Source organism: Kitasatospora sp. NPDC023118 (assembly GCF_055560875.1).
In genome coordinates, this window is the sequence record NZ_JBVHHW010000003.1 from 249,307 (window position 1) to 306,977 (window position 57,671).

At 71.5% G+C, this 57,671-nt stretch carries 48 protein-coding genes and 1 tRNA gene (1 of these 49 running past the window's edge); 21 read left to right on the forward strand and 28 right to left on the reverse strand.

Annotation, left to right across the window (positions count from 1 at the left end; all coding sequences use genetic code 11):
• Window positions 1-3: 3 nt before the first annotated feature.
• The 10 genes from ACZ3UD_RS05635 to dnaA all read right to left on the reverse strand — a co-directional run bounded on the left by ACZ3UD_RS05635 (window position 4) and on the right by dnaA (window position 14,452).
• Window positions 4-77 (reverse strand) — tRNA-Ile (locus ACZ3UD_RS05635).
• Window positions 78-132: 55 nt separating this feature from the next.
• Window positions 133-1,467, reverse strand: a complete 1,335-nt coding sequence (locus tag ACZ3UD_RS05640; RefSeq protein WP_465582596.1) for a class I SAM-dependent methyltransferase — start codon at window positions 1,465-1,467, stop codon at window positions 133-135.
• Between the two features lie 259 nt (window positions 1,468-1,726).
• Complete coding sequence (locus ACZ3UD_RS05645) at window positions 1,727-2,470, reverse strand: DUF3566 domain-containing protein (protein ID WP_465582598.1); 744 nt, start codon at window positions 2,468-2,470, stop codon at window positions 1,727-1,729.
• Window positions 2,471-2,618: 148 nt separating this feature from the next.
• Entirely contained in the window at window positions 2,619-5,156 is a 2,538-nt protein-coding gene (gyrA, locus tag ACZ3UD_RS05650) for a DNA gyrase subunit A (protein ID WP_465582852.1), read from the reverse strand.
• A 142-nt stretch (window positions 5,157-5,298) separates the two neighbouring features.
• Window positions 5,299-7,314: a DNA topoisomerase (ATP-hydrolyzing) subunit B gene (gyrB, locus tag ACZ3UD_RS05655; protein WP_465582855.1), complete on the reverse strand. Its 2,016-nt coding sequence runs from the start codon at window positions 7,312-7,314 to the stop codon at window positions 5,299-5,301.
• Window positions 7,315-7,586: 272 nt separating this feature from the next.
• Window positions 7,587-8,141: a DciA family protein gene (locus ACZ3UD_RS05660; protein ID WP_465582600.1), complete on the reverse strand. Its 555-nt coding sequence runs from the start codon at window positions 8,139-8,141 to the stop codon at window positions 7,587-7,589.
• 148 nt (window positions 8,142-8,289) lie between these two features.
• Window positions 8,290-9,423, reverse strand: coding sequence for a DNA replication/repair protein RecF (recF, locus tag ACZ3UD_RS05665; RefSeq protein ID WP_465582602.1), 1,134 nt, complete (start codon window positions 9,421-9,423; stop codon window positions 8,290-8,292).
• 80 nt (window positions 9,424-9,503) lie between these two features.
• Window positions 9,504-10,379 (reverse strand): phosphogluconate dehydrogenase (NAD(+)-dependent, decarboxylating), encoded by an 876-nt coding sequence (gnd, locus tag ACZ3UD_RS05670; protein ID WP_380608882.1) that lies wholly within the window; start codon window positions 10,377-10,379, stop codon window positions 9,504-9,506.
• Between the two features lie 171 nt (window positions 10,380-10,550).
• The gene (gene dnaN, locus ACZ3UD_RS05675) at window positions 10,551-11,681 is read right to left on the reverse strand and encodes a DNA polymerase III subunit beta (RefSeq protein WP_224284069.1); all 1,131 of its coding nucleotides are present in this window, start codon (window positions 11,679-11,681) and stop codon (window positions 10,551-10,553) included.
• 953 nt (window positions 11,682-12,634) lie between these two features.
• Window positions 12,635-14,452 (reverse strand): chromosomal replication initiator protein DnaA, encoded by a 1,818-nt coding sequence (dnaA, locus tag ACZ3UD_RS05680; RefSeq protein WP_465582606.1) that lies wholly within the window; start codon window positions 14,450-14,452, stop codon window positions 12,635-12,637.
• A 353-nt stretch (window positions 14,453-14,805) separates the two neighbouring features.
• Here dnaA and rpmH point away from each other — a divergent pair, with 353 nt between their 5' ends.
• From rpmH to ACZ3UD_RS05725, 9 genes are all read left to right on the forward strand, one after another.
• Window positions 14,806-14,943, forward strand: coding sequence for a 50S ribosomal protein L34 (gene rpmH, locus ACZ3UD_RS05685; RefSeq protein WP_030059672.1), 138 nt, complete (start codon window positions 14,806-14,808; stop codon window positions 14,941-14,943).
• 18 nt (window positions 14,944-14,961) lie between these two features.
• Complete coding sequence (rnpA, locus tag ACZ3UD_RS05690; RefSeq protein ID WP_393023697.1) at window positions 14,962-15,390, forward strand: ribonuclease P protein component; 429 nt, start codon at window positions 14,962-14,964, stop codon at window positions 15,388-15,390.
• Window positions 15,387-15,758: a membrane protein insertion efficiency factor YidD gene (gene yidD, locus ACZ3UD_RS05695; protein ID WP_465582609.1), complete on the forward strand. Its 372-nt coding sequence runs from the start codon at window positions 15,387-15,389 to the stop codon at window positions 15,756-15,758. The genes rnpA and yidD overlap by 4 nt, the downstream gene beginning before the upstream one ends.
• Window positions 15,755-16,912: a membrane protein insertase YidC gene (gene yidC, locus ACZ3UD_RS05700; RefSeq protein ID WP_465582611.1), complete on the forward strand. Its 1,158-nt coding sequence runs from the start codon at window positions 15,755-15,757 to the stop codon at window positions 16,910-16,912. Before yidD ends, yidC begins: the two co-directional genes overlap by 4 nt.
• Before the next feature lie 82 nt (window positions 16,913-16,994).
• Window positions 16,995-17,528 (forward strand): Jag family protein, encoded by a 534-nt coding sequence (locus ACZ3UD_RS05705; RefSeq protein WP_387620809.1) that lies wholly within the window; start codon window positions 16,995-16,997, stop codon window positions 17,526-17,528.
• A gap of 158 nt (window positions 17,529-17,686) precedes the next feature.
• A complete protein-coding gene (gene rsmG, locus ACZ3UD_RS05710) occupies window positions 17,687-18,514 on the forward strand; it encodes a 16S rRNA (guanine(527)-N(7))-methyltransferase RsmG (protein WP_465582614.1) in 828 nt (275 codons plus the stop codon).
• 261 nt (window positions 18,515-18,775) lie between these two features.
• Window positions 18,776-19,747 (forward strand): ParA family protein, encoded by a 972-nt coding sequence (locus tag ACZ3UD_RS05715; RefSeq protein WP_465582616.1) that lies wholly within the window; start codon window positions 18,776-18,778, stop codon window positions 19,745-19,747.
• Window positions 19,744-20,829, forward strand: a complete 1,086-nt coding sequence (locus ACZ3UD_RS05720; RefSeq protein ID WP_465582618.1) for a ParB/RepB/Spo0J family partition protein — start codon at window positions 19,744-19,746, stop codon at window positions 20,827-20,829. Before ACZ3UD_RS05715 ends, ACZ3UD_RS05720 begins: the two co-directional genes overlap by 4 nt.
• Window positions 20,830-20,953: 124 nt before the next feature.
• Window positions 20,954-21,571, forward strand: a complete 618-nt coding sequence (locus ACZ3UD_RS05725; RefSeq protein WP_387620800.1) for a GNAT family N-acetyltransferase — start codon at window positions 20,954-20,956, stop codon at window positions 21,569-21,571.
• 91 nt (window positions 21,572-21,662) lie between these two features.
• On the opposite strand, the gene trxA is transcribed toward ACZ3UD_RS05725, so the two are convergent.
• From trxA to ACZ3UD_RS05760, 7 genes are all read right to left on the reverse strand, one after another.
• A complete protein-coding gene (trxA, locus tag ACZ3UD_RS05730) occupies window positions 21,663-21,989 on the reverse strand; it encodes a thioredoxin (protein WP_465582620.1) in 327 nt (108 codons plus the stop codon).
• 133 nt (window positions 21,990-22,122) lie between these two features.
• On the reverse strand, window positions 22,123-23,088 hold the full coding sequence (gene trxB, locus ACZ3UD_RS05735) for a thioredoxin-disulfide reductase (RefSeq protein ID WP_465582622.1): 966 nt from the start codon (window positions 23,086-23,088) through the stop codon (window positions 22,123-22,125).
• A 194-nt stretch (window positions 23,089-23,282) separates the two neighbouring features.
• A complete protein-coding gene (locus ACZ3UD_RS05740) occupies window positions 23,283-24,254 on the reverse strand; it encodes a cupin domain-containing protein (protein ID WP_465582624.1) in 972 nt (323 codons plus the stop codon).
• Entirely contained in the window at window positions 24,251-25,036 is a 786-nt protein-coding gene (gene sigM, locus ACZ3UD_RS05745; protein ID WP_465582626.1) for an RNA polymerase sigma factor SigM, read from the reverse strand. Before sigM ends, ACZ3UD_RS05740 begins: the two co-directional genes overlap by 4 nt.
• Before the next feature lie 38 nt (window positions 25,037-25,074).
• On the reverse strand, window positions 25,075-27,135 hold the full coding sequence (locus ACZ3UD_RS05750; RefSeq protein ID WP_465582628.1) for a protein kinase family protein: 2,061 nt from the start codon (window positions 27,133-27,135) through the stop codon (window positions 25,075-25,077).
• Between the two features lie 306 nt (window positions 27,136-27,441).
• Window positions 27,442-29,937, reverse strand: a complete 2,496-nt coding sequence (gene murJ / locus ACZ3UD_RS05755) for a murein biosynthesis integral membrane protein MurJ (RefSeq protein ID WP_465582630.1) — start codon at window positions 29,935-29,937, stop codon at window positions 27,442-27,444.
• A 58-nt stretch (window positions 29,938-29,995) separates the two neighbouring features.
• Window positions 29,996-32,500 (reverse strand): DUF6049 family protein, encoded by a 2,505-nt coding sequence (locus ACZ3UD_RS05760; protein WP_465582632.1) that lies wholly within the window; start codon window positions 32,498-32,500, stop codon window positions 29,996-29,998.
• 364 nt (window positions 32,501-32,864) lie between these two features.
• Here ACZ3UD_RS05760 and ACZ3UD_RS05765 point away from each other — a divergent pair, with 364 nt between their 5' ends.
• Window positions 32,865-34,289 (forward strand): CCA tRNA nucleotidyltransferase, encoded by a 1,425-nt coding sequence (locus ACZ3UD_RS05765; RefSeq protein ID WP_465582858.1) that lies wholly within the window; start codon window positions 32,865-32,867, stop codon window positions 34,287-34,289.
• Between the two features lie 72 nt (window positions 34,290-34,361).
• On the opposite strand, the gene ACZ3UD_RS05770 is transcribed toward ACZ3UD_RS05765, so the two are convergent.
• The 5 genes from ACZ3UD_RS05770 to ACZ3UD_RS05790 form a co-directional block, all read right to left on the reverse strand.
• Window positions 34,362-35,366, reverse strand: a complete 1,005-nt coding sequence (locus tag ACZ3UD_RS05770) for an LppU/SCO3897 family protein (protein WP_465582634.1) — start codon at window positions 35,364-35,366, stop codon at window positions 34,362-34,364.
• A 59-nt stretch (window positions 35,367-35,425) separates the two neighbouring features.
• Entirely contained in the window at window positions 35,426-36,025 is a 600-nt protein-coding gene (locus tag ACZ3UD_RS05775) for an LppU/SCO3897 family protein (RefSeq protein WP_465582636.1), read from the reverse strand.
• 196 nt (window positions 36,026-36,221) lie between these two features.
• Window positions 36,222-37,559, reverse strand: coding sequence for an MFS transporter (locus ACZ3UD_RS05780; protein WP_465582638.1), 1,338 nt, complete (start codon window positions 37,557-37,559; stop codon window positions 36,222-36,224).
• Between the two features lie 152 nt (window positions 37,560-37,711).
• Window positions 37,712-38,794 (reverse strand): inositol-3-phosphate synthase, encoded by a 1,083-nt coding sequence (locus ACZ3UD_RS05785; protein ID WP_387613266.1) that lies wholly within the window; start codon window positions 38,792-38,794, stop codon window positions 37,712-37,714.
• A 127-nt stretch (window positions 38,795-38,921) separates the two neighbouring features.
• Window positions 38,922-39,620 (reverse strand): PadR family transcriptional regulator, encoded by a 699-nt coding sequence (locus tag ACZ3UD_RS05790; protein WP_465582641.1) that lies wholly within the window; start codon window positions 39,618-39,620, stop codon window positions 38,922-38,924.
• A gap of 514 nt (window positions 39,621-40,134) precedes the next feature.
• Between ACZ3UD_RS05790 and ACZ3UD_RS05795 the strand changes: the two genes are divergently transcribed.
• A complete protein-coding gene (locus ACZ3UD_RS05795) occupies window positions 40,135-42,594 on the forward strand; it encodes a transglycosylase domain-containing protein (RefSeq protein WP_465582643.1) in 2,460 nt (819 codons plus the stop codon).
• A 171-nt stretch (window positions 42,595-42,765) separates the two neighbouring features.
• Window positions 42,766-44,343: a glycosyltransferase family 87 protein gene (locus tag ACZ3UD_RS05800; protein ID WP_465582645.1), complete on the forward strand. Its 1,578-nt coding sequence runs from the start codon at window positions 42,766-42,768 to the stop codon at window positions 44,341-44,343.
• Window positions 44,344-44,497: 154 nt separating this feature from the next.
• On the opposite strand, the gene ACZ3UD_RS05805 is transcribed toward ACZ3UD_RS05800, so the two are convergent.
• The 3 genes from ACZ3UD_RS05805 to ACZ3UD_RS05815 form a co-directional block, all read right to left on the reverse strand.
• Window positions 44,498-45,532 (reverse strand): alanine racemase, encoded by a 1,035-nt coding sequence (locus tag ACZ3UD_RS05805; RefSeq protein ID WP_465582647.1) that lies wholly within the window; start codon window positions 45,530-45,532, stop codon window positions 44,498-44,500.
• 13 nt (window positions 45,533-45,545) lie between these two features.
• Window positions 45,546-46,664, reverse strand: a complete 1,119-nt coding sequence (locus ACZ3UD_RS05810) for a lipid II:glycine glycyltransferase FemX (protein ID WP_465582649.1) — start codon at window positions 46,662-46,664, stop codon at window positions 45,546-45,548.
• Window positions 46,665-46,835: 171 nt separating this feature from the next.
• A complete protein-coding gene (locus ACZ3UD_RS05815; RefSeq protein WP_350743877.1) occupies window positions 46,836-47,135 on the reverse strand; it encodes a hypothetical protein in 300 nt (99 codons plus the stop codon).
• 319 nt (window positions 47,136-47,454) lie between these two features.
• Here ACZ3UD_RS05815 and rpsF point away from each other — a divergent pair, with 319 nt between their 5' ends.
• The 4 genes from rpsF (at window position 47,455) to rplI (ending at window position 49,221) form a co-directional block, all read left to right on the forward strand.
• Window positions 47,455-47,745, forward strand: coding sequence for a 30S ribosomal protein S6 (rpsF, locus tag ACZ3UD_RS05820; protein WP_030233085.1), 291 nt, complete (start codon window positions 47,455-47,457; stop codon window positions 47,743-47,745).
• 96 nt (window positions 47,746-47,841) lie between these two features.
• Window positions 47,842-48,441 (forward strand): single-stranded DNA-binding protein, encoded by a 600-nt coding sequence (locus tag ACZ3UD_RS05825; RefSeq protein WP_387613286.1) that lies wholly within the window; start codon window positions 47,842-47,844, stop codon window positions 48,439-48,441.
• Window positions 48,442-48,520: 79 nt separating this feature from the next.
• Window positions 48,521-48,757, forward strand: coding sequence for a 30S ribosomal protein S18 (rpsR, locus tag ACZ3UD_RS05830; protein ID WP_030059640.1), 237 nt, complete (start codon window positions 48,521-48,523; stop codon window positions 48,755-48,757).
• Between the two features lie 17 nt (window positions 48,758-48,774).
• Window positions 48,775-49,221: a 50S ribosomal protein L9 gene (rplI, locus tag ACZ3UD_RS05835; RefSeq protein ID WP_465582653.1), complete on the forward strand. Its 447-nt coding sequence runs from the start codon at window positions 48,775-48,777 to the stop codon at window positions 49,219-49,221.
• Window positions 49,222-49,296: 75 nt separating this feature from the next.
• On the opposite strand, the gene ACZ3UD_RS05840 is transcribed toward rplI, so the two are convergent.
• Window positions 49,297-50,631, reverse strand: coding sequence for an MATE family efflux transporter (locus ACZ3UD_RS05840; protein ID WP_465582655.1), 1,335 nt, complete (start codon window positions 50,629-50,631; stop codon window positions 49,297-49,299).
• 452 nt (window positions 50,632-51,083) lie between these two features.
• Between ACZ3UD_RS05840 and dnaB the strand changes: the two genes are divergently transcribed.
• Both dnaB and ACZ3UD_RS05850 read left to right on the forward strand, forming a co-directional pair.
• On the forward strand, window positions 51,084-52,670 hold the full coding sequence (gene dnaB / locus ACZ3UD_RS05845; RefSeq protein ID WP_465582657.1) for a replicative DNA helicase: 1,587 nt from the start codon (window positions 51,084-51,086) through the stop codon (window positions 52,668-52,670).
• Between the two features lie 87 nt (window positions 52,671-52,757).
• Window positions 52,758-53,201 (forward strand): acyltransferase family protein, encoded by a 444-nt coding sequence (locus ACZ3UD_RS05850; protein ID WP_465582658.1) that lies wholly within the window; start codon window positions 52,758-52,760, stop codon window positions 53,199-53,201.
• Here the strand turns inward: ACZ3UD_RS05850 and manA are convergent.
• The gene (manA, locus tag ACZ3UD_RS05855; RefSeq protein WP_465582660.1) at window positions 53,191-54,390 is read right to left on the reverse strand and encodes a mannose-6-phosphate isomerase, class I; all 1,200 of its coding nucleotides are present in this window, start codon (window positions 54,388-54,390) and stop codon (window positions 53,191-53,193) included. The two genes, ACZ3UD_RS05850 and manA, sit on opposite strands and share 11 nt — an antisense overlap.
• A gap of 328 nt (window positions 54,391-54,718) precedes the next feature.
• Between manA and ACZ3UD_RS05860 the strand changes: the two genes are divergently transcribed.
• Window positions 54,719-55,486: a polyprenol monophosphomannose synthase gene (locus tag ACZ3UD_RS05860; RefSeq protein WP_465582662.1), complete on the forward strand. Its 768-nt coding sequence runs from the start codon at window positions 54,719-54,721 to the stop codon at window positions 55,484-55,486.
• Window positions 55,487-55,574: 88 nt separating this feature from the next.
• Here the strand turns inward: ACZ3UD_RS05860 and ACZ3UD_RS05865 are convergent, their stop codons facing one another.
• On the reverse strand, window positions 55,575-55,982 hold the full coding sequence (locus ACZ3UD_RS05865; protein WP_465582664.1) for a winged helix-turn-helix transcriptional regulator: 408 nt from the start codon (window positions 55,980-55,982) through the stop codon (window positions 55,575-55,577).
• A gap of 107 nt (window positions 55,983-56,089) precedes the next feature.
• Between ACZ3UD_RS05865 and ACZ3UD_RS05870 the strand changes: the two genes are divergently transcribed.
• Both ACZ3UD_RS05870 and ACZ3UD_RS05875 read left to right on the forward strand, forming a co-directional pair.
• Window positions 56,090-56,737 carry an FMN-dependent NADH-azoreductase gene (locus ACZ3UD_RS05870; protein ID WP_465582666.1) on the forward strand — a complete coding sequence of 216 codons (648 nt, stop codon included), beginning with the start codon at window positions 56,090-56,092 and terminating at the stop codon, window positions 56,735-56,737.
• Window positions 56,738-56,856: 119 nt separating this feature from the next.
• Window positions 56,857-57,671, forward strand: partial view of an MBL fold metallo-hydrolase gene (locus ACZ3UD_RS05875; protein ID WP_465582668.1) — the 5' portion only. 151 nt of this gene lie beyond the right edge of the window; 815 of the gene's 966 nt are visible here — the first part of the coding sequence; the start codon lies at window positions 56,857-56,859; the stop codon falls past the right edge of the window.

Consider the following 57,671-nt stretch of genomic DNA (forward strand, 5'->3'; position numbering starts at 1 on the left):
GGGTGGGCCTAACAGGACTTGAACCTGTGGCCTCTTCCTTATCAGGGAAGCGCTCTAACCGTCTGAGCTATAGGCCCTTGCCGCACTGAAAGATTAGCGGACCGACCGCCGATCTCCCAAATCCGTTCCGGCCTAGGTCGCGGCAGGGACCTCGACGGCCGGGCGCACCAGCCACTCCTCGCGGGTCGGCGGCAGACCGGCCGCGCCCTCCTCGGTGCTGCGGACGGCGAGGACCTGGTTCACGCCGATCCGGTTCTGCTCGAAGGCGAGCGCGGAGGCGGCCATGTACAGCCGCCAGACCCGGGCGCGGCCGCGGCCGACCAGGCGGACCGCCTCCGTCCAGTGCGCCTCCAGGTTGGCCACCCACTCGCGCAGGGTCAGCGCGTAGTGCTCGCGCAGCGCCTCGACGTCCCGGACCTCGAAGCCGGCCTCCTCCAGCCGGGCCACGGTGGAACCGACCGGGGAGAGCTCGCCGTCCGGGAAGACGTAGCGGTCGATGAAGGGGCTGGTGCGGTGCGGCTCACCGGGGTGGTCCGGGCGGCGGGCGATCTGGTGGTTGAGCAGTCGGCCGCCGGGCACCAGCAGCCCGTACAGGCCCTCGGCGTAGACCCGGTACTGCTCGGAGCCGACGTGCTCGGCCATGCCGACGCTGGAGATCGCGTCGAACGGGCCGTCGGTGATCTCCCGGTAGTCCTGCAGCCGGACCTCGACCCGGTCGGCGAGACCGGCCTCCTCGACCCGCGCGCGGGCCAGCGCGACCTGCTCCTTGGAGATAGAGACGCCGACCGCGGTGACCCCGTAGTGCTTCGCCGCGTGCAGCAGCAGCGAGCCCCAGCCGCAGCCGACGTCCAGCAGCCGCATCCCGGGCCGCAGGCCGAGCTTGCGGCAGATCAGGTCGAGCTTGGCCTCCTGGGCCGCCTCCAGGCTCTTCGACTCGGGCGTCCAGTAGGCGCAGGAGTAGACCATGGACGAACCCAGCACGAGGCCGTAGAAGTCGTTCCCGACGTCGTAGTGGTGGCTGATGGCCGCGCGGTCCCGGCTGCGGCTGTGCAGCCGCCCCTGGGCCCTGCGGACCTCCTCCGGGGGCGGGGTGGGCTCCGGGCCGATCGCCCCGGCCCGCAGGGCGGCGGCGAGGACCTTGCGGCCCCTGGCGCCGAGCACGTCGCGCGGCCCGATGGTCATGGTGCGGATCTCCGGCCGCTCGGCGAAGCGGGCGACCACGGAGAGCGTCTCGTACAGGTCGGTGCCGGGGGCGAGCTCCAAGTCCCCCGAGACGTACGCCCGGGCCAGGCCCAGCTCGTCCGGCTGCCAGATCAGCCGGCGCAGCGCCCGGCGGTTGCGCAGCACCACCGTGGGCGTTCCCGGCGGCCCGGCGACACTGCCGTCCCATGCCTGGACCCGCAGTGGTACCGGGATCCCCAACAGCCCTTCCAGGGCCTCCACCAGTTGACCTGCGAGCTTCGCCATCGCACGCCTCCGTCCAGTCGTCCTGCTGAACCTCTCCTGGCCCGGTCGACCGACCGGGGGGCGGCCTGTGGCACTCCCAGGCGCGGGAACGGGCGGCGTCCAGCTAATCCCACCGCAGCCGGCCCGTTTCCGGGCGGCGCGCCGCGGGAGCCGGCTGTCACCCGAATGCCGACGGCCCCGCAGGCGGCAACAGCCTGCGGGGCCCGTACATTCCGCCCTCGGACGGAGAACTGACCGATGGTCAGTATTCGGCCAGGGATCAGTCCTCTTCGGCCAGGGTCAGCTCGACGCCGCCGGTGAAGCCGGCCGCCGCGTTGTAGATGAAGGCCGAGAGCGTGGACAGCGCGGTCAGCAGCACGACGTCGACCACGGCGATCAGCGTGGTGAACATCATCACCTTGCCGAAGCCGATGTAGTCCATCAGGTTCAGCTGGCTGCTGGTGTTCTCGGCGCCGCCGCCGGTGACGTCCTTGAGCGTCTTGGTCAGCGAGTCGAAGACGCCGAGCGAGTCCAGCGTCATCCACAGCACCGCCGCGGCCACGATGATGATGATGCCGACGGCCAGCGACAGCAGGAAGCTGACCTTCATCACCGACCACGGGTCGACCTTGGTCACCCGCAGCCGGGCCTTGCGGGTCCGGCCGAGGGTTCCGACGCCGGCCGAGGGCCCGCCGGAGGGGCGGCGCGCCGCCCCGGGGACGGGGGTGCCGCCGGCCGGGGTGTTGCCGCCGGTCCGGGTGCCCCGGGCCGGGGTCGGCTGCCCCTTGGTGTAGGTGGTCGGCGGCGAGAAGCCGCCCGCGCCGGGGGCCGGGCTGCCGGGCGGCGGCGCCTGGCCCCCGTAGGTCGCACCGGCCTGGCCCGCTCCACCGACCGGCGGCATCAGCGAGGTGGACGCGGCCGAGTGCTCGGTCGGCGGCTGTCCCGGGACGCCGTACGAACCCCCGCCCTGCGCGCCCGGACGGCCGCCGGAGGGTCCTCCCGCAGCACCCGTGGCTCCACTCACCTGGTCCTCCCGCACTTCCCACCAGGGCGGCGCCGCCCTGATCCGTCACTCGTCATCCAGCGCCCGGCGGGATTGCCCGGTACTGGTCGGCGTCCGATGCCGCCGCGCCCACTCCTGTGGACGCGGCGGCACCGGTCTGCGGTTCGGTTCAGGCCTCGGCGTCGCCGCCGACCGCCGTCTCCGTACCCTCGGCCGTGTCGGTGGACTCGGTGCCCGCGACCTCGTCCTCCGCCGTCTCGTCGTCCTCGGCCTCCGCGTTGCGGGCCATGCCCACCACCGCGTCGCGCTTCCCGAGGTTGATCAGTTGGACGCCCATGGTGTCACGTCCGGTTTCACGAACTTCGGAAACCCTCGTTCGGATCACTCCACCCGACAGGGTGATCGCCATGATCTCGTCGGTGTCGTCCACCACCAGCGCGCCGACCAGCGAGCCCCGGCCCTCGACGATCTTCGCCGCCTTGGTCCCGTAGCCGCCGCGTCCCTGGACACGGTACTCGTCCACACCCGTGCGCTTGGCGTAGCCGCCGTCGGTGGCGGTGAAGACGTACGTCCCCGGACGGACGACGTTCATCGAGAGCAGCTCGTCGTCCTCGCGGAAGGCCATGCCCTTGACGCCGGAGGTGGCGCGGCCGGTGGGCCGCAGTGCGTCGTCGGTCGCGGTGAAGCGGATCGACTGGGCCTTCTTGGAGACCAGCAGCAGGTCGTCCTCGGCGGAGACCAGCTCGGCGCCGATCAGTTCGTCGTCCCGGCCCTCCTCGTCCTGGCGCAGGTTGATCGCGATCAGGCCGCCGGAGCGCGGGGAGTCGTAGTCCTTGAGCGGGGACTTCTTCACCAGGCCGGCCCGGGTGGCGAGGACCAGGTACGGCTTGTCCTCGTAGGTGCGGACGGCCATCACCTGGGTGATGTGCTCCTCCGGCTGGAAGGCCAGCAGGTTGGCCACGTGCTGGCCACGGGCGTCGCGCCCGGCGTCCGGCAGCTCGTAGCCCTTGGCGCGGTAGACCCGGCCCTTGTTGGTGAAGAACAGGATCCAGTTGTGGGTCGTCGTCACGAAGAAGTGGTCGACGATGTCGTCCTGCTTGAGCTGGGCACCGCGCACGCCCTTGCCGCCGCGCTTCTGCGAGCGGTAGAGGTCGGAGCGGGTCCGCTTGACGTAGCCGCCACGGGTGATCGTGACGACGATGTCCTCCTCGGCGATGAGGTCCTCGATGGAGAGGTCGCCGTCGGACGGGATCAGGGTGGAGCGCCGCTCGTCGCCGTACTTCTCGACGATCGCGGCGAGCTCCTCGGAGATGATCTCCCGCTGGCGGATCGGCGAGGCCAGGATCGCGTTGTACTCGTCGATCTTGCGCTGGAGCTCGTCGTGCTCGTCCGTGATCCGCTGGCGCTCCAGGGCGGCCAGGCGGCGCAGCTGCATCTCGAGGATGGCGTTGGCCTGGAGCTCGTCGATGTCGAGCAGGCCCATCAGACCGGTGCGGGCGGCGTCCGCGCTCGCCGAGGCCCGGATGAGCGCGATGACCTCGTCGATCAGGTCCAGGGCCTTGAGCAGCGCGCGCAGGATGTGGGCGCGCTCCTCCGCCTTGCGCAGCCGGAAGGTGGTGCGCCGGACGATGACCTCGACCTGGTGGTTGACCCAGTGCCGGATGAAGGCGTCCAGCGACAGGGTGCGCGGCACGCCGTCGACCAGGGCCAGCATGTTGGCGCCGAAGTTGGTCTGCAGCTCGGTGTGCTTGTACAGGTTGTTCAGCACGACCTTGGCGACCGCGTCGCGCTTGAGCACGACCACCAGGCGGGTGCCGGTGCGGGACGAGGACTCGTCGCGGACGTCGGCGATGCCGGCGATCTTGCCGTCCTTGACCAGGTCGGCGATCTTCAGCGCGAGGTTGTCCGGGTTGACCTGGTACGGCAGCTCGGTGATCACCAGGCACTGGCGGCCCTGGATCTCCTCGACCTCGACCACGGCACGCATGGTGACCGAGCCGCGGCCGGTGCGGTAGTAGTCGTCGATCCCGCGGCGGCCGACGATCAGCGCGCCGGTGGGGAAGTCGGGGCCCTTGATCCGCTCGATCAGGGCCTCCAGCAGCTCCTCGGCGGAGGCCTCCGGGTTCTCCAGGTACCAGAGCGCGCCGGAGGCGACCTCGCGGAGGTTGTGCGGCGGGATGTTGGTGGCCATGCCGACCGCGATGCCGGTGGCACCGTTGACCAGCAGGTTGGGGAAGCGCGCGGGCAGGACGGTCGGCTCCTGCGAGCGGCCGTCGTAGTTGGGCGCGAAGTCGACGGTCTCCTCGTCGATGTCGCGCATCATCTCCATGGCCAGCGGCATCATCTTGCACTCGGTGTAGCGCATGGCCGCGGCCGGGTCGTTGCCCGGGGAGCCGAAGTTGCCGTTGCCGTCCACCAGCGGCATCCGCATCGACCACGGCTGGGCCAGGCGGACCACGGTGTCGTAGATCGAGGTGTCACCGTGCGGGTGGTAGTTGCCCATCACGTCGCCGACGACGCGGGCGCACTTGTAGTAGCCCTTCTCGGGGCGGTACCCGCCGTCGTACATCGCGTAGAGCACGCGGCGGTGCACCGGCTTGAGGCCGTCGCGGACCTCGGGGAGCGCACGGCTGACGATCACGCTCATCGCGTAGTCGAGGTACGAGCGCTGCATCTCGGTCTCGAGCTCGACCGGCTCGATCCGCATGGTCGCCTGGGCGGTGGCCTCGGCGGCGTCGGGAGTCTCGGGGGTCTCGGGCTGTTCGCCGTCGGGACGGTTGTCGTCGACCACTGGTGGTCAGTTTCCTTTCACGCGGACTGGTACGTGCGGGGCCTGGGGTGCAGGCGCGTCACACGTCCAGGAAGCGGACGTCCTTGGCGTTGCGCTGGATGAAGGAGCGGCGGGCCTCGACGTCCTCGCCCATCAGCACGGAGAACAGCTCGTCGGCGCGGGCGGCGTCCTCCAGGGTGACCTGGAGCAGCAGCCGGTGCTCGGCGTCCATGGTGGTGACCCGGAGCTCCTCGGCGTTCATCTCGCCGAGACCCTTGAAGCGCTGGATCGCGTCGTCCTTGGGGAGCCGGCGCCCGGCCTCCACGCCGGCGGCGATCAGGGCGTCGCGCTCGCGGTCGGAGTAGGCGTACTCGAAGTCGTCCTTGCCCCACTTGATCTTGTACAGCGGAGGCATGGCGAGGTAGACGTACCCGGCCTCGACCAGCGGCCGCATGAAGCGGAACAGCAGGGTCAGCAGCAGGGTGCGGATGTGCTGGCCGTCGACGTCGGCGTCCGCCATCAGGACGATCTTGTGGTACCGCAGCTTGGACTCGTCGTAGTCCTCCTGGATGCCGCAGCCGAAGGCCGAGATCAGCGCCTGGACCTCGGTGTTCTGCAGCACCTTGTCGATCCGGGCCTTCTCGACGTTCAGGATCTTGCCGCGGATCGGCAGGATGGCCTGGGTACGCGGGTCGCGGCCCTGCTTGGCCGAGCCGCCTGCGGAGTCACCCTCGACGATGAAGATCTCGCACTCGGACGGGTCCTTGGACTGGCAGTCGGAGAGCTTGCCCGGCAGCGAGGCGGACTCCAGCAGGCCCTTGCGGCGGGTGAGGTCGCGGGCCTTGCGGGCGGCGACGCGCGCGGTGGCGGCCTGGATGGACTTGCGGATGATGTCCGCGGCCTCGTTGGGGTTGCGGTCCAGCCAGTCGGCGAGGTGCTCGTTGACGACCTTCTGGACGAAGGTCTTCGCCTCGGTGTTGCCGAGCTTGTCCTTGGTCTGGCCCTCGAACTGGGGCTCGCCGAGCTTGACCGAGATGATCGCGGTCAGACCCTCGCGGATGTCCTCGCCGGAGAGGTTGTCGTCCTTCTCGCGGAGCAGCTTCTTGTCCCGCGCGTAGCGGTTGATCAGGCCGGTCAGCGCGGCGCGGAAGCCCTCCTCGTGGGTACCGCCGCCATGGGTGTGGATGGTGTTGGCGAAGCTGTAGACCCCCTCGGTGTAGGAGGAGTTCCACTGCATCGCGACCTCCACCGAGATCGCCCTGTCCTTGTCCTCGGCCTCGAAGTCGATCACCGAGGGGTGGATGACCTCGCCCTTGCGGGAGTTGAGGTGGGCGACGAAGTCGGCGATGCCGCCGTCGTACTTGTACGCGACGGTGAGCGGCTTGCCCTCCTCGTCCACGTGCTCGGGGCGCTCGTCGGTCAGCGAGATCGACAGGCCCTTGTTGAGGAAGGCCATCTCCTGGAAGCGCCGGGAGAGCGTCTCGAAGGAGTAGACGGTGGTCTCGAAGATGTCGCCGTCGGCCCAGAAGGTCACCGTGGTGCCGGTGCGGTCGGTCTCCGCGCCCTTGGCCAGGGCGGCGGTCGGCGCGCCCATCTTGTAGTCCTGGGTCCAGATGCTGCCGTCCTTGTGGATCTCCACCGAGAGCCGGGTGGACAGCGCGTTCACCACCGAGACGCCCACGCCGTGCAGACCGCCGGAGACGGCGTAGCCGCCGCCGCCGAACTTGCCGCCCGCGTGCAGGACGGTGAGCACGACCTCGACGGCGGGCTTGTCCTGGCCGGGGACGATGTCGACCGGGATGCCGCGGCCGTTGTCGACGACGCGGACCGCGCCGTCGGCCATGATCGTGACGTCGATGGTGTCGGCGTACCCGGCCATCGCCTCGTCGACGGAGTTGTCCACGACCTCCTGCACCAGGTGGTGCAGGCCGCGCTCACCGGTGGAGCCGATGTACATGCCGGGGCGCTTGCGGACGGCGTCGAGGCCTTCCAGCACCTGGATGTTGCTACCGGTGTAGGAAGCCTGGTCGGTCTGGTCTGGGGTCTGGCTGGGGTTGCCGGAATCGGCCACGAAGCGCCCTCTCTGGCACAGCACGGGTCGCATGCCTCTCCCCGTACGGGCGGGCGTGCGACCACAGCGTTTCGACTCGGTTGCCACTAGCAACAGTGTTTGGCTTCCAGTCTACCGGTACGACTGACAGAGATGGGCGTTTGGCAGCCCTTGAAGGCAGATATGCCGCCCTAAATCCCCTCGGCACGTGTCCCGATACTCGACTGGGGGGCCTGGGGCGCCTGGAAGGGCCGTCAGGGGTTCCGGAAGATCGTGGTCCGATCCCGGCGGGGCCCAGCCCCGGGTGCCGCCCGGGCCTAGCCCCAGGTGTCGCCCGGGCCCTTGCTCCCGGGCGCGCGCAGCCGGCCGTAGCCGCGGGCGGGCGCGGCCGGGCCGAGCACCTTGATGGTCCGCACCGTGCCGTGGCCCAGCTCGTGGTTCAGGCGGGCCACCAACTGCCGTGCCAGCCAGCGTAGTTGAGTCGCCCAGGCGGTGGAGTCGCACTGCACGGTGAGCACCGCGGCGGCCTCGTCGTAGGAGGAGGGGTGGCAGTGCGCGGCGATGTCCGGACCGACGATCTGCGGCCAGCGGCCCATCACTCCGCCGACCGCGGCGGAGGACTCCCAGCCGCGCTCGGTCAGCAGCCGGTTCAGCGCCGCTCCCAGCGGGACCGGGTCGCGGCCGTCCGAGCGGGCGCCGCTGCGCAGGCCGTGCCGCTTCGCCTCGCGCTTCTGCTGCACCTGCTCGCCGCGCTGGCGGGCCTGGGCGCGGGCCGCCCGCAGGGCGGAACGGGCGAGGTCGGCGCCGGTGGGCTCGGGGGCAGCGGGCGTGGGGCCAAGGAGGGAGTGCTCAGTCTCCGCCGGCTCGCTCACGGCGATCTCCTTTCCCCAGCCTGTGGACAACCGATGAGCCGTCCAGCCTACGGGAGCGCTCGGACGCGGGGCGGCGGGGCGTGCCCGAGGCGCGGTCGGTGTGACGAGCGGCTCAGGTGATGGTTCGGGCGATGAATCGGGCTACGGATCAGGCGTCTATCCGGCGGACGGCGCCGTCGGAGACCGCGAACCGGGCGCCGGCCAGTGCCTTCGGCACGTCCTCGGCCACCGCGGCGGTGACCAGCACCTGCTCGCCGTCGGCCACCAGCTCGGCCAGCCGGTCCCGGCGGGCGGCGTCCAGCTCGGCGAAGACGTCGTCCAGGATCAGCACCGGCTCGCCGCCGTCGGCCCGCAGCAACTCGTACGAGGCCAGCCGCAGCGCCAGCGCGAACGACCAGGACTCGCCGTGGCTGGCGTAGCCCTTGGCGGGCAGCGGGCCGAGCCTGAGCACCAGCTCGTCGCGGTGCGGACCGACCAGGGTGACCCCGCGCTCGACCTCCTGCTTGCGGACCGCCTGCAGCGCCTGCAGCAGCTGCTCCTCGGCCTGTTCCCGGCTGGTCGGCAGCTCGCCCTCGAAGGAGCTGCGGTACTCCAGTGCGGTCTCGCCGCCGCCGGGGGCCAACTGCCCGTAAGCGGCCGTCACCAGTGGCTGCAGGGCGGCCACCAGCTGGATCCGGAAGGCCGTCAACTCGGCGCCGGCGCGCGCCAGATGGCCGTCCCAGACCTCCAGGGTGGAAAGGTCCGCGCCCTTGCCGCCGCCGGCCCGGCGGGCCATCGCGGCGGTCTTCAGCAGGGCGTTGCGCTGCTTGAGCACCCGCTCGTAGTCCTGCCGGACCCCGGCCAGCCGGGGCGCGCGGGCGGTCAGCAGCTCGTCCAGGAAGCGCCGGCGCTCGCCCGGATCGCCCTTGACCAGACTGAGGTCCTCGGGGGCGAACAGCACGGTGCGCAGCAGGCCCAGCACGTCACGCGGGCGGACGTTGTCCGAGCGGTTGATCCGGGCCCGGTTGGCCTTGCCCGGGGTGAGCTCCAGCTCGACCAGGGTGGAACGGCCGCGGTCCACCACCGAGGTACGGATCACCGCCCGCTCGGCGCCGAGCCGGATCAGCGGGGCGTCGGTGGCGACCCGGTGGCTGCCCAGGGTGGCGACGTAGCCGATCGCCTCGACCAGGTTGGTCTTGCCCTGGCCGTTGGGCCCGACGAAGGCCGTGACGCCCGGGTCGAGCGGGACCTCGGCCCGGGCGTACGACCGGAAGTCGGCGAGCGACAGATGCGCGACGTGCATGACTGTGGACTGCGCTCGCCTTCTATGAACAGACCTGTGGATGACCGGGGAGCCCGGTGGAACTCCGCCCCGGAAAGGGACTACTTGGACTCGACCGCGTGGCCGCCGAACTGGTTGCGCAGCGCGGCGATCATCTTCATCTGCGGCGAGTCGTCCTGGCGGGAGGCGAAGCGGGCGAACAGCGAGGCGGTGATCGCCGGCAGCGGCACGGCGTGATCGATCGCGGCCTCGACGGTCCAGCGGCCCTCGCCGGAGTCGGCGGCCCAGCCGCGCAGCTTGGCCAGGTGCTCGTCCTCGTCCAGGGCGCGGACGGCCAGGTCCAGCAGCCAGGAGCGGATGACGGTGCCCTCCTGCCAGCTGCGGAAGACCTCGCGCACGTCGGTGACCTCGGGGGCGGCCTCCAGCAGCTCCCAGCCCTCGGCGAAGGCCTGCATCATCGCGTACTCGATGCCGTTGTGGACCATCTTGGCGAAGTGGCCGGCGCCCACCGCGCCCGCGTGCACCGAGCCGAAGTCGCCCTCCGGCTTGAGCGCGTCGAAGACCGGCTGAACGCGCGCGACGTGCTCGGCGTCGCCGCCGTACATCAGCGCGTAGCCGTTCTCCAGGCCCCAGACGCCGCCGGAGACGCCGCAGTCGACGAAGCCGATGCCCTTGGCGGCCAGCGCCTCGGCGTGCTTGATGTCGTCGGTCCAGCGGGAGTTGCCGCCGTCGACGACCACGTCGCCGGGGGAGAGCAGCTCGGCGAGCTCGTCGACGGTCGCCTGGGTCGCGGCACCGGCCGGAACCATCACCCAGACCACGCGGGGGCCCTGGAGCTTGTTGACGAGCTCCTGCAGGCTCTCGACGTCGGAGATCTCCGGGTTGCGGTCGTAGCCGACGACGGTGTGGCCGGCGCGGCGGATCCGCTCGCGCATGTTGCCGCCCATCTTGCCGAGACCGATGAGGCCGAGCTCCATGACCAAATCCTTACTGTGGGGACGTGCCTGCCGGCGGCGCCGTTGCCGCACTCCCCGAGCCTACGCTTCCGACGGAGACGGGCTCTGCGCAGTCGGGCCGACCGGGGGAGACGTCCACAGGCTGTGCACAGCGGGTGTGCACAGCCTGTGGGTGACGGACGGCGCCGACGGTCAGCCGGAGAGGCGGACCGGCATGATCAGGTACTGGTACGCCTTGTCCTCCTCGGCGTCCACCGAGACCTTGCCGCTGAGCAGGGCCGGCTTGGTCGGGGTGGTGAAGCTCAGCTGGGCGAAGGGGGAGTCGATGGCCTTGAGGCCCTCCTCCAGGTAGCCCGGGTTGAAGGCGATCGAGATGTCGTCGCCCTCCAGGTCGGCCTCGATCCGCTCGGTGGCCTGGGCATCGTCGCCCGAGCCGGCCTCCAGGGTCAGCACGCCCTGCTCGAAGTTGAGCCGGACCGGGGTGTTGCGCTCGGCGACCAGCGAGACGCGCTTGAGCGCCTCCAGGAAGGGCTGGGTCTGGATCGCGGCGACCGCGCTGAACTCGGTCGGGAAGAGGCTGCGGAACTTGGGGAACTCGCCCTCCAGCAGCCGGGTCGTGGTGCGGCGGCCGGCGCCCTCGAAGCCGATCAGGCCCTCGCCCGCGCCGCCCGAGGAGAGCGCGATGGAGACGTTGTCGCCGCTGCCCAGGGACTTGGCGATGTCCTGCAGGGTCTTGGCGGGCACCAGGGCGACCGCGGAGATGTCCGACTGCTCGGGCTTCCACAGCAGCTCGCGGACGGCGAAGCGGTAGCGGTCGGTGGCGGCCAGGGTGATCCGGTCGCCCTCGATCTCGACCCGGACACCGGTGAGCACCGGCAGGGTGTCGTCCCGGCCGGCGGCGACCGCGGCCTGGCTGACGGCGGAGGCGAAGACGTCCCCGGAGACGGTGCCGGTGGCGGTCGGCATCTGGGGCAGGGCCGGGTACTCGTCCACCGGCAGGGTGGGCAGGGTGAAGCGGGAGCTGCCGCAGACCACGCTGACCCGCTGGCCGTCGGTGGAGATCTCCACAGGCCTGTTGGGAAGGTTGCGCGAGATGTCGTTGAGCAGTCGACCGGAGACCAGGACGGTGCCGGCCTCCTCGACGTCCGCCTCCAGCTCGACCCGGGCCGAGACCTCGTAGTCGAAGCCGGACAGCGCCAGGCTGCCCTCCTGCGCGGTCAGCAGCAGGCCGGCCAGCACCGGCACCGGCGGCCGTGCCGGGAGGCTGCGGGCAGCCCAGGCCACCGCCTCCGCGAGGACGTCACGCTCCACCCGGAACTTCACCGGTAACCGCCTCCTGGATCGAGCGCTCCCGCTCGCACTCTGGTTCGTCTGATCTTGATCGTCGGTCCCGCTGTCCGCCGAGCTCTGCCACTCCGCTTCCAGCTGCAAAGGACAGTCTGACGTACTCCGCCGACAGACGGGGCAGACGGGCGGAAGCAAACCCGAACAAGTGTCGGGGACCGCGGCCGGTCGCGTTGTCCACAGATTTCGGGCCCACCCACTTTGAAAGCAGGTTCACGGTCTATCTGTGTAGCGGTAGTAGTAGGGCCTGTGGAAACCGTGGATAACCCCGTTTCCGCAGGTCAGCGCCCGATTTTTGTCCACAGACGGTGTGGACGGCGGCTGTGGACGGACAGGCCGCGCTGTGGACAGCCGAGCGTTACCCACAGGGCACGCTGCGTATCCACAGGTTATCCCCAGGACTGTCCCCAGATCCGGGCCCGGTTATCCACGGGCGCCGGTCAACTTTCCGTGACGCCTTTCACACCAGGGCATGAACGGCAGTCCACGGTTGTCGAACTGTGGACCCGGCTGTGGACAACCTGGGGATAACCACCCCGGCCCTGGGGACAACCGGTGGATAACCCGGACGGCCCATTGGCGGGCCGTCAATTGTCCACACCCTGTGGATAACCGTTGTGCACAAGTCCACAGGCACCTGACCTGCGCGGAAGAGCGTAGCGGCGACGGGCCTGTGGACGAATTCTGGATAACTTCGGACTCCCCAGCCTGTGGACTGTGCGGAAGGGGCCGGTCCTGTGGACAACGGCCTTACGCGCCCCCGGTTTTCGAATCACCGGTCAGTTGTTCGGCGCCGGCCGCGGGCTGGCGGAACGTCCGTCGACGGCATCCCTGCCCAGCCTCGGCCCGGCACACACCTGTGGATGGAAAAAGGGCGTCAGGATCGCTCCTGACGCCCTCTGAAGGCCGGTCGGCCCGCCGGTGGACGGGCGCTAGCTCTTGATGCGGTTGGTGAGTTCGGTGACCTGGTTGTAAATCGAGCGCCGCTCGGCCATCAGCGAGCGGATCTTGCGGTCCGCGTGCATCACCGTGGTGTGGTCGCGGCCGCCGAACTGCGCGCCGATCTTCGGCAGCGACAGGTCGGTGAGCTCCCGGCACAGGTACATGGCGATCTGCCGGGCCGTCACCAGTACCCGGCTGCGCGAGGATCCGCAGAGGTCGTCCACACCCAGGCCGAAGTACGCGGCGGTCTGCTGCATGATGACCTGCGCGGTGATCTCCGGGCCGGCGTCCTCGTCCCCGCCCGGGATCAGGTCCTTGAGGACGATCCCGGCCAACTCCAGGTCCACCGGCGCCCGGTTGAGGTTGGCGAAGGCGGTGACCCGGATCAGCGCGCCTTCCAACTCCCGGATGTTGCGGGTGATCCGGGACGCGATGAACTCCAACACGTCGGCGGGGGCGTTGAGTTGCTCCTGGATCGCCTTCTTGCGCAGGATCGCGATCCGGGTCTCCAGCTCCGGCGGGGTGACGTCGGTGATCAGACCCCACTCGAAGCGGTTGCGCAGCCGGTCCTCCAGCGTGGTCAGCAGCTTGGGCGGCCGGTCCGAGGAGAGGACGATCTGCTTGTTCGCGTTGTGCAGGGTGTTGAAGGTGTGGAAGAACTCCTCCTGCGTGGACTCCTTGCTCGCGAGGAACTGGACGTCGTCCACGAGCAGGATGTCCATGTCCCGGTAGCGGCGGCGGAAGGTGTCCGCCTTGCCGTCCCGGATCGAGTTGATGAACTCGTTGGTGAACTCCTCCGAGGACACGTAGCGCACCCGGGTGCCCGGGAAGAGGCTGCGCGAGTAGTGCCCGATGGCGTGCAGCAGGTGGGTCTTGCCCAGCCCGGACTCGCCGTAGATGAAGAGCGGGTTGTACGCCTTGGCCGGGGCCTCGGCGACCGCCACCGCCGCCGCGTGCGCGAAGCGGTTGCTGGCGCCGATGACGAAGGTGTCGAAGAGGTACTTGGGGTTCAGCCGGGCGGCCGGCTCGTCCTTGCGCGAGCCGCCGGCCGGGGGCGCGCCGGGCGGGGCGGGCACTCCGGGGACGGCGGGGCGGTCGGTGCCCCGCTCCGCGGCGGGCTTGTCGGCCGGGCGGCCGCCGGAGGGCCGGGCGCCGTGCGAACGGCGCCCGGCGCCGCCGCGGGGCTGCTCGCCCGGGCCGGGGCCGTATGCGCCGCCGAACAGGTCGCCCTGGGTGGTCGAGGGCGGGCTGGGCAGCTGGCGCGGCGGCGCCGGGCGGGGCGAGGGCTCCTCAGGCTCGCGGAAGGGCTGCTGCGGTTCCTGGTAGCCGGACTCCTGGTAGCCGGGCCACGGCTGGCCCGGCTGGCCGCCGTACGGCGCCGGGCGCTGCTCGTAGCCGCCGGTGTCGTAGCGGGGGCGCTCGTAGTCCTGCTCGTAGGGGTGCTGGTAGTCCTGGCCGCCGTAGCCGTCGGAGTCCTCCTCGGCCGGGCCGGGGTACGGCTCGGCGGGGGCCTGGGCGGCGGGCGCGGGGGTGGTGGGCACGGCGTTGGCGTCGACCATCACGGCGATCCGGACCGGTCGGTTGAGCTCGCGGCTGAGGGCGTCGGTCAGCTGCGGCAGCAGCCGGCCCTCCAGCACCTGCTTGGCCCGCTCGTTGGGGGTCGCCAGCAGGGCGGTGTCGTGCATCATCCACATGGGCTGGGTGCGCTGCACCCACTGCTTGTCCATCTCCCCGACATCGGGGTCGCTGACCAGCCGCTCGACGACCCTCGCCCAGACCGGGACGAGGTCGCTGTTGACATCAGCCACTGGTGCACGCTTTCCAAGAACAAAACCAGACAAGTCCTGCAACGGTAGTCAGCGAACGGGGACGGATCAAGTCGTTGTCCACAGGCTGTGGGTAAGTGCGCCGTGGGCGGCTGGTTTGACCCTCACACCCCGTCCCGCGTACCGTAACCAGGTCGAGTTGTCGATGGCCGCTGCCGCATGTCCGCGGGTCCACCCGCTCCATAAGGCGCGCAGCACGGGCGCCGTGGATTGCCTCAGACCCCAGCCGAACTGGGGCGATGGGCCGGATTTCCGAATCAGGGGAGATCACGCGGACGCACGGTGACGGCCAAGCGACCCCCCGTCATCCTACGATTCACCTCAGGAGCCCCCGAGTGAGCAAGCGCACCTTCCAGCCGAACAACCGTCGCCGCGCGAAGACCCACGGCTTCCGGCTGCGTATGCGTACCCGCGCCGGCCGCGCCATCCTGGCTGCCCGTCGTGGCAAGGGCCGCGCCAGCCTGTCCGCCTGATCCACGACAGAGTCTGTTGTGCTGCCCTCCGAGAATCGGCTGCGGCGGCGCCAGGACTTCGCGACCGCGGTCAAACGCGGTCGCCGGGCCGGCCGGCCCCTTCTGGTCGTCCATCTCAGCAGAGAGGTCGACCCGCAGGGGCAGACCGACCGGACCAGCGACTCCCGCCCGCACGTCGCCGAGGGGACTCCTTCGGCGCGTGCGGGTTTCGTCGTGAGCAAGGCCGTCGGCCCGGCGGTCGTCCGCAACCTGGTCAAGCGCCGGTTGCGCCATCTCGTCCGTGATCGTCTGTCCAGGCTGCCCGCCGGTAGCCTGATAGTGGTGCGTGCGCTGCCCCAGGCCGCGACCGCCTCGTACCAGGATCTCGAACGTGATCTCGACGCGGCGCTGAAGCGATTGCTGAGGGCCGAGCCCGCCGCCACGGCGCCGACGGGAGCAGGGCGATGAAGTACCTGCTGATGGGTCTGATCAGGGTCTACCAGTGGACCATCAGCCCGCTGCTCGGTCCGGTGTGCCGTTATTACCCCTCCTGCTCGCATTACGGCTACGAGGCCGTGAAGGTGCACGGGGCGGTCAAAGGCGGCGGACTGACCGTGTGGCGCATCCTGCGCTGCAATCCGTGGACGCCCGGCGGGGTCGATCATGTCCCGCCGCGCAAGCATCCGGTGTGGCACCGGCGGTTGCGAGACTGGCTGAGCAGCCGGTCCGCCACCGGAGAGCCGGTGACCGTCACCCCCGCCGGTCCGGACCCCGAGGGCCCGGCCACCATTGGCCCGGAGCGGCCAATCCACCTGTCCAAGGAGTCTGACCGGTGACCTTCGGTTTTCTTAGCCCCCTCTACACGGCGGTGTCCTGGATCATCGTCCAGTTCCACTCGCTGTACAGCAACGTCTTCGATCCGGACGGTGGCTGGGCGTGGGGTCTGTCCATCGCCTCGATGGTCGTCGTCATCCGGATCTGCCTGATCCCGCTCTTCGTGAAGCAGATCAAGGCGACCCGGGCCATGCAGGCGATCCAGCCGAAGATGAAGGCCATCCAGGAGCGCTACAAGAACGATCGGCAGCGCCAGTCCGAAGAGATGATGAAGCTGTACAAGGAGGCGGGCACCAACCCGTTCTCCAGCTGCCTTCCCATCATCGTGCAGGCCCCGTTCTTCACCGCCCTCTACGGCGTGCTCGCCTCGGTCGCCAAGGGCAAGTCCATCGGCGTCATCCACGGCGACCTGCTGCTGAGCGCCGGTAAGGCGCACATCTTCGGTGCCCCGCTGTCCGCGACCTTCGTCAGCAGCAGCGTGACCAGCGTCAAGGTCGTCACCGCGGTGATGATCGTCATGATGTCGCTGTCGCAGTTCGTCACCCAGCGCCAGCTGATGACCAAGAACGTTGACCTCACGGTGAAGACGCCGTTCATGCAGCAGCAGAAGATGCTGATGTACGTCTTCCCGGTCATGTTCGCCGTGATGGGCATCAACTTCCCGGTCGGTGTCCTGGTCTACTGGCTGACCACCAACGTCTGGTCGATGGGCCAGCAGCTGATCGTCATCCGCAACAACCCGACCCCGGGCAGCAAGGCCTTCCAGGAGCGCCAGGCGCGGCTGAAGAAGGCCGGCCGGCTGCGTCCGGACGGTACGGAGATCAAGGGCGCGCTCTGGGGCGTGCTGCCCCCGTCCAAGGAGGCCCTCGACCAGGCGGCCTCGGCGGCCACCGTGGTCGAGGAGTCGGTGCAGGCGCGCCGCCAGCAGCCGCGTCGGCAGACCAAGGCCCAGCGCCAGCACGGCGGTGCCACCACCACCCAGGCGGCCGAGCCGGGCGAGGACACCGTGGCCGAGCAGCCGAGCGACGCCGCCCCGGTCGAGTCCGACGCCAAGCCGGCGGCCGCCAAGCAGACCGCGGCCAAGCCCGCCGGCACCAAGCAGGGCGCCCGGCAGCAGCCCAAGCGCGGCGGCCAGCGGCCGAAGAGGAAGTCCTGACCGGCCCCCGGCCCGTTGCGGCAGCCCCGAAGAGCTTCGTTCCCGGCCCGCCAGACGGGCCCAACTCCGAAGGAGTCCATCAGTGACGGAAGGCACCACCACCTCCGCCGTCGAGGCCGAGGCCGCCGCCAGCGCCGACGAGAGCCTCATCACCCGCCTGGAGCATGAGGGCGACATCGCGGCGGACTACCTGGAGGGTCTGCTCGACATCGCGGACCTCGACGGTGACATCGACATGGATGTCGAGGGCGACCGCGCCCTGGTCTCCATCGTCAGCGACGGCAACGACCGCGCGCTGCAGCGCCTGGTTGGCCAGGACGGCGAGGTGCTGGAGGCCCTGCAGGAGCTGACCCGGTTGGCTGTCCACCGGGAGACCGGCGAGCGCAGCCGCCTCATGCTGGACATTGCCGGCTTCCGGGCCCGCAAGCGTGAGGAGCTGGCCGCCCTCGGCGCCGAGGCCGCGGAGCAGGCCAAGAGCACCGGCGAGCAGGTCAAGCTGAAGCCGATGACGCCCTTCGAGCGCAAGGTCGTCCACGACGCGGTCGCGGCCGCGGGTCTGCGCAGTGAGTCCGAGGGCGAAGAGCCCCAGCGGTGCGTGGTCGTGCTGCCGGCCTGAGGCCGACGGCCGATGACCGGCCGCCGCGGCAGCCGGTGAGCTTCACCGGACGCGACCCCGTCCGCCTCGTGCGGGCGGGGTCGTCGTCCCTTCCGGGATGTTTCACGTGAAACACTGCGTTGAGCGGGTCGGTGGATCCGGGGATCGGAGAGGTCGAGATGGACACGGAGAGCACGGCCGCCGGCCGTCCGGGGGCGGACGTGGATCCGGACGCTGAGGGGCGGGCGGCCGAGGCACCCGAGCTGGACGTGCTGGCCGAGGCGCCGGCCGCCGCCCGGGAGGTCTTCGGCGACCGCTTCGACGCCGCCGTCCGCTACACCGAGCTGCTGGCCACGGCGGGTGTCAGGCGCGGGCTGATCGGGCCGCGCGAGGTGCCCCGGCTTTGGGACCGCCATGTGCTCAACTGCGCGGTGCTGGCCGAGCTGCTGCCGACCGGCTCCACCCTGTGCGACGTCGGCTCCGGCGCCGGCCTGCCCGGCATCCCGGTGGCGCTGGCCCGTCCGGACGTCTCGGTGACCCTGTTGGAGCCGCTGCTGCGCCGGACCACCTTCCTGGAGGAGGTCGTCCGGGAGCTGGCCCTGGAGAACGTCACGGTGCTGCGCGGCCGCGCCGAGGAGATGGTCGGCAAGCTCGCGGTGGACGTGGTGACCGCCCGGGCGGTGGCGCCGCTGGACCGGCTGGCCGGCTGGGGGCTGCCGCTGCTGCGTCCGCACGGGCAGATGCTGGCGCTCAAGGGCGACAGCGCCGAGCAGGAACTGGCCGACTCGCGCGCCGGGCTGGCCAAGCTGGGCGCGGTCGAGTGGAGCGTCATCTCGGTCGGCGAGGGCACCCTGGAGACCTCGACCCGGGTGGTCCAGGTCAAGGCGGGGGAGAGCCCCGGCGGGGTGAAGGCCGCGACCCGGCGGGCCAAGGTGGCCCGGGCCGACCGCAACGCCAACGCCAAGGGCGGCGAGCGCGGTCGGGGCGGGCGCCGCCGCAGCCGCTGAGGCTGGGGCCGCTGAGGCCGAGTGACGCCGGACACGGACGTGAGCGGGCGGACGGTCCTCCTGAACGGGGGAGCCGTCCGCCCGTCGTCGTTCAGGTGACGCCCGGGCCGCCGTCGGGACATCGGAGTGTCGCAACGTCAGATTTCCGACATAGCGGGCATGGTGTTTCGCGTGAAACGTCGCTCCTTGCTCTCGGGAATCCTTAGCCGCAGCCGGGCGGCGACTGTTGCCGCTCCGGTTTCACGTGAAACACTGACCCCCATGCAGGACTCGGAGACCATCGACCAGATCGATGACACGCCCATCGCACGGGCCGCCCAGGCTGCGGTACAGGCGATCGGCCGAGCAGGCGAGGGGCTGCCCCGACCCGCCGGCACCCGGGTGATCGTGGTCGCCAACCAGAAGGGTGGGGTGGGCAAGACCACCACCACCGTGAACATGGCCGCCTCGCTGGCGATGCACGGACTGCGCGTCCTGGTGGTCGACCTCGACCCGCAGGGGAACGCCTCCACCGCCCTCGGCATCGACCACCACGCCGAGGTGCCCTCCATCTACGACGTGCTGGTCGAGGGCAAGCCCCTGGCCGACGTGGTCCAGCCGGTCGTGGACGTCGAGGGGCTGTTCTGCGTCCCCGCCACCATCGACCTGGCCGGCGCCGAGATCGAGCTGGTCTCGCTGGTGGCCCGGGAGAGCCGGCTGCAGCGCGCCATCGCCGCCTACGAGCAGCCGCTGGACTACATCCTGATCGACTGTCCGCCCTCGCTGGGCCTGCTGACGGTCAACGCCCTGGTGGCCGGCCAGGAGGTGCTGATCCCGATCCAGTGCGAGTACTACGCGCTGGAGGGGCTCGGCCAGCTGCTGCGCAACGTCGAGCTGGTGCGCGCACACCTCAATCCCGCGCTGCACGTCTCGACGATCCTGCTGACCATGTACGACGCCCGGACCAGGCTGGCCGCCCAGGTCGCCGAGGAGGTCCGGACCCACTTCCAGAACGAGGTGCTGAGCACGGCGATCCCGCGCTCGGTGCGCATCTCGGAGGCGCCCAGCTACGGGCAGACGGTGCTCACCTACGACCCGGGTTCGACCGGGGCGCTCTCGTACCTGGAGGCCGCCCGCGAACTCGCGCTGCGTGCGGTGAGCCTGGGCGGATCGCTGGTGGGCCAGCAGCGGGACGGCCAGCAGGGGCACGGCGCCCCGGTGGCACAGCACGGTACGACGGAGGGTAATCGGTGAGTGGTCGCAGGGGTCTGGGGAAGGGGCTGGGGGCGCTGCTCCCGTCGGCTCCGGCGGCGGTCGACGGCGCGGCGGGACAGTCCGCGGCGGCCACGCCCGCACCGGCCTCGGTCGTGAAGACCGGCACGGTCTCGCCGACCGCGGTGCCGGTGCTGCCCTCCGGCCGGGGCACGGTGGCGGCCCGGGCCGGCGCCGGGAGCCTGCGGGAGAAGGCCGACCACGCGGCCGGGCTGGCCGAGGTCGCCGGGGCGCGGTTCGCCGAGCTGCCGCTGGACGCGATCACCCCCAACCCGCGTCAGCCGCGCGAGGTCTTCGACGCGGACAAGCTGGCCGAGCTGGTCGCCTCCATCAAGGAGGTCGGTCTGCTCCAGCCGATCGTGGTGCGTCAGGTCGAGGCCGAGCGCTACGAGCTGATCATGGGCGAGCGCCGTTGGCGCGCCTCCCGGGAGGCCGGGCTGGAGCGGATCCCGGCGATCGTCCGGGCCACCGAGGACGACAAGCTGCTGCTGGACGCCCTGCTGGAGAACCTGCACCGGGCCGAGCTGAACCCGCTGGAGGAGGCGGCCGCCTACGACCAGCTGCTGCGGGACTTCTCCTGCACCCATGACGAGCTGGCGGACCGGATCGGGCGCTCGCGCCCGCACGTCTCCAACACCCTGCGGCTGCTGAAGCTCCCGCCGTCCGTCCAGCGCCGGGTCGCCGCCGGGGTGCTGACCGCCGGCCACGCCAAGGCGCTGGTGGGTATCCCGGACGCGGACCGGCAGGAGGAGCTGGCCAAGCGGATCATCGCTGAGGGCCTCTCGGTGCGGACCACCGAGGAGATCGCCAAGCTGATGAGCGCCGAGCAGAAGCCCAGGCGCCAGGCGCCCAAGGCGGGCAAGCTGATCTCCCCGGCCTTCAACGACCTGGCGACCCGGCTCTCGGACCGCTTCGACACCCGGGTCAAGGTCGAGGTGTCGCAGCGCGGCGGCAAGCTGGGCAAGGGCAAGGTGGTGCTGGAGTTCGGCTCGGTGGAGGACCTGAACCGGATCCTGGACAGCATGGCTCCGGGCGAGGACGGTCTGCGGCTGTCGCAGGGCTGAGCCGGCCGAGGGCAACGACCCGATGGGTGCATGTTCCACGTGAGCGCTGTTTCACGTGAAACATGCACCCATCGGCGTTCGTGGGGGAATGCTCGACCGTGAAAGGGAGGAGGGAGTACGGGCCATGGGACGCCGGATAGCTCCGCTGACGCTGGACAACCTCACGGATCTGCCGACCGGCTGCCGCTCCTGTGTGTTCTGGGAGCTGGACCCGGTGAGTGCGAAGGAGGCGGTGGAGTCCGGGAAGCCGGAGCTGGAGAAGGAGGGATGGATCTCCGCGGTGCTGCTGGAGTGGGGGTCCTGCGGCCGGATCGCCTACGTGGACGACCAGCCCGCCGGCTTCGTGCTCTACGCGCCGCCGGCCTACGTCCCCCGCTCGCAGTCCTTCCCGACCAGCCCGGTCTCGCCGGACGCCGTCCAGCTGATGGTCAGCCGAGTGCTGCCGGGCTACCAGCGGCAGGGGCTTGGCCGGGTGCTGGTGCAGACGGTGGCCAAGGATCTGCTGGGGCGCGGGGTGCGGGCGATCGAGGCCTTCGGCTCGGCGGGCCGGGTGCCGACCAGCTGCGTGCTGCCGGCCGACCACCTGCTGGCGGTGGGCTTCAAGACCGTACGGCCGCACCACCGCTACCCGCGGCTGCGGCTGGAGGCACGGACCACGCTCTCCTGGCGGGGTGATGTGGAGGTGGCGCTGGAGCGGCTGCTCGGCGGCGGGCGCAAGGAGCCGGCGCTGCGGCCGTTCTGAGCGGCCGGTCCGAGGGCCGTGGGTGGAACGACGGCGGCGGGGCTCCCCGCTGTGGGGAGCCCCGCCGCCGTTCGGTCGGTGACCGGTTGACCTAGATCAGGCCGTCCAGCTCGCGCAGCAGCGCGGCCTTCGGACGCGCGCCGGTGATCTGCTTCACCGGCTGGCCGCCCTTGTAGAGGATCAGGGTCGGGATCGAGATGACGTTGTACTCGGCAGCGGTCACCTGGTTGGCGTCCACGTCGAGCTTGGCGACGGTCAGCTTGTCGCCGTGCTCAGCCGCGATCTCCTCGAGGATCGGGGCGACCTGGCGGCACGGGCCGCACCAGGTGGCCCAGAAGTCGACCAGTACGGGCTTCTCGCTGTCCAGCACATCGGACTTGAACGTCGCGTCGGTGACGGTGGTGGTGGCGCCGGCCACGGGAACTCCTCGGGTTCGGACGGAGGGGGCTGCCAGGAGAACAACGGGAGGGCCGTTTCTGTTTCTGCCTGGCCGGGGCGGGGGTTGTTCCACGTGGAACAACCCCCGCGGGGATCGGTCGGTGGCGAGGGGGTCAGACCGCCACGGCGGCGGCCTTGGACTCCAGGTCGTCCAGCGCGGCCAGGTAGCGCTCGGCGTCCAGCGCGGCGGAGCAGCCGGTGCCGGAGGCGGTGATGGCCTGGCGGTAGGTGTGGTCCACGACGTCGCCGGCGCCGAACACGCCCTCGATGTTGGTCCGGGTCGAGGGGGACTCGACCTTGAGGTAGCCCTCGGCGTCGAGGTCCAGCTGGCCCTTGAACAGGTCCGTGCGCGGGTCGTGGCCGATCGCGATGAACAGGCCGGTGACGTTCAGCTCGCGGGTCTCGCCCGTGGTGGTGTCGCGCAGGGTGACGCCGGTCAGCTTCGGGTCGCCGTGGATGGCCTCGACCGCGCTGTCCCACTCGAAGCGGATCTTCGGGTCGGCGAAGGCGCGCTCCTGCATCGCCTTCGAGGCGCGCAGGGTGTCCCGGCGGTGGATGATCGTGACGCTCTTGGCGAAGCGGGAGAGGAAGGTGGCCTCCTCCAGGGCGGTGTCGCCGCCGCCGACCACCGCGATGTCCTGGTCGCGGAAGAAGAAGCCGTCGCAGGTCGCGCACCAGGAGACACCGCGGCCGGAGAGCTTGTCCTCGTTCGGCAGACCCAGCTTGCGGTGCTGGGAGCCGGTGGTGACGATCACGGCGCGGGCCTTGTGTACATTGCCCTCGGAGTCGGTGACGGTCTTGATGTCACCGGTGAGGTCGACCGCGACGATGTCGTCCGGGATCAGCTCGGCGCCGAAGCGCTCGGCCTGCGCCCGCATGTTGTCCATCAGCTCGGGGCCCATGATGCCGTCCCGGAAGCCCGGGAAGTTCTCGACCTCGGTGGTGTTCATCAGCGCACCACCGGCGGTGACGGCCCCCTCGAAGACCAGCGGCTTGAGGGCGGCACGGGCCGTGTAGAGCGCGGCCGTGTACCCGGCCGGGCCGGAACCGATGATGATCACGTTACGGACGTCGCTCACTGCTTCTCCTGGTTCGCATCGCGACCCGCGTTTGCTGCGGGGAGGGCGGTCCTGCTCCGCCGCCCGGGACAACGACTGACCAGTCTCTCGCATTCCCAGGCCGATCAGTACCATGCGCCCGCAGTGTGGGAGCGGCGTGGCGTCCTGGTCGTCGATCGCATGGGAACGGTCCCGCGACGGCTGGGAAGGCCTGGTCAGCCCTTGGGGACGGTCCGCTGCAGCACGATCGGGCCGCAGTCGGGGGAGCGCAGGTAGACGTCCACGAACCCGGGCCGGCCGGGGTCCGGGTAGACCAGGACCTCGACCGGGGCGCCCTGGAAACTGCCCCGGTCGGTGGCCAGCGGGGTGCCCGCGGCGGGGGCCGGACAGGATCCCGGGGGAGAGGCCGCGGCGGAGTTCGGCGCGGAGTTTGGCGCGGAGTTCGGGGTGGTCGGGGTGTTGAGCTCCGGCCGGATGCCCTCGGCGGGAGCCGCGGCGTCGGACTTGGCGGGACCGGTGGCGCGCAGCCCGGGAGCCGTGCCGGATCGGGCCAGCAGCTGCTGTACCTGGGCGGTGAGTCGGTCCTCCTGGTAGACGGTGACCGGACCGGTGCCGCGGGGGGTGCGGGCGCTCTGGCCGGCGGCGGAGGTGCCCGCCGGGGCGCCCGCGGCGACCGCGGGGCGGTCGGTCGGGTCGGAGGAGTTCAGCAGCAGCGCCCCGCCGAGCCCGAGGGCGGCCAGTACGGCGGTCGCGCCGAGGAGCAGACCGGCCCGGCGCCGGCGCGGGCGAGGGCGGCCGGGCCCGGTGGTGGAGGCGGGGCGGGACGGGGGCGCGGAGGGCGCCGCTGCGGCCCGTACGGGCGGAGCCGGGGGGACCGTCCGGCGGTCCGTTCCAGCGGCCTCCTGGGGGCGGCCGGCGGCCTCGGCGTGGGCGGCCTCGGCCAGGGCGGCGTCCAGCCGGGCGGCGACGTCGACGGGCATCGGCTCGGGCTCGACGGCACCGAGCAGCGCCTGCACCTCGGCCAGCGCATCGACGGTCTCCCGGCACTCGGCGCAGCCGTCCAGGTGCCGGTGCAGCGCGTCGGCGGTCTCGGCGGGCTCGATCAGGCCCTCGGCGAGGTCGGCGAGCTCCTCGACGGAGGGGTGGGCGTCGGTGGGTTCGGGGGAGGAGAGGGGGGCGGTCGTCATCGCGTGCTCGCATCTCCTTCCAGCATCGTCCGGCCGGTGCTCGGGCCTGTCCCTGTGACGGTGCGGGGGCCCGACGGGTTCCCCGGGGTGCCCCGGCGTGACGGCGGGGCCGCGCCGGGGGTGCTCGGTGTCTCTCGTACGGGTGTCCCGCGTCCCGGCGTTCCGCGTCCCGGCGTTCCGCGCGCCGGTGTTCCACGTGGAACAGCGGACCCGTCGTCCGCCTCGCGCAGGTGCCGGACCAGCGGCAGCAGCCGGGCCCGGCCGCGCGCGCAGCGGCTCTTCACGGTGCCGACCGGGACGCCCAGCAGCTCGGCGGCCTCGGCGACCGGGTAGCCCTGCATGTCGACCAGGACCAGTGCGGCCCGCTGCTCGGGAGGCAGCTCGGCGAGCGCCGTGGTCAGCTCGCGGTGCACCTCGGCCCGGACCACCGGGGAGTCGGCCGGCTCGGCGGAGCCGACCAGGGTGTCCAGCCGCTGGGGGTCGTCGTCCAGCGGGGTGGTGCGGCGGGTGGCGCTGCGCCGGGCGCGGTCCAGGCAGGCGTTGACCACGATCCGGTGCAGCCAGGTGGTGACCGCCGAGCGCCCCTGGAAGCCGGCGGCGGCCCGGAAGGCGGAGACCAGGGCGTCCTGGAGGGCGTCCGCGGCCTCCTCGCGGTCGCCGAGGGTGCGCAGGGCGACCGCCCAGAGCCGGTCGCGGTGGCGGTTCACCAGCAGTCCGAAGGCCTCCGGGTCGCCGGCGACGTGCCGGGCGAGTAGCGTCGCGTCGTCGTCCGCCACCGTCACCTCTCTGCCTTCGTGCCGGTCGGGCCACGGCCGTGGGGTCAGCCGGTGACCTTGACCTCGGCGATCCCGCTACGGTACTGGCCGTCCGAGTCCTTCGGTAGAGCGGTCAGCCAGATCATGAAGTACCGCGTGTCGGTCGGCTTGTCGAGGGTGTAAGTGATGGTGGTGCCGGACTGCTTCTGGGCCACCACCGTGAAGTCGGCCAGCGGGGTCTTCTGCAGGTTCCCCTCGTTGGTCTGGGAGTTCGGGATCCGGATGTCGGCCGTGGTGGTGCCGACGAACTGGACGGTCACCGAGCTGACGGACTGCGACGAGCCGAGGTCGATCAGCAGGCCGGTGCCGTCCTTGTAGCCGCCGGGGGCGAACTGGTCGTTGTAGTTGAAGGTCGGCCAGGCCGTGTTCGGGTCGCCGTCGATGGCCTTGGACAGGGCCCAGGCGGACTCCGGGTCACCCTTCGGGTGGTACGACAGGGCGGCTTTGGGCTGGATCGGCACCGGGGTGTGCGCCGTCGGTTGCGCGCTCGGCGCGGCGGTGCTGACCGAGGGCTGCGGGGTGGCGACGGCCTGACCGGTGTTGCGCAGGCTGCCGACGAACTGCCAGGAGGCGACGCCGATCGCGCCCAGCGCGACCGTCCAGGCGGTGGCCTTGACCACTCGACGCAGCCGCCGCTTGGTGCGCCGGGAGGCGGTCGGCCGGGAGGAGGCCGGCAGTGGGGAGACCGCCGGGTCGGCCACTCGCGTCGGGTTGGGCGCGGTGGGCAGGGCGTGGGTGTTGTGCCGGGGCGGGGCCTGGAAGGCGGGCAGCTCCGGTTCGGGCTGGCGGATCTTGGGCAGCCGGGCGATCTCCCGGACCAGCTCCTCCGGGGTGGTGATCGGCTCGGCGTGGTGCGGCGGGTGGTCGAACAGGGCCCGCGCGGCGAGCTCGGACAGGCCCTTGTGGACGCCCGCGCGGACCTGGTCCGGTGCGGCGTTCTGCAAGCCCTTCGGCAGCCCTTGGAGGTCGTAGCGGTCCTCGGGGTACGGCCAGCGGTGGGTGAGCGCGGCGAACAGCAGCGCGCCGATCGCACGGGTGTCGGTGCGCTGGGCGTCCTCGCCGGAGTCCTCGGCGGGCAGCCCGCGCAGGGCGGCGTCCACCGCGATGCCGTTGATCCGGTACTGGCCGCTGTCGGTGCGCAGCACGCAGCGCGGGGTGAGCCGCAGGTGGGCCTGGCCGCGGCGGTGGGCGGCGGCGACCGCGTCGGCGACCTGGCGGACCATCTGGTACGCCTCGTGCGGCTCCATCGGACCGTTGACGAGCAGCTTGGCGAGGTCGGAGGCGCGCGGCAGCCACTCCCGCACGACGTAGACCAGCTCGCCCTCCTGGACGGCGTCCAGGACCTGTACGAAGCGCGGGTCGCCGAGCAGGGCGGCGGACTTGGCGGCGGCCAGCACCTTGCGGGCGCGCTGGTGGCCGGAGGCCATCAGGTGGACACCGACGGCCCGGCGCAGCTTCTCGTCGACGGCACGCCAGCTGCTGAAGGTCTCGGTCTGGGAGATGCACTCCTCCAGCCGGTACCGGTGGCCGATCATGTCGCCGCTGTGCCGCATCGGCGCCGGGAGGGTGCGCGGGAGGGTGGCGGTGTCGCGTGGGTCGACCGTGGGCTGCGGGTCGGTGGGACGGCGCTTGGCGGCGGCCGGCTCCGGGGCGGGAGCGGGCTTCTTCGGGGCGGAGCTAGCGGCCAGTTCGGCGGCGATCTCCTGGACCGAGAGCGGGGCGGTGATCTCCGAGGTCTCCTCGCCGACGGAGGCCCCCGGTCGGGGTTCCGCGGGAGCGTCCGTGTCGTCGGCCGCGGGGGCCTCGTCGTCGGCCGCGTCGGCCGCCTCGCCCTCGGCCTCGTCGTCGGTCTCGTTGTCGGTCTCGTCGTCGGTCTCGTCGTCGGCCTCGGAGGCGTCCGCGGAGGAGGCGTCCGCGGAGGGGGCGTCCGCGGAAGGGGCGTCGGCGGCGTCCGCCGGGGCGGCCTTCCCGTCCCCGAGCTCGTCGATCGCCGCGGCCAGCGCGGCCTCGTCCGCCGCCGCGTCAGCTGCTGACGTGTCGACGACCGCCTTGGTGCCATCAGCCACCGTGGTCCTGCCTCCCCTTGTGTCGCCCCGGCCTTAGAGAGTCGCTGGAGCCCGCGGATTGGCCGCCCTGTGCTCCAGGACAATTGTGCCCACTCTTCTCCACCGGGTACGACCGCTGAAAGGTCCGCTCGGTTGCGCAGGGGTGGAGAGATGTGGTGCAGATCCGACACCGGGCCGCCACCTTGTGGGCCCAGGGGCGCCCGGTACGGGTGGCGGCACAGCATTCGGCCGGACGGGCGGAGGCGGTGGTCGCCCCGGTTGACGCCCGGTCAGGGCGCCCGCTCGTCCGGCCGGTTGGCGCGGTGGTCAGCGGCCCAGTCGGCCTCGGACCATGCCCAGCATGGCGTTCATCTCCTCGATCCGCAGGCGCTTCGCGATGAACACAAACACCAGCATCTGGAGGCCGCCGCCCAGGACCACCGACAGCACGCTGCCCGCCCAGCCGGCGAGCACCTGCTGGACCGCCAGGCTGACGCCGAGGCCGATCACCGCGGCCGGGACGCAGGCGGCGGCCAGCCGGCTGTAGGTCTTGCCGATCCGCTTGGTGTCCAGCCCGCCGATCTTCTTCTTCAGCTTCGGCACCGCGACCGTCACTCCGACGGCGTAGGCGAGGCCGTAGCCGAAGGCCATTCCGGTCACGGTCCACTGCGCGGGCAGCGCGACCCAGCAGATCAGCGAGAAGCCGGCCTGGCAGGCGGCCACCCAGACGGTGTTGGAGAACGGCGTCCGGGTGTCCTCGTAGGCGTAGAAGCCGCGCAGCATCACGTACTGGGCCGAGTACGGGATCAGCCCGAGCGCGAAGGCCGAGAGCATCAGACCGACGTTGGTCGCGTTGTCCAGGGCCGTGCTGCCGCCGCCGACCGCGTAGATCGAGCGGCCGATCGCCGGGCCGAGCGCCAGGAACAGGAAGGCCGCCGGGACGACCGCCACCGCGGTGGTGCGCAGTCCGTACGACAGGTCGTCGCGGACGGCGCCGGCGTCCTCGTCGGCCGCCGCCCGGGAGAGCCGGGGGAGCACCGCGCTCATGATCGAGACGGTGATGACGGCCTGCGGGAGCTGCCAGATCAGCAGGGCGTTGGAGAAGGCCGACAGGCCGACACCGCCGTGACCGCCCTGTTCGGCGGCGCTGCCGGCGGCGGTGGCCAACTGGGTGATGACCAGGTAGCCGGCCTGGTTGGCGAGCACGAAGAAGAAGGTCCACTTGGCCAGCCGGGCCGCCTTGCCGAGGCCGTGGCCGCGCCAGTCGAAGCGCGGACGGAAGTGGAAGTCCGCGGCCCGCAGGTACGGGATCATCGCCAGCGACTGGACCACCAGGCCGAGCAGGGTGCCCAGGCCGAGCAGCCGGACGCCCTCCGGGGAGATGTTCTCCGGGGTCACCTGGGTGCCGTTGTAGCCGCCGTAGACCCAGATGTACGCGCCGAAGGTGAAGACCACCACGATGTTGTTGAGGACCGGGGTCCACATCATCGCGCCGAACCGGCCGCGGGCGTTCAGGATCTGGCCCATCACCACATGGACGCCCATGAAGAAGATGGTCGGCAGGCAGTACCGGGCCAGCGCCACCGTGGTGTCGGCGCGGGCCGGGTTCGACATCATCGGGTGCGCGATCAGCTGGACCAGCAGGGGCGCCCCGAGCACCGCCAGGAACACCACGCCGCCGAGCCCGACCATCACCAGGGTGAGCAGTCGGCTGGCGTAGGCGGTGCCGCCGTCCTCGTCGTTCTTCATGCTGCGCACCAGCTGCGGCACGAAGACCGCGTTCAGCGCGCCGCCGCCGATCAGGATGTACAGCAGGGTCGGCAGGGTGTTCGCCGCGTTGTACGAGTCACCCATGACCGCGATGCCGATCGCACCGGCGATCACCATCGTCCGCAGGAAGCCGGTGCCCCGGGAGACCAGGGTGCCGGCCGCCATGATCGCGCTGGAGTTCAGCAGGCTGGCGACCTTGCCGCCACCCCCGCCGGCGGCCGGGGCCGGCTCGGCGGCCCGCTCCTGCGGCTGTGCGGCGCGCTCCTCGGCGAGGTCCGCCAGCGGCTCGACCGCCGGGGGCACCGCCACGGCGGCCACCTGCATGGTGGCCTCCTCCTCGGAGAGCGGCGGGTCGAACTCGATCGGCGGTACGAAGGGGCGCTGCCCGTCCGGGCCGCCGTACTGCGGCTGCCCCGGGTAGCCGCCCGTGGGCGGGTACGGCGCGGGGGCGGCCGGCGGGACCGGCGCGGCCGGGGGCACGGGCGCGGCCGGGGGCACGGGCGCGGTCGGCTGGGCCGGGGCGGGCTGGGGCACCGGCGGCGGGCCCGCGGGCTCCGCCTGGCGGCCGCCGAACAGCGCGTCCACCCCGACGTACTCGGTGGTTTCGCTGTCCCAGGCCGAGTGCGCCGGGCCGGGCTCCCACTGCGGCTGGGGCTGCTCCGCGCCGCCCCACTGGCCGCCCGCCGGGGCAGGCGGCTGCTGCGGCCAGGCGGCCTGCGCCGGGGTGTCCCAGCCGGGCTGCACCGGCGGCACCGGGGGCGAGAACGGGCTCGGCGACGAGAACTGGGCCGGCGGCACCGGCGCCGGGTAGCCGCCGCCCTGCGGCGGCAGCTGCGGCGGCACGTCGTACGCGGTAACCGGCGGCTGCGGGGCCGCGGGCCGTCCGGCCCGCAGGCCGTACGGGTCCTGGTCGTCCTGCGGGGGCCCGTACGCGTCGGCCGCGTACGGGTCCTGGGCGTAGGTGTCGGCCACGTACCAGTCGCCGGACGGCGACTCGGCGCCCGGCCGGCTCTCACCGCGGCCCGGCGGCCGCTCCTCGCTGCGCCCGGTCATGTCACCTCTTCGCTGTCGTGGGGGGAGGCCGGCCCGGCGTTACGGGGGGTCGGCGGTATCAAGGACCAACCTTCTCATCACTGGCGGTCCGATCCCGGCCATCCGGGCTGCTGGCGCGCGGTGTCTGCGCGGGAGCGTCACCGGCGGAGTCCTCCGCCGGGCCCTCCGCCGGGCCCTCCGCCGGGGCCTCCGGCTCCGCTTCGGCGGCGTCCCCGGAGCCGTCCGTCGCGGGGCCGTCCCCGACCGGCTGGTCGCCGTCCTCGTGCGGCTGCCCGCCGCGGCGCTTGCGCTGGCGGACGAAGCGCAGTGCGGCCAGCAGCAGCAGGACGCCGGCGCCAGCGAAGACGTACAGCACCCCGTTGGTCACCGAGGTGACCTCGACCCGGAACGTCGTGGCCGTGCCGTACTTCTGCGGGTTGGGACCGGTGGTCCACAGCTGGGCGGTCATGGTGACCGGGCCGTTGTTGCGGGCCGCGGCCTGGAACCGCAGGGTGACGCTCTGCGAGGCCGGGATGACCAGCTCCTCCTCCTTGCCCACCCACAGTCTGTTCGGCTGGGTGGAGGTGAGCACCAGCTTCAGGTTGGTGACCGTCTGGGTGAGGTCGTTCTTCACGCTGACCTGCAGCAGGCCGGTGTTCCCGGCCAGGGTGACCACCGTCTTCGGCGGCACCTTGACGGCGTCGGTGAGGTCGCCCAGATACTTGGTGACACCGTCGCGGTAGGTGCTGCCGGCCGGGCCCTGGGCCCGCCACTCGGTGGAGAGCGAGCGGACCATGGCGGCGCTGAACGGGCCGCGCACCCGCTGCGGCAGGGTGAGCACCCGCATCAGGGTGTCCAGGTCCCGCTGGATCTTGTCGGTGCTGCTCAGGTCGGCGGCCGACAGCTCGGTGGCCCGGGCCTGGGTCGGGTAGTCGGCGGGCGAGGGGACGGCGGTGTTGGCCTTCGGGTCCGGTGCGGACTGGGCGAGCGTGTCCAGCTTCACCGGGGCCAGCCACTTGTCGGTCGCCGCCTGCAGCGCGCCGGCCAGCACCTTGGCGGTGGCGGCGGACAGCTCGCGCGGCGGCATGACCAGCAGTCCGCGCTGGTTCTGCGGCTGCTCGTGGGTGATCGTGTAGGTCTCGGCCAGGAAGCGCTGGGTCGCCTCGGTCTGGTCCTTGGGGCTGGTCAGGTCCTTCTGGAAGAGCGAGGAGACCGTGTCGTCGGCGACCAGGGCGTTCTGTCCGTTGCCGATCGGGCGCACTGCGGTCGGGGTGTAGTTCACCGAGTCCGGCTCCGGCATGCTCGCGCCGTTGACCAGCACCAGCCCGCTGCCCGCCTGCCGGGCGATGCCGGCGATCTGCTGGTCGAGGTAGCCCTGGTACGGCCAGGCGACGTCCGAGCGGGTGTCCACGGACAGCCGGCCCTCGACGGTCAGCCGGCCGGCGGTGGCCGCCTTGTTCAGGGCGGTGCCCATCCCGGTCAGGTCGGCGCCGTTGTGCGCGATCGAGGCGAGGTCCGGGTCGGCGTACGGCAGCGCGACCACCTGGCTGCCCTGCTTGGCGACGGCCGCGCGCAGCTTGTCCAGCCAGGCCGTGGCGGCGGCCGAGCCGCTGCCCGGGACGGTGTTGTCGTCCCTGGCCGGCTTGCCCGACTCCTTGCCCGGCTTCTGCACCCGGTACTGCTTGTTGGTCATCGCGAACGCGGCGTCCAGCAGGTCCGGGTCGACCACCCAGGTCAGGTTGGACAGCTTGGAGCCGGTGTCCACCAGCTCGTACAGCCGGCCGCCCGGCGCGAACTCGGCGGCCAGGCTGTCGTCGCGCAGCACCGGGACGGTCTGGTCGTTGTCGGAGACGGTCTGCGCGGCCAGCACCGGGGCGTGCACCAGCGGCCAGAGCGTGGTGATCTTCGTCGGCTGGGCCTCGGTGCCGCCCTGGTTGTACGGCAGGAAGCTGCGGGCGATGCCCAGGGCCCGGTCGCGCGGGTTGTCGGCGGTCGCGCCCCAGGCGTCCACCGCGAGCTCGTAGACGCCGCTGTCGGACAGCCCGAGGTCGCTCACCGCGACGCTCAGGGTGTACGGCTGGCTCTGGCCCGGCTCCAGCTCCGGCAGGGCGTACTGCGGGCTGTCCAGCTCCACGCCGTCGGCGCTGCCGGGCGCGTTGCGGGTGGCCACCAGCTGCAGCTCGCTGCGCCGCTGCAGCGGCTTGCTGGAGGCCGGCTTTCGGATCGCCGCGTGGGCGCCCTTGAGCGCCGACTTGCCGGCGTTGGTGACGTGCCCGCTGACGCTCACGGTGCCGTTCGGGGCGGCGACCTGCGGGGTCACCGTCTCGACGGTCAGCACCACCGGGTACTCCGCGGTGGTCGTGGCGTCAGCGGCCGGGCGGATGTCGCCGCCGGCCGGCAGCGCCACGGCCGGGGCGGCCGTGAACAGGGTCAGGACGGCCGCGCAGGCGGCGGCGAAACGGCGGGCGCGGCGGCCCCGGCTCCGTCCGTCGGCGGCGCGTTCCGCGGGACGTTCGGCGGGGCCCGCGGCCCGTCCAGGCTGTCGGTGCGCCCCCAGGCCCGAGTGCCGTGCCGGCTCACTCACTCGCTTCGCCCTCGCCGTTCTCGATCGATCGCTCGCTGCTGATGCTGTCCGCCCGGCGCTGCCGCCGGGCGTTCCCCGCTCGACGTTCTTCGCCTGACGCCGTTCGCCGCACTGCTGCCGCGGAGGGTTCCGTCGGCGGTGGCGGCACGCGACACCGCATCCCCGGTTCCGGTGCGCGAGACTCGTCCACCGGCATGGTAACGATCCAGCCTGGCGTGCAGTGTTGCGGGCTGTGAGGTGAGACGCCCAAAACGCGCGGGCGGTTGACCTGTCGGGGCACGTACCCTTGTGAGCCGTGTCCACTGCCAATGAGTCCAACGCGCGCACCGATCGTTCCAGCACCGCCGTCCAGGTCGTCCCAGGCCTGAGCGAGGCCCAGACCCTGGGGCTGCAAGAGCTGCTGCGGGTGTCGCCGGTCGCCGACGAGATCGCCCGCCGGTTCCAGGCGGCCGGTCACCGGCTGGCGCTGGTCGGCGGCTCGGTGCGGGACGCGCTGCTCGGCCGGCTCGGCAACGACCTGGACTTCACCACCGACGCCCGTCCGCAGCAGGTGCTCAAGCTGGTCAAGGGCTGGGCGGACGCGGTCTGGGACGTCGGCATCGCCTTCGGCACGGTCGGCGCCCGCAAGGACACCGCCGAGGGCTCCTTCCTGATCGAGATCACCACCTACCGCTCCGAGGCCTACGACCGCACCTCGCGCAAGCCCGAGGTCACCTACGGCGACACCATCGAGGAGGACCTGGTCCGCCGGGACTTCACGGTCAACGCGATGGCCGTCGACCTGCCCGGCCGCGGCTTCGTCGACCCGCACCACGGTCTGGACGACCTGGAGGCCCGGGTGCTGCGCACCCCCGCCACCCCCGAGGAGTCCTTCTCCGACGACCCGCTGCGGATGATGCGGGCCGCCCGCTTCGCCGCCCAGCTGGACTTCGACCCGGCGCCCGAGGTGGTCGCCGCGATGACGGAGATGGCCGAGCGGATCGCCATCGTCTCGGCCGAGCGGGTCCAGGCCGAGCTGAACAAGCTGCTGCTGGCCAAGTACCCGGTGAAGGGCCTGCGGCTGCTGGTCGACACCGGGCTGGCCGGGTACGTGCTGCCGGAGCTGCCCGCGCTGCGGCTGGAGCGTGACGAGCACCACCGGCACAAGGACGTCTACGAGCACTCGCTGACCGTCCTGGAGCAGGCCATCGCCCTGGAGCAGGACGGCCCGGACCTCACCCTGCGGCTGGCCGCGCTGCTGCACGACATCGGCAAGCCGCGCACCCGCCGCTTCGAGCTGGACGGCCGGGTCTCCTTCCACCACCACGAGGTGGTCGGCGCCAAGATGACCCGCAAGCGGATGCGCGAGCTGAAGTACTCCAAGGAGCTCACCGAGGACGTCTCGCGCCTGGTCGAGCTGCACCTGCGCTTCCACGGCTACGGCGGCGGCGAGTGGACCGACTCCGCGGTGCGCCGCTACGTGACCGACGCCGGGCCGCTGCTGGAGCGCCTGCACAAGCTGACCCGCTCGGACTGCACCACCCGCAACCGCAAGAAGGCCGCCGCGCTGTCGCGCACCTACGACGGCCTGGAGCAGCGGATCTCCGAGCTGAAGGCGCAGGAGGAGCTGGACGCCGTCCGCCCGGCGCTGGACGGCAACCAGATCATGGAGCTGCTCGGCGTCAAGCCCGGTCCGCTGGTCGGCAAGGCGTACAAGCACATGCTCGAACTGCGGCTGGAGCACGGCCCGATGGAGCACGACGAGGCGGTCGCGGCGCTGCGGGCCTGGTGGGCCGAGCAGCAGGGCTGACGTCCGTTCACGACGCGAGGGGTGGTCCCGGCACTCGGCCGGGGCCACCCCTCGCGGTCGTACCGGCGCCGGCTACTTGAGCTGCTTGAGGCAGAGCACGTAGTCCAGGGCCGGGAGGCTGGGGTGCTTGCTGGTGTACCAGCTGTCCGCCTTCGGCTGCTTCTCGCAGACCTTCTGGTCGGAGGTGGCGAAGTACTTGTACACCACCTTGTACTGCGCCTTGGAGTCGGTGCAGGGCAGCACGCTGACCTTCGGGTGGGTGTCGGTGGTCTCGCTGGCGCCGTTCTCGTTGCGCAGGCAGTCGCCGACCTTGGCGTCGTCCGGGCCGTCCGTCGAGTCGGTCGGGGTGGGCGTGGTGACCGGCGGCAGGGTGATGCTCGGCAGCGGCGGCAGGGTGAAGGTCGGCGAGGGGAAGGTCGGCGGGGTGTAGGTGGGCATCGGCAGCGGCGTCGGCGAGAAGGTGACCGGCGCCGGTGTCGGCGCCGGGTTCGCGTTGTTGTCGTCGTCCTTCGGGCCGAGCACGCCGGTGGCGGCCAGGATCACGGTGACGACCAGGGAGACCGGCAGCAGCAGCATCGCCGTGTGCGGCCGCCGGCCCAGCGGGACGCCCGGGTCGAGCTGCGGCCCGTGGGTGCCCGGCATCGGCGGCGGCAGCTGCTTGATCCGGCCGTTCGCGCCGAGGTTCAGCAGCAGTGTGATCGGCGCCAGGATCAGCGACGCCGGGCTCCACCAGCCCTGGACCAGGGTCCGGGCGGACATGTCGCGCACGGTGGCCGTCCCGCAGGTGCGGCAGGACGGGCCGTGCATCCGCAGCATCCGGTAGGCCAGGACCAGGCCCTGGTGGCCGCGGACGGTGGCGCTCACCGCCGGGTAGCCGCCGCAGAAGCGGCAGGTCTGACCGTCCATCGGGGCCGGCGGCGGGTACCCGTAGCCGTAGCCGGGCTGCTGGGCGTCGTACGGCGGCGGGGCGCTCGGGTAGCCGTACCCGGGCGGGCCCGGGGGCGGCGGGGGCGGCGCCCCGTACGGGCTGCCGCCGGAGTACGGGTTGCCGTCGCCCGGCGGAGGGCCGAACGGCATCTGGGGCGGAGGCGGAACGGACAAGTGGTCCCCCCGGAGAAGGGTGGTGGTTGACGAGGTCAGGACTTCTTCACCGGCGGGTAGCCGGTGGTGCTGGGTGCGGTGGGGGCCGGCGAACCGAGGCAGAGCACGTACCGCTTGGTGTTCCAGCGGCGGCCGGTCTTGCCGTAGACGGTGCGCGTGGTCTGCGGCGTCTGCTGGCAGCGGTTCACGTCGGTGGTGCCGGTGAACTTCGCCAGCACCTTGTAATTCGCCTTGGAGTCAGTGCACTTGACGATTTCGACATCGCTGCGGCCGCTCACCCGGACGCAGTCGCCGACCTTGGCGCTGCTGACGCTCGGGCCGGCCACGAAGTAGGCCACGGCCACCCCGGCGGCGCAGACGGCCCCAACGGCGATCCGCACTTTGGACCGGAGGCCGCGTTTGGCGGGGGGCGCCGGGGGAGCGGAGGCGGGCTGTTGCTGCGGGTACGGCTGCGGCTGCCCGAAGGGAGCCTGGGCGTACGGGTGCTGGGGGTAGGGCTGCTGACCGTACGGCGCCTGACCGTACGGCGCCTGACCGTACGGCGCCTGCCCGTAGGCCGGCGGGGGCGGCCCGAAGCCGGCCGGGGCCGCCGGCGTGGGTGGTGGCGGCCCGTACGGGCCGGGCGGTGTGCTCATCAGTTCGTCCCCCGAGACCAAGTGCTGTCGCTCCGACAGGTCTACGTACCCTAGCGACTGGGTCGGACGCAATCCGTCCGGAGCCCACAAGGGGATTCCGGGACCAGGCGGTTTCCATTCCGGGACATCGCGGTTTCGCACAGCGCGGTCGCCGGGCCCGGTGGTTCGCCGCACCGAGGCCTTCCGCAGCGCGGTTTCAGGAGTGCCGGTCGCCGGGCAGCGGGCCGGAGCGGCGGGCGGCCCGCAGGTAGAGCACCGCGGTGAGCGCGTACACCGCCGCGACCCCGACGACCACCGCGACCGACCGACCGGACAGCGGCAGCACCAGGGCGGTGACCACGGCGGCGGCCACGAAGGCGACGTTGAACAGCACGTCGTAGATGGCGAAGACGCGGCCGCGGTACTCGTCCTCGACCGATTCCTGAACCACGGTGTCGGCGCAGATCTTGGTGCCCTGGGTGACCACCCCGAGCAGCAGCGCGGCGATCAGGCAGGGCACCGGGGCGAAGAACAGGCCCAGCGCGGGGACGAAGACGACGGGGGCGAGCAGGCAGAGCGTCATCCAGCCGGCCAGGCCCAGCCGCCGGGTGCACCAGGGGCTGGCCACGGCGGCGACGAAGAACCCGGCGGCCGACAAGCCGACCGCCTGGCCGAGGGTGGCCAGGCCGGCCGCGCTGTCGGCCGGGTCGTTGAAGGTGTACCGGGCGAGCATCACCACGACCACGATCAGCACGCCGTAGCAGAACCGGGCCGCGGTGACGGCGGCCAGCGCGTGCACGGCGCTCCGGCAGTCCCGCCGCAGGTGGCGCAGGGCGGCGCCGAGTTCGACGGCGGCCCGCACCAGCGCCTGGCCGAGCGCCGGGTGGTCGCCGTGCTTCTCCGGGCCGAGCAGGTCGCGGTCCATCCGGCGGGCGGCCAGCGCGGCCGACAGGTAGAGCAGCGAGGCGACCGTGACCAGCGCGGCGTCCGCCCGCGGCCCGGGGGCCATCACCTGGTGCAGCAGGAAGCCGATGCCACCGCCCGAGGCGGCGGCGACCGTCCCGAGGGTGGGGGACAGGGCGTTGGCGGTGACCAGCCGGTCCTGCTCCACCACCCGGGGCAGGGCCGCGGACAGGCCGGCCAGGATGAACCGGTTGAGCGCGGTGACCAGCAGCGCGGAGGCGAAGAACAGCCAGGTCGGGGCCTGGACCAGGAGCAGCACGCCGGTGCCCAGGCCCAGCCCGAAGCGGGCCAGGTTGCCGAAGTAGAGCACCTGGCGGCGGCGCCAGCGGTCCAGCAGCACCCCGGCGAACGGGCCGATCACCGAGAACGGCAGCAGCATCACGGCCAGCACCGAGGCGATGTCGGCGGGGGAGGACTGCTTCTCGGGGGAGAAGACCACGTAGGCGGCGAGCGAGACCTGGAAGACGCCGTCCGAGAGCTGGGAGAGCACCCGGGCGGTCAGCAGCCGTCGGAAGTCCCGGCCGCGGAGCAGACCGAGGAGCGTGGCACGGTGCGCGGACTGGTGGGTGCTGCCGTTCTCGGTGATCGCCACCCGCCCAGGGTGCCATGGAACCGGGCACCGTTTCACGTGAAACATTGGCCGCGAAATGGTGAAGGGCCCACGATCCGGTGACCGTGGGCCCTTCTGAGGAGCTATGAGGGAGGCAGCTCAAACTTCGAACTGAACCCTCAGGAGCTCAGCGCTCAGCGCTCGACCTCGCCGCGGATGAACTTCTCGACGTTCTCCTTGGCCTCGTCGTCGAAGTACTGGACCGGCGGGGACTTCATGAAGTACGAGGAGGCCGACAGGATCGGGCCGCCGATGCCGCGGTCCTTGGCGATCTTCGCGGCGCGCACGGCGTCGATGATGACACCGGCGGAGTTCGGGGAGTCCCAGACCTCGAGCTTGTACTCCAGGTTCAGCGGGACGTCACCGAACGCGCGACCCTCCAGGCGGACGTACGCCCACTTGCGGTCGTCCAGCCAGGCCACGTAGTCCGAGGGACCGATGTGGACGTTCTTGGCGCCCAGCTCGCGGTCGCGGATCTGCGAGGTGACGGCCTGGGTCTTGGAGATCTTCTTGGACTCCAGGCGCTCGCGCTCGAGCATGTTCTTGAAGTCCATGTTGCCGCCGACGTTCAGCTGCATGGTGCGCTCGAGGATGACACCGCGGTCCTCGAACAGCTTGGCCATCACGCGGTGCGTGATGGTGGCGCCGACCTGGGACTTGATGTCGTCACCGACGATCGGCACGCCGGCCTCGGTGAACTTGTCCGCCCACTCCTTGGTGCCCGCGATGAACACCGGCAGGGCGTTCACGAAGGCGACCTTGGCGTCGATGGCGCACTGGGCGTAGAACTTGGCCGCCTGCTCGGAACCGACGGGCAGGTAGCAGACCAGGACGTCGACCTGCTTGTCCTTGAGGACCTGGACGACGTCGACCGGGGCCTCGTCCGACTCCTCGATGGTCTCCAGGTAGTACTTGCCCAGGCCGTCGAGGGTGTGGCCACGCTGGACGGTCACGCCGGTCGGCGGCACGTCGCAGATCTTGATGGTGTTGTTCTCGCTGTTGCCGATGGCGTCGGCCAGGTCGAAGCCGACCTTCTTGGCGTCGACGTCGAACGCGGCGACGAACTCCACGTCACGGACGTGGTAGTCACCGAACTGGACGTGCATCAGCCCGGGGACCTTGCCGGCCGGGTCGGCGTCCTTGTAGTACTCGACACCCTGCACCAGCGAGGCGGCGCAGTTGCCCACGCCGACGATGGCTACGCGAACCGAACCCATTTCCGGTTGCTCCCTGTGATCTCATGAGCACCGCCGAAGTCGGCGGTACTCGTCCTGCTTCTTCGATGACTGCTTGTCCGGGCGCGAGGCGCCCGCTCCTGCCGCGTGGCACAGGGCTGACGCGGTGTCAGCGCTCCTGGGCGGAGCGCCCCGGGCGGTCGTACGGTGGCCCGGACGGGTCCGGGGACCCGGTCTCGTGGCCACGGCCGTCCGAAGTCTGGTGGGGTCCGGCGGCGGTGCCGCCGGTGGCGGGCCCGGTCCGGCCGGTGCGGTTGGCCCGCTCGGTCTCGATCAGCTCGTTGAGCCACCGGACCTCGCGCTCCACCGACTCCAGTCCGTGCCGCTGGAGTTCGACGGTGTAGTCGTCGAACCGTTCGCGGGCCCGGGCCAGCGAGCTGCGCATCCGCTCCAGACGCTCCTCCAGCCGGCTCCGGCGGCCTTCCAGGACGCGCATCCGGACCGCCCGGTCGGTCTGGCCGAAGAACGCGAAGTGGACGCCGAACCGCTCGTCCTCCCACGCGTCGGGGCCGGAGTCGGCGAGCAGCTCCTCGAAGCGCTGCTTGCCCTCGGGGGAGAGCCGGTAGACGATCTTCGACCGCTTGCCGTTGAGCGCGGTGGCCGGGACGTACTCGACGTCCGGGTTGTCCTCGACCAGGAAACCCTGTGCGACCAGGCTCTTCAGGCACGGGTAGAGCGTTCCGTAGGAGAGTGCCCGCAGCGCTCCGAGCAGGATGTTGAGCCGCTTGCGCAGTTCGTAGCCGTGCATCGGGGCGTCATGGAGCAGGCCGAGAACGGCGAACTCCAGCACTCCTGAGCGCCTGCCCACTGCTGTCGTCCTCCTCCCTCTCGACCTTCGTCCGGCCGCTGCATCCGGCGGTATACCGCTTCGATGTATCGGCTCGATATATCGAGAACAGTAAACCCGGCCCTCGGAACGGGCAAGGGGGGCACGCGTGAATGTGATCACAAGCCGACGCGCGGGTGGGGTTGGCAACGGGCGTGTAATGATCTGTCGCCGTTTTGCGGTCATTGACGGCTGATGTCCGATTAGTTGCCATTTCGTGCTGCGTACGCTGTCGCGTGTGCACGAGGACCAACCTCCGGGGTTAGGGCGGTCCGGGCATCGGACGTGAACCCTGCCTTCAGGCTGGACAGGCCTGGCGAGGAGTGGCTGGAACATGAGCGAGCGACGGCGAAGGACGCCCAACCCGGGCGGTGACGGGCAGCAGCCCCCGGGAGGCGGTGGCCGTCGGGGTGGACCCGGTCCCGATGAGCTGAGCTCGGAAGGGCTCAGCCGTCGACGTCCGCCCGGCGTCCGGGAGACCGCTCAGCAGCCCCGGATGGGCCGTGCCGAGATGCGCAAGGCCGCGCAGAAGAAGGGCAAGGGGGGCAGCCGACGGGGTGCCGCCGCCGCCGCTTCCGCCGCCGCGGCCGCCGGCCCCGGCAAGAAGCGCTTCATCGACTACCCCCGGTGGGGCAAGACCGGCGTCCGGCGCTGGCTGCCGTCCTGGAAGCAGTGGCTGAGCGCCTTCCTGCTCTTCTTCGCCACCGGCGTGGGCATCGTGTTCTACCTCTACCAGACCACGACGGTCCCGCAGCTCAAGGACCTGGTGAACGAACAGAACACGATCTACTACTGGGCCGACGGCAGTGAGATGACCCGCAAGGGCGACACCAACCGCCAGATCGTCGAGCTCAGCGACATCAGCCCCAACCTGCAGAACGCCGTCATCTCGGCGGAGAACGAGACCTTCCGCACCGACAGCGGCATCGACCCCAAGGGCATGCTGCGCGCCGTCTACAACATGGCGAGGGGCGGGGAGACCCAGGGCGCCTCGACGATCACCCAGCAGTACGTCAAGAACGCCTACCTGAGCCAGGAGCAGACCCTCAGCCGCAAGCTGAAGGAGTTCTTCATCACGCTGAAGATCAATCAGCAGACGAGCAAGGACGACATCCTCAAGGGCTACCTCAACACCAGCTGGTTCGGCCGCAACGCCAACGGCGCGCAGGCCGCCGCCCAGGCGTACTACGGCGTCAACGCCAAGGACCTGAACCTCTGCCAGAGCGCCATGCTGGCGGGACTGCTGAAGGGCGCGAACTACTACGACCCTTCCAAGCCGGCCAACCACGACCGCGCCGTGGAGCGCTGGAAGTGGATCCTGGACCGGATGGTGATCACCCACAACACCACCCCGGAGGAGCGGGCCAAGTGCACCACGTTCCCCGAGCCGATCCAGCCGAAGCCCAGCTCCAACATGAACGGTGAGATCAGCTACCTGGTCGACACCGTCAACCAGTACGTGATGGCCACCGACAAGACGATCACCCAGCAGGTGATCGACAAGGGCGGCCTGAAGATCTACACCACCTTCGAGAAGGACAAGGTCGACGCCCTGAAGAAGGCGGTCGACGACGTCAAGGCAGAGAACCTCAACCCGCAGAAGCGCCCCGACAACGACACCTTCATCCAGTTCGGCTCGGCCAGCATCCGCCCCGGCGACGGTGCGATCGTCGCCCTCTACGGCGGTGACGGCGTGGAGAACGGCCACTTCGACAACAACGCCAACGCGACGGGCGTCCAGGTCGGTTCGACCTTCAAGCCCTTCGTACTGGCCACCGCGATGCAGGTCGGCGTGCAGACCGCGAAGGGCGACGACGGCAAGCCGAAGCGGATCAACGCGGACAGCCGCTACCTCTCCGACGACCTGTCCGAGATCCGCAAGCCGGACGGCTCGCTGGTGATCGGCGACGACGGCAAGCCCTACCGGCAGAAGAACGAGGACGCCGGCAAGCGCGGCTACGTCTCGCTGCGCCAGGCCATGCAGTTCTCGTACAACGTGCCCTTCGTCCAGCTGAACCAGGACGTCGGCGGCCAGAACGTGGCCGACATCGCGGTGCAGATGGGCATCAAGAAGGAGAGCCTGGCCGACCCGAAGACCCCGACCTTCCCGCTCGGCACCTCCACCATCAGCCCGATCCGGATGGCCACCGCCTACGGCACCCTCGCGGCCAGCGGCAAGGAGGCCGAACCCTACTCGGCCACCAAGGTCGAGGTGGACGGCAAGGAGCGCCCGGGCTTCGGCAAGAAGGACACCAAGGCCGCCCTGGAGCCGGCCGTCGCCGACAACGTCACCGACGTGCTGGTGAACGTGGCGAAGAACGGTACCGGTACCAAGACCAACACGCTGGGCCGCCCGGTGGCCGGCAAGACCGGTACCACCGACCAGAACAAGTCGGCCTGGTGGGTCGGCTACACCCCGCAGCTGGTGACCAGCGTCGCGATGTGGCGCGAGGACCCGAACAAGCACGACCGGCTCTCGCTGAACGGCACCGGCGGCAAGGAGTCCATCCACGGTGGTGACATCCCGACGGACGTCTTCACCCGGTACATGAAGGCCGCGCTGGCCAACGAGAAGAAGATGGACTTCCCGAACCCGCAGCCGGTCGGCACCGAGGTGGACTCCTCCGGTGCGCCGTCCACGGCCACGGCCACGCCGACCCAGACGCCGACCCAGACCGCGACCGAGGCCCCGTCGGCCCAGGCGCAGCCGAACCAGCCGCAGCCGAACCAGCCGCAGCCGCCGCAGCCCACCCAGGGCGGGCGCTGTGTGCCGGGTGTGGACTGCCAGCCGACCCAGCAGCCGACCCACCCGCCGACGCCGACGAGCACCTGCTTCCTGTTGAACTGCACGGCACCGACGCCGACCGACAGCAGTTCGCCGGGTGGCGGTAACAGTGGCGGTGGCAAGCCGACCGGGGGCGGCAAGACGACCCCGAGCAGCACGACCACGCCGTAGGCGCGGCCAGTCGGTGCGACGGTGAATCGGCGGTGGCGGTCCTCCTCGGAGGGCCGCCACCGCCGTTTCGTCACCTTTCGCCGCCCGCGCCCCCTCCGTACCACTCGTACCGCCGGGGCCACCGCGGGGTCCTCCTCGTCCCGGCGCATCCGGTGCGGCAGGATGTCCGGCATGACGTCGAGCGATCGTGACGAGACCGCGGGCCCGCACGGGCCCGGCGCCGCCGCAGGGCCCACCCCGGCAGCCGTCGCCACGGCCGCGCCGCCGGCCAACACCGTGGTCGTCCCGGCCGACGAGGACCGGGTGGCGGCGGTCGGCAGCGAGGTGTTCGGCGGCCCGCCCGGCCGCCGGGCGCTGCTCGGCGTCTCCTGGTGGATCCCGGCGCGCTTCCTGGCGCTGGTGGTGATCGTGGTCTCGGCGCTCGGCATGGTGCACAACCTGCCCTGCTACCAGCAGGCCTGGTTCCAGCCGGGGTCGCCGCAGTACATCCACGCCTGCTACAGCGACATCCCGCACCTGTTCTCCGGGCGCGGCTTCGCGGCCGGGCTGCACCCGTACGTGGACCGCATTCCGGGCAGCTCGGGGGACCTCCAGTACCTCGAGTACCCGGTGCTGACCGGCCTGTTCATGCAGGTCGCGGCCTGGCTGACGCCCGGGGGCGGCACCCAGCAGGACCAGGAGCAGTGGTTCTGGGCGATCAACGCCGGGATGCTGATGGCCTGCGCGGTGGTCGCCGTGGTGGCGCTCTCGCGCATCCACCGCCGCCGCCCCTGGGACGCCCTGCTGTTCGGGCTCTCGCCCCTCCTGCTGCTGAACGGCACGGTCAACTGGGACCTGCTCGCGGTCGCCCTGGCCGCCGTGGCGATGGCCTGGTGGGCGGGCTCCCGGCCGGGCTGGGCCGGGGTGTTCATCGGCCTGGCGACCGCCGCCAAGCTCTACCCGCTGCTGCTGATCGGCCCGCTGCTGGTGCTCTGCTGGCGGGCCGGGAAGTGGCGCGAGTTCCGGGTGATGCTGGGCGGCGCGGTGGGCACCTGGCTGGTGGTCAACCTGCCGATCATGCTGGCCAACTGGCAGGGCTGGTCGACCTTCTACGTCTTCAGCAAGCACCGCGGCGAGGACTACGGCTCGTTCTGGCTGATCCTGATGCAGAACCGCGGCGTCGGGCTGGCCGACCTCGACCTCTACATCGGGGTGCTGATGGTGCTGGGCTGCGCGGCCATAGCGTGGCTGGGCCTCTCGGCGCCCCGCCGGCCGCGCCTCGTGCAGCTGGCCTTCCTGGTGGTCGCGCTGTTCGTGCTGGTCAACAAGGTGTACTCGCCGCAGTACGCGCTCTGGCTGCTGCCGCTCGCGGCGCTGGCCCGGCCGCGCTGGCGGGACATCCTGATCTGGCAGGCCTGCGAGGTGCTGTACACCCTGGGGATCTGGTCCCACCTGGGCTTCGTGACCGGGCCCAAGCAGCACGGGATCGGCGTGCCCTGGTACCACTTCGCGATCGTGCTGCACCTGCTCGGCACGCTCTACCTGGTCGTGCTGGTGGTCCGCGACGCCCTGCACGCGGACCGCGACCCGGTCCGCTGGGACGGCAGCGACGACCCCTCCGGCGGGGTGCTCGACCGCGCCCCGGACGTGTTCGTGCTGGGCACCGCCCGGCGGCTGCACGAGGAGGAGAGCTACGCCGCCTACGCGCCGGCCGGCCCCGAACAGTGGCTCAAGGAGCCCGTACTGCCGGAGCCGGCCGAGAAGCCGTAGGGCCGCGAGCGAGCCGTAGGGCTGCGAGCGAGCCGAAGGGCCGCGCCGGTGCCGAAAGGGAGAAGCGACTAGCGAGGTACGAGCGCCGGAGCGCCGACCGTCGGCACCGGGTCAGAGCGGCCCGGAGGCGAGCCGAGCACCATAAGGGGGGTGCTCAGCGGTCCACCACGCGGTCGAAGTGCGTGGTGGTGTGCCGGACCTGGAGGCCCAGTTCCTCGCCGATCGCGGGGGGTGCGGTCTCCCCGTCCAGGAACAGCAGCGAGACCTGCATGTGCGGCGGCTCGGCGAACCAGAGCTGCTTGCCGGCCCAGTGGAACGGCGACTTGGTCTTGTTGACGGTCGCCAGACCGGCCCGGGCGATGCCCTTGGCGCGCGCACCCATGCTCGCCACGTACTTGGGCGCCTCCAGGCCGATGCCGTGCGCGGTGCCGCCGGCGACCACCAGGATGTGGCCGTCGGAGGGCGCCGGGTGCTGGCGGTAGCCGTAGCGGTCGCCCTTCTTCAGCGGGGTGACGTCCAGCACCGTGGCCCGGACCTCCAGCGCGGCGTGGTCGCCCAGCCAGAGCCGGGTGCCGATCCGGGCCCGGAAGACGGTGCCCGGGTAGCGCTGGGTCAGTTGGTCCATGCCGGCCGCGCCGAGGTGGCTGACGAAGACGGTGTGCACCGGGATGCCGGCCGCCTTGGCGGTGTCCACCCAGTACGCGACCTCCTCGATCGGGCTGGAGCCGTCCGGCCGGTCCATCGGCAGGTGCAGCGCCAGGCCCTCGAAGGAGACCCCGTCCAGCTCGCCGGCCACCGTCGGCAGGTCGGCCGCGCTCACGCCGTGCCGGCGCATGGTGGTCATGCACTCCACGACCACCCGGGCGCCGTGCAGCGCGCGCAGCGCGTCCACGCCGGCCACCGTCCGGATCACCCGGGCGTGCGGCAGCGGGAGCACCTCCTCGCCGACCCGGTACGGGGTGAGCACCAGCAGCTCGCCGCCGTACCACTCGGCGGCGTCGGCCGCCTCGTAGGCGGTGCCGACGGCCAACACCCCGGTGCCGAGCAGCGTCGCCTCCTCGGCCAGCCGGTGGTTGCCCAGGCCGTAGCCGTTCCCCTTGGCGACCGGCACCAGGCCGGGGAACTCGGCCAGCACGGACCGCTGGTGGGTGCGCCAGCGTTCGGTGTCGAGGTAGAGCGACAGCGTCATCGGAGCAGCCTCCTCAGCGGCGGGACATGTAGAGGTCGAGGGCCTTGTGCAGCAGCTTGTTCAGCGGGAAGTCCCACTCGCCGAGGTACTCGGCCGCCTGGCCGCCGGTGCCGACCTTGAACTGGATCAGACCGAACAGGTGGTCGTTCTCGTCCAGGGTGTCACTGATTCCGCGCAGGTCGTACACGCCGCCGCCGAGGGCGTAGGCGTCGCGCATCATCCGCCACTGGATCGCGTTGGACGGCTTGACCTCGCGCTTGTGGTTCGCCGAGGCGCCGTAGGAGTACCAGACGTGCTCGCCGACCACCAGCATCGTGGTGGAGGCCAGCGGCTCGCCCTCGTGGTAGGCGATGTAGAGCCGCATCCGGTTCGGGTCCTCGGCGTTGAGGGCGTTCCACATCCGCTGGAAGTAGGCCAGCGGGCGCGGGGTGAACTTGTCGCGCTCGGCGGTCACCAGGTAGAGCTGGTGGAAGATCGGAAGCTCGTCGTAGCCGCCCTGGACCACCTCGACGCCGCTCTTCTCGGCCTTCTTGATGTTGCGGCGCCAGAGCTGGTTGAAGCCCTTCTGGATGTCGTCCAGCGAGCGGTTGGCCAGCGGCACCTGGTACACGTAGCGCGGCTGGACGTCGCCGAAGCCGGCGCCGCCGTCCTCGCCCTGCAGCCAGCCGGCCTTGCGCAGCCGATCGGCCACCTCGAAGGCGCGCGGCTCGTACCAGTCGGCCTCGATGTCGCGCAGGCGCTTGGCCTGCTTGCCGGCGATGGCCTCCTTGATGGTGGGGGCGTTCCAGCGGCGGATGACCACCGGCGGGCCCATCTTCACCGAGAACGCGCCCTGCGACTTCAGGTGCGCCAGCATCGGCGAGAGCCAGCGGTCGAGGTCGCGGTCGAACCAGTCGATGACCGGGCCCTCGGGCAGGTAGGCGAGGTAGCGCTTGACCTTGGGCAGCTGGCGGTAGAGCACCAGGCCGGCACCGACCAGCTGGTTGTGCTCGTCGAACCAGCCGATCGACTCGGAGCGCCACTCGGCCTTCACGTCTCCCCAGGCCGGCACCTGCATGTGGCTGGCCGAGGCGCGGCTCCTGATGAAGGCGAGGTGTTCCTCGCGGGTGATCGTCCTCAGGCGCAGGCTCATTGCTCGGTGCTCCTCGTCGGTCGGGCTGCGGTGGCCCCAGGTTCTCGGGGTGACCCTATCGTCCGGGGCTCGGGGGCCCGCCGCTGCGGGCACGACGGCGCCCCCGTCGCGTACCTGTCTTCTTGCAGATACGCGGCGGGGGCGCCGGGGGTTCCGTGGGGGTCCGTCGGCTCAGCCCACCAGGCCCCCGCGGGCGATACCGAGGTAGAAGCCGATCGCGGAGGCGCCGAGCGTGATCATCAGGACGAAGCGCTCGGCGGTGGTGACCGAGACGAACATGCCCCAGAGCCCCGTGACGATCCCGGCCAGGCCGGTCCACGAGGTCAGCACGTGCAGGTTGTAGAAGAACGAGGTGGTGAAGGCGATCACGCCCAGCACGGCGGTCAGTGCCACCAGGGTGTTCTCGCGGGGGTGCGGGTGGCCGTCGGTGTTCAGTGTGAGCGCGGGCATGCGGTGGACGGACTGGGCCATGAGTCCCACCTCCTGGCGTGGAGACGAACGGGCAGGAATCCCGTTCCGTCCAGATTGCGGCGGTTGGGTCGCTCTCACAACCCCTATGCGTTTTGTTCGGCCGTCCGGGTGCAGGTAGGCTGTGCCGTCTGCACTGGTGTAGTTGTGCCCCCTTGTGCCCTCTTCCGGGCGACATCCTCTTTCGGGTGAGCGGGGGCCGACTGTCGGACCCGGCCGCTACGGTGGGCCGGAGTCGTCACTGCTCCGGTGCCGACGCTACGCACAACCCTCCTGCCACGGAGAGACCGTGGCCGCTGAGTCCAAAGGAGGTGGGTTACTCATGCGTCACTACGAGGTGATGGTCATCCTCGACCCCTCGGTCGAGGAGCGCGCTGTCTCCCCCCTGATCGAGAACTTCCTCACTGTCGTCCGCAACGGCGGCGGCAAGGTGGAGAAGGTCGACACCTGGGGTCGTCGCCGTCTGGCTTACGAGATCAACAAGCAGTCCGAGGGCATCTACTCGGTCATCGACCTGAAGGCCACGCCTGAGGTCGTCAAGGAGCTCGACCGCCAGATGGGCCTGAGCGAGTCGGTTCTGCGGACCAAGGTCCTGCGCCCGGACACCCACTGAGCCACCTCTGAGGCCTTCGGGTCTCGGGTAGCTCGCGTCCGCTGTTTCACGTGAAACAGCGGTGAACGGACATCTTCCCGAGAGGTCATCACCACCATGGCAGGCGAGACCGTCATCACCCTCGTCGGCAATCTCGTCGACGACCCCGAGCTGCGTTTCACCCCGTCGGGTGCGGCGGTCGCGAAGTTCCGCATCGCGTCCACCCCCCGCACCTTCGACCGTCAGACGAACGAGTGGAAGGACGGCGAGAGCCTCTTCCTCACGTGCAACGTCTGGCGTCAGCCGGCGGAGAACGTGGCCGAGTCGCTGCAGCGCGGCATGCGCGTCATCGTGCAGGGCCGACTGCGCCAGCGGTCTTACGAGACCAAGGAAGGCGAAAAGCGGACGGTCTTCGAGGTCGAGGTCGACGAGGTCGGCCCGAGCCTGCGCTCGGCGACCGCGAAGGTCACCCGGGCCAACCGGTCCGGTGGCCCCGGTGGCCCCGGTGGCGGCTTCGGCGGCCAGCAGGGTGGCGGCCAGGGCGGTTGGGGCGGCGGTGGCGGCCAGCAGGGCGGCGGCTGGGGTGGAAACTCCGGCGGCGGCCAGTCCGGCCCCTCCGACGACCCGTGGGCGTCCAGCGCCCCGTCCGGCGGCAACCAGGGCGGCGGCTGGGGTGCCCCGTCCGGTGGCGGCTTCTCGGAAGAGCCCCCGTTCTAAGAGCTGACAGATTTCGTGCGGCCCGGCCGCCGGCGTCCCCGGACGCCCGCCGGGCCGTGAACCCCAAATGGAGCACACCATGGCGAAGCCGCCTGCTCGCAAGCCGAAGAAGAAGGTTTGCGTCTTCTGCAAGGACAAGGTCAACTACGTTGACTACAAGGACACGAACCTGCTGCGGAAGTACATCTCCGACCGCGGCAAGATCCGTGCCCGCCGGGTCACCGGCAACTGCACCCAGCACCAGCGTGACGTCGCCACGGCCGTGAAGAACAGCCGTGAGATGGCGCTGCTGCCCTACACCAGCACCGCGCGCTAAGAGAGGGTGACCGAGTAATGAAGATCATCCTCACGCACGAGGTGCCGGGTCTCGGCTCCGCCGGCGAGGTCGTCGAGGTCAAGGACGGCTACGCCCGCAACTACCTGGTCCCGCGTGGCTACGCCATCCGCTGGACCAAGGGTGGTCAGAAGGACGTCGACGCCATCCGTCGCGCCCGCAAGATCCACGAGATCCAGACCCTTGAGGCCGCCAACGACGTCAAGGGCAAGCTCGAGGGCGTCCAGGTCAAGCTGGCCGTTCGCTCGGGTGACGCCGGCCGTCTGTTCGGTTCGGTGACCCAGTCCGACGTCGTCGAGGCCATCAAGGCCGCCGGCGGCCCGGCTGTGGACAAGCGCGCCGTCGCGATCGCCTCGCCGATCAAGACCGTGGGCACCCACAAGGTCTCGGTCAAGCTGCACTCGGACGTCGTGGCCAACCTCGACGTCGCCGTCGTGGCTGCCTGAGTTCCGTAGCAGTGGCCTGAGGGCCGGACTCCCCCCGGGGAGTCCGGCCCTCGGTCGTTTTCGAGGAGACCGGCCCTAGCCCCGGACGGCGCCGGTGACCAGCCACTTGCCGCTGCGGGCCCGCCAGGCCATCAGGGCGGCGCGGACCAGCATGAACAGGTTCATCGCCCACCAGAGCCCGGCCAGGCCGGTGCCGCTCGCCGGGACGGCGAGGGCCACGGGCGTGAACACGACCAGCGTGGCGAGCATCGCCCAGGCCAGGAACGGGCCGTCCCCGGCGCCGACCAGGACCCCGTCCAGGACGAAGACCAGGCCGGCCACCGGCTGGGTGAGCGCGAGCAGCAGCAGGGCGGTGTCCAGCTGCCCCTGGACCGACGGATCGGGCGTGAACAGCGGGATGTACAGCGGGCGCGCCAGCACCACCAGCAGGCCGAGCGCCACGCCCGAACCGACGCCCCACTCGACCATCCGCCGGGTGGCGGCCCTGGCGCCCGGGACGTCCGAGGCACCCAGGTAGCGCCCGATGATCGCCTGCCCGGCGATCGCGATGGCGTCCAGCGCGTAGGCCAGGAAGCTGAACAGCGTCATGGTGATCTGGTGTGCGGCCACCTGGTCGTCGCCGAGCCGGGCGGCCACCGCGGTGGCGATCATCAGCACCCCGCGCAGGCTGACCGTCCGGACCAGCAGCGGACCGCCCGCCTTGGCACTGGCCCGGATGCCCGTCGCGTCCGGCCGCAGCGACGCCCGCTCGCGGCGGGCGCCGCGGACCACCACGGTCAGGTAGACGGCGGCCATCCCGGTCTGCGCCAGCACGGTGCCCCAGGCCGAGCCGGCCACCCCGAGCCCGGCGCCGTACACCAGGCCGGCGTTCAGGCCGAGGTTGGCGGTGAAGCCCGCGACCGCCACCAGCAGCGGTGTGCGGGTGTCCTGGAGGCCGCGCAGCACGCCGGTGGCGGCCATCACCAGCAGCATCGCCGGGATGCCCAGGGAGCTGATCCGCAGGTACGTCACCGCGTACGGCGCGGCGGTCGGCGATGCGCCCAGGAGGTCGGCCACCCAGGGGGCCAGCAGCAGGGTGAGCAGGACCACCGGGACGGCCAGCCCGAGGGCGAGCCAGAGGCCGTCGACGCCCTGCTGGACGGCACCCCGGCGGTCCCCGGCGCCGATCCGGCGGGCCACCGCGGCGGTGGTGGCGTAGGCCAGGAAGACGAACACCCCGGTCGCGGTGGTGAGCGCGGCGGAGGCGACGCCGACCCCGGCGAGTTGGGGGGTGCCGAGGTGGCCGACGATCGCCGAGTCGGCCATCAGGAACAGCGGCTCGGCGACCAGGGCGCCGAAGGCCGGGATCGCCAGGGCGAGGATCTCGCGGTCGTGTCGGCGTCCGGAGGGCTCGGTGGGGGCGGCGGTCATGGGCTCCAGAGTACTCATCCACAGGTAATGACTGCTAGACAATTGTGAGCATTACTCGAAATCTTGAACGAGGAGCTCCGTCCGCTGTGCGCCCACAGCCGTTCGGTGGTGTGTGAAGAATTTCTCATGCACAGGCCCTGGAAGAGGTAATCGCAGGTCAGTCGGTTGACGGCGGATCGATCGTCCGGTTATCCACAGGGGCTTCCACAGGGGTGTCCACAGCTTTGCGGCAGTTCTCCACAGCCCAGGGCCACTCGTCCACACCCCCTGTGGATAACCGCCTTGGCGCGAGGGCTTCCGGCGCCTTAGCGTGGGCTCTCCGCCCGACACTCCCGCCCGCCCCGGCGTCCGATTCGTCGGCGCCGTGGCGTACAAAGAGGAGCGGCTCCGCTCCACCCAGCCATCGGCAAGGCCCGCTCCAACTCGCACCACTCGCTGATCGGGGAACACGCGTGACCGGCCCCCAGTACGACGACCACGACGCCCCGCCGCCGGAGGAGGACTGGCAGACCGCCGAGGACCCCTTCCCGGTCGGCGCCTTCGACGACGCTCCCTTCCCGGAGGGGCCCGGCGACCGGCTCCCGGTCCCCCGCAACCGCGGTGGTCAGGGTGGCGGCCGGGGCGAGGGTTTCCGCAAGGGCGGTGGCTTCAAGAAGGGTGACCGCCGGGACGACCGTGACCGCCGCGAGGACGAGGGCCGGGGCGGCGTCGACGGCTTCGAGCGGGTTCCCCCGCAGGACCTCGCCGCCGAGCAGTCCGTCCTGGGCGGCATGCTGCTCTCCAAGGACGCCATCGCCGACGTCGTCGAGGTGCTCAAGCCGGCCGACTACTACCGGCCCGCGCACGAGATGGTCCACGGCGCGATCCTCGACCTCTACGCCCGCGGCGAGCCGGCCGACCCGATCACCGTGGCCGGCGAGCTGACCAAGCGCGGCGAGCTGCAGCGCGTCGGCGGCGCCTCCTACCTGCACACCCTGGTCAACTCCGTCCCGACCGCGGCCAACGCCGAGTACTACGCGCAGATCGTCCACGAGCGGGCCGTGCTGCGCCGCCTGGTCGAGGCCGGTACCCGGATCGCCGGCATGGGCTACGCGGCCGAGGGCGACGTGGACGAGATCGTCAACGCCGCCCAGGCGGAGATCTACGCCGTCACCGAGCAGCGCACCAACGAGGACTACGCGCCGCTGGCCGACATCATGGAGGGCGCCCTCGACGAGATCGAGGCGATCGGCTCCCGGCAGGGCCAGATGTCCGGCGTGCCGACCGGCTTCGCCGACTTCGACCAGCTCACCAACGGCCTGCACCCCGGTCAGATGATCGTCATCGCGGCCCGCCCCGCCATGGGTAAGTCCACCCTCGCGCTGGACTTCGCCCGCGCCTGCTCGATCCACCACAAGCTGCCGAGCGTGATCTTCTCGCTCGAAATGGGCCGCAACGAGATCGCCATGCGTCTGCTCTCCGCCGAGGCCCGGGTCGCGCTGCACCACATGCGCTCCGGGAACATGACGGACGACGACTGGACCCGGGTCGCCCGCCGGATGCCCGACGTCAGCGAGGCGCCGCTGTTCATCGACGACTCGCCGAACCTGTCGATGATGGAGATCCGCGCCAAGTGCCGCCGGCTCAAGCAGCGCAACGACATCAAGCTGATCGTGATCGACTACCTCCAGCTGATGCAGTCCGGTGGCTCCCGCCGGGCCGAGAACCGTCAGCAGGAGGTCTCGGACATGTCCCGTAACCTCAAGCTGCTGGCCAAGGAGCTGGAAGTCCCTGTCATCGCGCTCTCGCAGCTGAACCGTGGTCCCGAGCAGCGCACCGACAAGCGGCCGATGGTCTCGGACCTGCGTGAGTCCGGCTCGATCGAGCAGGACGCCGACATGGTCATCCTGCTGCACCGCGAGGACGCGTACGAGAAGGAGTCCCCGCGCGCGGGCGAGGCCGACCTGATCGTCGCCAAGCACCGTAACGGTCCGACCGCCACCATCACGGTGGCCTTCCAGGGCCACTACTCGCGCTTCGTCGACATGACCCGGGACTAGCAGCCGTCGGCCGGTCAGGTTGCGCGGCTCCCGGGCCGAAAGGGTGCCGCGATCGACTACTCACCCTGCGGTGAAGCAAATACGACTGTGGTTGCCCGGCAAACGCGGTGCCGAGCGCGCCCAGCCGCGGGGCCCAGGCTGGGCTGGCTCGACGCTCTGCGCGGCCTGGCCGCCCTGGTGGTGGCGCTGCACCACTTCGGCATCCTCGAACCGCTGCCGTTCGGCGGGGCGGTCTGGGCGCACTTCGACCTCGGCCTGTACGGGGTCATGGTGTTCTTCCTGGTCAGCGGCTACATCATCCCGGCCTCGCTGGAGCGCCGGGGTGACGTGCGGGCCTTCTGGGTGGGGCGCATCTTCCGGATCTACCCGGCGCTGATAGGCACCTACGCGGTGGCCGTCATGGTCCTTCCCAAGGGGGACGGCTCGGTCGCCCTGTTCCGGACCGGCCACGACCGCGGCAGACATCGAGGGCCTGTGCCCCGGCCGGGGTACAGGCCCTTCGTCGGTACGGGGCTCCGGGTCAGATGCTGACGGTGGCGCGGAAGAGGGTGGTGTCCGTGCCGGCGAGGCGGGTCGGGGCGCCGGTGGCCGGGAGGAAGGCCGACTGGCCGCGGGCGAGGTCCAGGGCGGTGCCGTCGGCGGCGGTGAGCCGTACCGCGCCCGCGGTGCAGAGCAGGATCTGCGGGGTGCGGCCGTCGATCTCGCGCTCGATGCCGTCCAGCTCGAAGCGGGAGAGCCGGAACTCGTCGATCGGGACGGGGTAGAGCTGCTCGCCGGGGGTCGCCGCGACCGGGACGGGACGGACGACCCGGGCCGCGTCGGGCTCGAAGACCACGACCTTCAGCAGCTCCGGCACGTCGATGTGCTTGGGGGTGAGACCGGCCCGCAGCACGTTGTCCGAGTTGGCCTGCAGTTCGACGCAGACGCCGGACAGGTAGGCGTGCGGCACCCCGGCGCCCAGGTAGAGCGCCTCGCCGGCGCGCAGTCGGACGTGGTTGAGCAGGAGGGCGGCGATCAGGCCGCGGTCCTCCGGGAAGTCCTCGGCGATCCGGGCGTACGGGGCGTAGTCCCAGTCCGGGTCGCCGTCGTCGCTCTCCGCCAGCGCCCGGGCGGTCTCCCGGGCGATCCGCTCGGCGGTCCGGTCCTCCATGGTGAGGACGGCGGCCAGGGCTCCGCGCAGCGCCTCGGCCTCGTCCTCGACGGACAGCAGGTCGATCAGCGGGTCGAGCCCGGGCACCGAGAGCCCGGCCATCAGCCCGGCCGCCTCGACGGGCCGGCGGAAGCCGCACAGGCCTTCGAACTCGCCCAGCGCGCAGACCATTTCGGGCTTGTGGTTGTCGTCGCGGTAGCTGCGCTCGGGGGCGTCCAGCGGGATCCCGAGGGCGTTCTCGGCGGCGAAGCCGGCCCGGGCCTGGTCCAGCGTGGGGTGTGCCTGGATGGACAGCGGGATGCCCGCGGCGAGCACCTTGAACAGGAACGGCAGGGTCGGGCCGAACCTGGCCACGCTGGCCGCGCCGAGCTCGCCCTCGGGGTCGGCCGCGATCAGCTCGTCCAGCCGCCGCGGGCCCTCGCCGCGGTCGGCGCGGGACGGGTCGCCGGGGTGGGCGCCCATCCACAGCTCGGCCTGCGGTTCGCCGGTCGGCTGCTGCCCCAGCAGCTCGGGCAGGGCCGTGAGCGACCCCCAGACATACGGGCGGACGGTGTTGACGAGCCTGTCCATGCGCGCGGTCCTACTCCTTCGCTGTCTGGGCGGGTCTGCCGGATCGCCGGGGCGGGCCCGGCGGTGCGGGGGGTCCGGGCACGGGCAAGGGCATCGACCCTAGCCCACCTGCCGCACCCACGGGGAAACGGTGGTCATCCGGTGGGAGTGCCATGGTCGGACCGGTGGTTCCCGGGCGCGGTAGTAGGATGCCAGGACGCAGTAGTCCCCGCCCCGCACAGCATTCTCCACCGTGGTCAACCCGTCGGCGGGCTGTCGGCGGGACCGCGTTCCAGAGTGCGGGCGACGGTGTTCTGATACTCCCCGCCATCGGCCGAGAGGTTTGTACGTGACCGTGAACCAGCAGAGTTTTGCTGATCTCGGCAGGGTCCTGGTGATCATCCCGACCTACAACGAGGCGGAGAACGTCGAGCGGATCGTCGGCCGGGTCCGCGCCTCGGTGCCCGAGGCGCACGTGCTGGTCGCCGACGACAACAGCCCCGACGGCACCGGCGAGCTGGCCGACAAGCTGGCCACCGAGGACCAGAACGTGCACGTCATGCACCGCAAGGGCAAGGAGGGCCTGGGCGCCGCCTACCTCGCGGGCTTCCGCTGGGGCATCGACAACGGCTACGACGTCCTGGTCGAGATGGACGCGGACGGCTCGCACCAGCCCGAGGAGCTGGACCGGCTGCTGGGCGCACTGCGCGGCGCCGACCTGGCGCTCGGCTCGCGCTGGGTGCCGGGCGGCCGGGTGGTGAACTGGCCGAAGTCGCGGCTGCTGCTCTCGCGCGGCGGCTCCACCTACTCGCGGCTGATGCTGGGCGTGCCGATCCGGGACGTCACCGGCGGCTACCGGGCTTTCCGCAAGGAGACCCTGCTGGGGCTGGGCATGGACCAGGTGGCCTCGGCCGGGTACTGCTTCCAGGTCGACCTGGCCTGGCGCACGGTGAAGGCCGGGTTCAAGGTCGCCGAGGTGCCGATCACCTTCGTCGAGCGCGAGCTGGGCGCGTCCAAGATGAGCCGCAGCATCGTGATCGAGGCGCTCTGGCGGGTCACCTCCTGGGGGGTCGCCGACCGGGTGGCCCGACTGCGTGGTCGCGTGACCACGCGCTGAGTCCTGGGCGAAGGGCCCGTCCGCCGGTTTCCGGCGGGCGGGCCCTTCGTCGTGTCCGGGGGCTTTCGGTGGCTGCGGCCCGGGCCGGTCAGCAGCCGCCCTTGAGGGCGCTCTCCGGCAGGTAGCGGTCGGCCCAGACGGCCAGTTCGGTGAGTGCGGGCTTCAGCGCGATGCCGCCCTCGGTGAGCCGGTAGCTGACCCGCAGCGGTGGGCCCGCGTCGACCTCGCGGACGAGCATCCCGGCCTCGGCCAGCTCGGACAGCCGGTCGGAGAGCATCCGCTCGCTGATGCCCGGGACCGCGCGGCGCAGCTCGGAGAAGTAGGCCGGGCCGCTCTGGGCGAGCACGCCCAGCAGCAGGCCGGTCCAGCGCTTCCCGAGCAGGGTGAACACCCGGGTGAGGGCCAGCTCGACGTTGGTGCAGCCGCCCTGCTCCCCGGCGACGCACGCCTCCACGGCGGTGGGCGCCCCATCGGTCACTGCCTCGTGCTCGGCCATGGGATCCAGACTACTCGACCTGCCACTAGTGACTGCAGAAAAGTAAGCTGCTACGTTACTTGCAGTTGCGGCGAAAACAGCAGCTACTTATTCTCTGGAGGTCCCCCATGCCCACGCTTCTGCACATCGACTCCTCCGCGGTCGCCGACGGCTCCGTCTCCCGCGAGGTCACGGCCGCCTTCCGGGCCGCTTGGCTGGCCGAGCACCCCGAGGGCACGGTGATCTACCGGGACCTCGCCGTCGAGCAGATCCCGCACCTGGACGTCCACGGCATCACCGGCGGGTTCGTCCCGGCCGGGGGCCGCAGCGCCGAGCAGAGCGCCGCCTTCGCGCTGCGCGACGAGCTGATGGCCGAGCTGGAGGGCGCCGACGCCGTGCTGATCGGCACCCCGATGTACAACTTCACGATCCCGTCGACCCTCAAGGCCTGGCTGGACCAGGTGATCCTGGTCGGCCGCACGGCCGGCGAGGAGCCCTCCGCCAAGGGCACCCCGGTCACCGTGGTCGCCGCCCGCGGCGGCTCGTACGCGCCCGGCGCCCCGCGCGAGCCGTACGAGTTCGTCACCACCTATCTGGAGAAGGTGCTGACCGGCATGCTCGGGCTGGAGGTCGACTTCATCGTCCCGGAGTTCACCCTGGCCGGGACCGTCCCGGCGATGGCCGACTTCGTGCCGAAGGCCGCCGAGTCCAAGGCGCAGGCGCTGGAGCAGGCCGCCCGCCGCGGCAAGGAGACCGCCGCCCGCGTCGCGGCGTGAGCCGGGTGAGCCGCGGTTGAAGGCGCGCCCCGCCGGGCGCGCCTTCCGCGCGATCGGCCGCCGGTACTCCCATGCTGTAGGGCGCAGGGAGTCCGACCGCCGACCAGAGGGAGCAGCCCGTGACGTCGTCCCCGCCCGAGGAGAGCGCCGGCGCGGAACGGGTGGACGCCGAGTCCGCTGCGACCGATCCCGCGGTGGCCGGCACCGCGGGACAGGCCGAGCAGCCCGCGCGGCCGCTGGAGGTCGCCGTCTTCACCGGCCCGGAGTCGGCCTTCTTCACCACCTCCACACTGATCCTCGGCGAGCAGACCGCGATCCTGGTGGACGCCCAGCTCACCCGCAGCGCCGGGCGGGAACTGGCCGAGTGGGTCGCGGGCAAGGGCCGCCGGCTGCTCGCCATCGTGGTCACCCATCAGCACCCCGACCACTACTTCGGCGCCGAGGAGGTGCTGAGGCTCTTCCCGGACGCCCAGCTGCTGGCCGCGCCGGCGGTGGTCGAGGGCATCCGGCGCACCGTCGCCGCCAAGGTCGCGCAGTGGAAGCCGGTGTACGGCGACGACATCCCCGACCACCCGCTGGTCCCGGCCCCGCTGCTGCCGCAGCCGCTGATGCTCGACCGCCAGGTGATCCCGGTGCTGCTGCTCGGCCAGGCCGACTGCGGGGAGTCCTCGGTCGTCCACGTGCCCAGCATCCGGACCGTGATCGCCGGGGACTTCGTCGGCAACGGCACCCACGTGTGGACCGCCGACACCACCCCGGCCCAGCGCACCACCTGGGGGCACAACCTCGGCCGGATCGCCGACCTCGGGGCGGACCGGGTGATCGCCGGACACCGCGCCCCCGAACAGGGCGACGACGCGGCCCGGGTGCTCGCCTTCACCAGGGAGTACCTGCAGGACTTCGACCGGGCGCTGGCCGCGCACCCCGCCGACCC

Bases quoted from the DNA above. Each gene is read 5' to 3' on its own strand.
- ACZ3UD_RS05640 (WP_465582596.1), bottom strand. From the start codon at position 1,467: ATGGCGAAGCTCGCAGGTCAACTGGTGGAGGCCCTGGAAGGGCTGTTG.
- gyrA (WP_465582852.1), bottom strand. From the start codon at position 5,156: ATGCGGATCGAGCCGGTCGAGCTCGAGACCGAGATGCAGCGCTCGTAC.
- recF (WP_465582602.1), bottom strand. From the start codon at position 9,423: ATGCACGTCGCGCATCTGTCGCTCGCCGACTTCCGGTCGTACGCCCGG.
- gnd (WP_380608882.1), bottom strand. From the start codon at position 10,379: ATGGAGCTCGGCCTCATCGGTCTCGGCAAGATGGGCGGCAACATGCGC.
- yidD (WP_465582609.1), top strand. From the start codon at position 15,387: ATGAAGTACCTGCTGATGGGTCTGATCAGGGTCTACCAGTGGACCATC.
- rsmG (WP_465582614.1), top strand. From the start codon at position 17,687: ATGGACACGGAGAGCACGGCCGCCGGCCGTCCGGGGGCGGACGTGGAT.
- ACZ3UD_RS05715 (WP_465582616.1), top strand. From the start codon at position 18,776: ATGCAGGACTCGGAGACCATCGACCAGATCGATGACACGCCCATCGCA.
- ACZ3UD_RS05725 (WP_387620800.1), top strand. From the start codon at position 20,954: ATGGGACGCCGGATAGCTCCGCTGACGCTGGACAACCTCACGGATCTG.
- ACZ3UD_RS05740 (WP_465582624.1), bottom strand. From the start codon at position 24,254: ATGACGACCGCCCCCCTCTCCTCCCCCGAACCCACCGACGCCCACCCC.
- murJ (WP_465582630.1), bottom strand. From the start codon at position 29,937: ATGACCGGGCGCAGCGAGGAGCGGCCGCCGGGCCGCGGTGAGAGCCGG.
- ACZ3UD_RS05770 (WP_465582634.1), bottom strand. From the start codon at position 35,366: ATGCCGTTCGGCCCTCCGCCGGGCGACGGCAACCCGTACTCCGGCGGC.
- ACZ3UD_RS05775 (WP_465582636.1), bottom strand. From the start codon at position 36,025: ATGAGCACACCGCCCGGCCCGTACGGGCCGCCACCACCCACGCCGGCG.
- ACZ3UD_RS05785 (WP_387613266.1), bottom strand. From the start codon at position 38,794: ATGGGTTCGGTTCGCGTAGCCATCGTCGGCGTGGGCAACTGCGCCGCC.
- ACZ3UD_RS05795 (WP_465582643.1), top strand. From the start codon at position 40,135: ATGGGCCGTGCCGAGATGCGCAAGGCCGCGCAGAAGAAGGGCAAGGGG.
- ACZ3UD_RS05800 (WP_465582645.1), top strand. From the start codon at position 42,766: ATGACGTCGAGCGATCGTGACGAGACCGCGGGCCCGCACGGGCCCGGC.
- ACZ3UD_RS05805 (WP_465582647.1), bottom strand. From the start codon at position 45,532: ATGACGCTGTCGCTCTACCTCGACACCGAACGCTGGCGCACCCACCAG.
- ACZ3UD_RS05810 (WP_465582649.1), bottom strand. From the start codon at position 46,664: ATGAGCCTGCGCCTGAGGACGATCACCCGCGAGGAACACCTCGCCTTC.
- ACZ3UD_RS05815 (WP_350743877.1), bottom strand. From the start codon at position 47,135: ATGGCCCAGTCCGTCCACCGCATGCCCGCGCTCACACTGAACACCGAC.
- rpsF (WP_030233085.1), top strand. From the start codon at position 47,455: ATGCGTCACTACGAGGTGATGGTCATCCTCGACCCCTCGGTCGAGGAG.
- ACZ3UD_RS05825 (WP_387613286.1), top strand. From the start codon at position 47,842: ATGGCAGGCGAGACCGTCATCACCCTCGTCGGCAATCTCGTCGACGAC.
- rpsR (WP_030059640.1), top strand. From the start codon at position 48,521: ATGGCGAAGCCGCCTGCTCGCAAGCCGAAGAAGAAGGTTTGCGTCTTC.
- rplI (WP_465582653.1), top strand. From the start codon at position 48,775: ATGAAGATCATCCTCACGCACGAGGTGCCGGGTCTCGGCTCCGCCGGC.
- ACZ3UD_RS05840 (WP_465582655.1), bottom strand. From the start codon at position 50,631: ATGACCGCCGCCCCCACCGAGCCCTCCGGACGCCGACACGACCGCGAG.
- manA (WP_465582660.1), bottom strand. From the start codon at position 54,390: ATGGACAGGCTCGTCAACACCGTCCGCCCGTATGTCTGGGGGTCGCTC.
- ACZ3UD_RS05865 (WP_465582664.1), bottom strand. From the start codon at position 55,982: ATGGCCGAGCACGAGGCAGTGACCGATGGGGCGCCCACCGCCGTGGAG.
- ACZ3UD_RS05870 (WP_465582666.1), top strand. From the start codon at position 56,090: ATGCCCACGCTTCTGCACATCGACTCCTCCGCGGTCGCCGACGGCTCC.